The organism is Mesorhizobium sp. AD1-1, assembly GCF_020164655.1.
GTDB classification, from domain to species: domain Bacteria; phylum Pseudomonadota; class Alphaproteobacteria; order Rhizobiales; family Rhizobiaceae; genus Mesorhizobium; species Mesorhizobium ciceri.
In genome coordinates, this window is record NZ_JAIUGP010000016.1 from 55,754 (window position 1) to 111,916 (window position 56,163).

Annotated in this window: 57 protein-coding genes (1 of these 57 running past the window's edge); 29 read left to right on the plus strand and 28 right to left on the minus strand. The window is 63.4% G+C overall.

The genetic code is table 11. The features are described from left to right. Positions 1–430: the 3' portion of a MaoC family dehydratase gene (locus LB519_RS25405; RefSeq protein WP_027162159.1), read on the plus strand. It extends 41 nt beyond the left edge of the window; the window shows 430 of its 471 coding nt (coding positions 42–471); its start codon lies off the left edge, out of view; the stop codon is at positions 428–430. Between the two features lie 45 nt (positions 431–475). On the opposite strand, the gene LB519_RS25410 is transcribed toward LB519_RS25405, so the two are convergent. The 6 genes from LB519_RS25410 to petA all read right to left on the minus strand — a co-directional run bounded on the left by LB519_RS25410 (position 476) and on the right by petA (position 5,955). Then, positions 476–1,021, minus strand: coding sequence for an adenine phosphoribosyltransferase (locus LB519_RS25410; protein ID WP_224621483.1), 546 nt, complete (start codon positions 1,019–1,021; stop codon positions 476–478). A 9-nt stretch (positions 1,022–1,030) separates the two neighbouring features. After that, on the minus strand, positions 1,031–2,176 hold the full coding sequence (locus tag LB519_RS25415) for an alpha-hydroxy acid oxidase (protein WP_224621484.1): 1,146 nt from the start codon (positions 2,174–2,176) through the stop codon (positions 1,031–1,033). A 175-nt stretch (positions 2,177–2,351) separates the two neighbouring features. Beyond that, positions 2,352–3,047, minus strand: a complete 696-nt coding sequence (locus tag LB519_RS25420; protein ID WP_013529987.1) for an acid phosphatase — start codon at positions 3,045–3,047, stop codon at positions 2,352–2,354. Positions 3,048–3,174: 127 nt separating this feature from the next. Continuing rightward, positions 3,175–4,047, minus strand: coding sequence for a cytochrome c1 (locus tag LB519_RS25425; RefSeq protein ID WP_013529986.1), 873 nt, complete (start codon positions 4,045–4,047; stop codon positions 3,175–3,177). A gap of 28 nt (positions 4,048–4,075) precedes the next feature. Then, positions 4,076–5,377 (minus strand): cytochrome b, encoded by a 1,302-nt coding sequence (locus tag LB519_RS25430; protein WP_013529985.1) that lies wholly within the window; start codon positions 5,375–5,377, stop codon positions 4,076–4,078. 17 nt (positions 5,378–5,394) lie between these two features. After that, positions 5,395–5,955 carry a ubiquinol-cytochrome c reductase iron-sulfur subunit gene (gene petA / locus LB519_RS25435; RefSeq protein WP_013529984.1) on the minus strand — a complete coding sequence of 187 codons (561 nt, stop codon included), beginning with the start codon at positions 5,953–5,955 and terminating at the stop codon, positions 5,395–5,397. A 314-nt stretch (positions 5,956–6,269) separates the two neighbouring features. On the opposite strand from petA, the gene LB519_RS25440 reads away from it, so the two are divergent. After that, the gene (locus LB519_RS25440; protein WP_224621485.1) at positions 6,270–6,614 is read left to right on the plus strand and encodes a cupin domain-containing protein; all 345 of its coding nucleotides are present in this window, start codon (positions 6,270–6,272) and stop codon (positions 6,612–6,614) included. 3 nt (positions 6,615–6,617) lie between these two features. Here LB519_RS25440 and LB519_RS25445 read toward each other — a convergent pair whose 3' ends face one another. From LB519_RS25445 to LB519_RS25465, 5 genes are read right to left on the minus strand one after another with little or no spacing between them, the layout of a single operon-like run. Next, positions 6,618–6,929, minus strand: a complete 312-nt coding sequence (locus LB519_RS25445) for a DUF6665 family protein (protein ID WP_013529982.1) — start codon at positions 6,927–6,929, stop codon at positions 6,618–6,620. A gap of 1 nt (position 6,930) precedes the next feature. After that, positions 6,931–7,410, minus strand: coding sequence for a GNAT family N-acetyltransferase (locus LB519_RS25450; protein WP_013529981.1), 480 nt, complete (start codon positions 7,408–7,410; stop codon positions 6,931–6,933). Positions 7,411–7,414: 4 nt separating this feature from the next. Continuing rightward, positions 7,415–9,298, minus strand: coding sequence for an ABC transporter ATP-binding protein (locus LB519_RS25455; RefSeq protein WP_032808649.1), 1,884 nt, complete (start codon positions 9,296–9,298; stop codon positions 7,415–7,417). Positions 9,299–9,308: 10 nt separating this feature from the next. Then, on the minus strand, positions 9,309–11,195 hold the full coding sequence (locus tag LB519_RS25460; RefSeq protein ID WP_013529979.1) for an ABC transporter ATP-binding protein: 1,887 nt from the start codon (positions 11,193–11,195) through the stop codon (positions 9,309–9,311). Positions 11,196–11,224: 29 nt separating this feature from the next. Continuing rightward, positions 11,225–11,620, minus strand: a complete 396-nt coding sequence (locus tag LB519_RS25465; RefSeq protein WP_013529978.1) for a hypothetical protein — start codon at positions 11,618–11,620, stop codon at positions 11,225–11,227. Positions 11,621–12,063: 443 nt separating this feature from the next. Between LB519_RS25465 and LB519_RS25470 the strand changes: the two genes are divergently transcribed. Together LB519_RS25470 and soxR are read left to right on the plus strand one after the other, a co-directional pair. Continuing rightward, positions 12,064–12,522, plus strand: a complete 459-nt coding sequence (locus tag LB519_RS25470; RefSeq protein ID WP_224621486.1) for a tRNA (cytidine(34)-2'-O)-methyltransferase — start codon at positions 12,064–12,066, stop codon at positions 12,520–12,522. Between the two features lie 132 nt (positions 12,523–12,654). Then, positions 12,655–13,128 (plus strand): redox-sensitive transcriptional activator SoxR, encoded by a 474-nt coding sequence (soxR, locus tag LB519_RS25475; protein ID WP_013529976.1) that lies wholly within the window; start codon positions 12,655–12,657, stop codon positions 13,126–13,128. A gap of 81 nt (positions 13,129–13,209) precedes the next feature. On the opposite strand, the gene LB519_RS25480 is transcribed toward soxR, so the two are convergent. Next, positions 13,210–13,467, minus strand: a complete 258-nt coding sequence (locus LB519_RS25480) for a hypothetical protein (RefSeq protein ID WP_013529975.1) — start codon at positions 13,465–13,467, stop codon at positions 13,210–13,212. A 114-nt stretch (positions 13,468–13,581) separates the two neighbouring features. On the opposite strand from LB519_RS25480, the gene hemF reads away from it, so the two are divergent. The 3 genes from hemF to LB519_RS25495 all read left to right on the plus strand — a co-directional run bounded on the left by hemF (position 13,582) and on the right by LB519_RS25495 (position 15,487). Next, entirely contained in the window at positions 13,582–14,496 is a 915-nt protein-coding gene (gene hemF, locus LB519_RS25485; protein WP_024504549.1) for an oxygen-dependent coproporphyrinogen oxidase, read from the plus strand. A 311-nt stretch (positions 14,497–14,807) separates the two neighbouring features. After that, positions 14,808–15,068, plus strand: coding sequence for a DUF1344 domain-containing protein (locus LB519_RS25490; RefSeq protein WP_013529973.1), 261 nt, complete (start codon positions 14,808–14,810; stop codon positions 15,066–15,068). A 233-nt stretch (positions 15,069–15,301) separates the two neighbouring features. Continuing rightward, the gene (locus LB519_RS25495; RefSeq protein ID WP_013529972.1) at positions 15,302–15,487 is read left to right on the plus strand and encodes a DUF1059 domain-containing protein; all 186 of its coding nucleotides are present in this window, start codon (positions 15,302–15,304) and stop codon (positions 15,485–15,487) included. A 1-nt stretch (position 15,488) separates the two neighbouring features. Here LB519_RS25495 and LB519_RS25500 read toward each other — a convergent pair whose 3' ends face one another. Genes LB519_RS25500 through LB519_RS25510 form a run of 3 tightly spaced genes read right to left on the minus strand, consistent with a single transcriptional unit; the run spans position 15,489 to position 18,015 of the window. Then, a complete protein-coding gene (locus LB519_RS25500) occupies positions 15,489–16,754 on the minus strand; it encodes a CCA tRNA nucleotidyltransferase (RefSeq protein ID WP_224621487.1) in 1,266 nt (421 codons plus the stop codon). Continuing rightward, positions 16,751–17,386, minus strand: a complete 636-nt coding sequence (locus LB519_RS25505; protein WP_013529970.1) for a CoA pyrophosphatase — start codon at positions 17,384–17,386, stop codon at positions 16,751–16,753. Before LB519_RS25505 ends, LB519_RS25500 begins: the two co-directional genes overlap by 4 nt. Continuing rightward, positions 17,386–18,015: a DUF1285 domain-containing protein gene (locus LB519_RS25510; RefSeq protein ID WP_127367316.1), complete on the minus strand. Its 630-nt coding sequence runs from the start codon at positions 18,013–18,015 to the stop codon at positions 17,386–17,388. Before LB519_RS25510 ends, LB519_RS25505 begins: the two co-directional genes overlap by 1 nt. Before the next feature lie 154 nt (positions 18,016–18,169). Between LB519_RS25510 and LB519_RS25515 the strand changes: the two genes are divergently transcribed. The 4 genes from LB519_RS25515 to LB519_RS25530 all read left to right on the plus strand — a co-directional run bounded on the left by LB519_RS25515 (position 18,170) and on the right by LB519_RS25530 (position 25,097). After that, positions 18,170–19,174 (plus strand): AAA family ATPase, encoded by a 1,005-nt coding sequence (locus LB519_RS25515; RefSeq protein ID WP_013529968.1) that lies wholly within the window; start codon positions 18,170–18,172, stop codon positions 19,172–19,174. Then, positions 19,174–20,136: a DUF58 domain-containing protein gene (locus LB519_RS25520; protein ID WP_224621488.1), complete on the plus strand. Its 963-nt coding sequence runs from the start codon at positions 19,174–19,176 to the stop codon at positions 20,134–20,136. The genes LB519_RS25515 and LB519_RS25520 overlap by 1 nt, the downstream gene beginning before the upstream one ends. After that, positions 20,133–22,955: a DUF4159 domain-containing protein gene (locus tag LB519_RS25525; protein ID WP_224621489.1), complete on the plus strand. Its 2,823-nt coding sequence runs from the start codon at positions 20,133–20,135 to the stop codon at positions 22,953–22,955. The genes LB519_RS25520 and LB519_RS25525 overlap by 4 nt, the downstream gene beginning before the upstream one ends. A 63-nt stretch (positions 22,956–23,018) precedes the next feature. Then, a complete protein-coding gene (locus LB519_RS25530) occupies positions 23,019–25,097 on the plus strand; it encodes a membrane protein (protein ID WP_013529965.1) in 2,079 nt (692 codons plus the stop codon). A 52-nt stretch (positions 25,098–25,149) separates the two neighbouring features. Here LB519_RS25530 and clpS read toward each other — a convergent pair whose 3' ends face one another. From clpS to LB519_RS25550, 4 genes are all read right to left on the minus strand, one after another. Continuing rightward, positions 25,150–25,455 (minus strand): ATP-dependent Clp protease adapter ClpS, encoded by a 306-nt coding sequence (gene clpS / locus LB519_RS25535; RefSeq protein ID WP_224621525.1) that lies wholly within the window; start codon positions 25,453–25,455, stop codon positions 25,150–25,152. A 139-nt stretch (positions 25,456–25,594) separates the two neighbouring features. Then, positions 25,595–25,960, minus strand: a complete 366-nt coding sequence (locus LB519_RS25540) for a hypothetical protein (protein WP_013529963.1) — start codon at positions 25,958–25,960, stop codon at positions 25,595–25,597. 215 nt (positions 25,961–26,175) lie between these two features. Then, positions 26,176–26,409, minus strand: a complete 234-nt coding sequence (locus LB519_RS25545; protein WP_013529962.1) for a hypothetical protein — start codon at positions 26,407–26,409, stop codon at positions 26,176–26,178. Between the two features lie 39 nt (positions 26,410–26,448). Continuing rightward, positions 26,449–26,751 (minus strand): hypothetical protein, encoded by a 303-nt coding sequence (locus tag LB519_RS25550; RefSeq protein ID WP_024504541.1) that lies wholly within the window; start codon positions 26,749–26,751, stop codon positions 26,449–26,451. Positions 26,752–27,004: 253 nt separating this feature from the next. Between LB519_RS25550 and LB519_RS25555 the strand changes: the two genes are divergently transcribed. Both LB519_RS25555 and LB519_RS25560 read left to right on the plus strand, forming a co-directional pair. Continuing rightward, positions 27,005–27,721 carry a response regulator gene (locus LB519_RS25555; protein ID WP_013529960.1) on the plus strand — a complete coding sequence of 239 codons (717 nt, stop codon included), beginning with the start codon at positions 27,005–27,007 and terminating at the stop codon, positions 27,719–27,721. Then, a complete protein-coding gene (locus LB519_RS25560) occupies positions 27,718–29,124 on the plus strand; it encodes an ATP-binding protein (protein WP_224621490.1) in 1,407 nt (468 codons plus the stop codon). Before LB519_RS25555 ends, LB519_RS25560 begins: the two co-directional genes overlap by 4 nt. A gap of 52 nt (positions 29,125–29,176) precedes the next feature. On the opposite strand, the gene choV is transcribed toward LB519_RS25560, so the two are convergent. From choV to LB519_RS25575, 3 genes are all read right to left on the minus strand, one after another. After that, positions 29,177–30,358, minus strand: a complete 1,182-nt coding sequence (choV, locus tag LB519_RS25565; protein WP_024504539.1) for a choline ABC transporter ATP-binding protein — start codon at positions 30,356–30,358, stop codon at positions 29,177–29,179. Beyond that, positions 30,355–31,209, minus strand: a complete 855-nt coding sequence (gene choW / locus LB519_RS25570) for a choline ABC transporter permease subunit (RefSeq protein ID WP_024504538.1) — start codon at positions 31,207–31,209, stop codon at positions 30,355–30,357. Before choW ends, choV begins: the two co-directional genes overlap by 4 nt. A gap of 134 nt (positions 31,210–31,343) precedes the next feature. After that, positions 31,344–32,279, minus strand: a complete 936-nt coding sequence (locus tag LB519_RS25575) for a choline ABC transporter substrate-binding protein (RefSeq protein ID WP_013529956.1) — start codon at positions 32,277–32,279, stop codon at positions 31,344–31,346. Between the two features lie 237 nt (positions 32,280–32,516). Between LB519_RS25575 and LB519_RS25580 the strand changes: the two genes are divergently transcribed. From LB519_RS25580 to LB519_RS25615, 8 genes are all read left to right on the plus strand, one after another. Next, positions 32,517–33,128 (plus strand): thymidine kinase, encoded by a 612-nt coding sequence (locus tag LB519_RS25580; RefSeq protein WP_013529955.1) that lies wholly within the window; start codon positions 32,517–32,519, stop codon positions 33,126–33,128. A 91-nt stretch (positions 33,129–33,219) separates the two neighbouring features. Continuing rightward, positions 33,220–33,609 (plus strand): c-type cytochrome, encoded by a 390-nt coding sequence (locus LB519_RS25585; protein WP_127366411.1) that lies wholly within the window; start codon positions 33,220–33,222, stop codon positions 33,607–33,609. A gap of 311 nt (positions 33,610–33,920) precedes the next feature. Beyond that, positions 33,921–35,009: a hypothetical protein gene (locus LB519_RS25590; RefSeq protein WP_127366410.1), complete on the plus strand. Its 1,089-nt coding sequence runs from the start codon at positions 33,921–33,923 to the stop codon at positions 35,007–35,009. A gap of 31 nt (positions 35,010–35,040) precedes the next feature. Next, complete coding sequence (locus tag LB519_RS25595; RefSeq protein ID WP_027162175.1) at positions 35,041–36,186, plus strand: hypothetical protein; 1,146 nt, start codon at positions 35,041–35,043, stop codon at positions 36,184–36,186. Between the two features lie 24 nt (positions 36,187–36,210). Continuing rightward, on the plus strand, positions 36,211–38,121 hold the full coding sequence (locus LB519_RS25600) for an AAA family ATPase (RefSeq protein WP_224621491.1): 1,911 nt from the start codon (positions 36,211–36,213) through the stop codon (positions 38,119–38,121). A gap of 42 nt (positions 38,122–38,163) precedes the next feature. Next, positions 38,164–39,468, plus strand: a complete 1,305-nt coding sequence (locus tag LB519_RS25605; RefSeq protein ID WP_224621492.1) for a DUF6638 family protein — start codon at positions 38,164–38,166, stop codon at positions 39,466–39,468. 105 nt (positions 39,469–39,573) lie between these two features. Next, entirely contained in the window at positions 39,574–40,698 is a 1,125-nt protein-coding gene (locus LB519_RS25610; RefSeq protein WP_013529949.1) for a DUF2333 family protein, read from the plus strand. A 313-nt stretch (positions 40,699–41,011) separates the two neighbouring features. Beyond that, a complete protein-coding gene (locus tag LB519_RS25615) occupies positions 41,012–42,691 on the plus strand; it encodes a formate--tetrahydrofolate ligase (RefSeq protein ID WP_024504532.1) in 1,680 nt (559 codons plus the stop codon). Positions 42,692–42,758: 67 nt separating this feature from the next. Here the strand turns inward: LB519_RS25615 and LB519_RS25620 are convergent, their stop codons facing one another. Beyond that, a complete protein-coding gene (locus LB519_RS25620) occupies positions 42,759–43,403 on the minus strand; it encodes a cysteine hydrolase family protein (RefSeq protein WP_127367390.1) in 645 nt (214 codons plus the stop codon). 126 nt (positions 43,404–43,529) lie between these two features. Here LB519_RS25620 and LB519_RS25625 point away from each other — a divergent pair, with 126 nt between their 5' ends. Further along, positions 43,530–44,525: a GlxA family transcriptional regulator gene (locus tag LB519_RS25625; RefSeq protein ID WP_024504530.1), complete on the plus strand. Its 996-nt coding sequence runs from the start codon at positions 43,530–43,532 to the stop codon at positions 44,523–44,525. A 5-nt stretch (positions 44,526–44,530) separates the two neighbouring features. Here LB519_RS25625 and LB519_RS25630 read toward each other — a convergent pair whose 3' ends face one another. After that, positions 44,531–45,088 (minus strand): sugar O-acetyltransferase, encoded by a 558-nt coding sequence (locus tag LB519_RS25630; RefSeq protein WP_224621493.1) that lies wholly within the window; start codon positions 45,086–45,088, stop codon positions 44,531–44,533. Between the two features lie 135 nt (positions 45,089–45,223). Here LB519_RS25630 and LB519_RS25635 point away from each other — a divergent pair, with 135 nt between their 5' ends. From LB519_RS25635 to LB519_RS25650, 4 genes are all read left to right on the plus strand, one after another. Next, entirely contained in the window at positions 45,224–45,685 is a 462-nt protein-coding gene (locus tag LB519_RS25635; protein ID WP_013529944.1) for a membrane protein, read from the plus strand. Beyond that, entirely contained in the window at positions 45,682–47,058 is a 1,377-nt protein-coding gene (locus LB519_RS25640) for an FAD-containing oxidoreductase (protein ID WP_063168860.1), read from the plus strand. The genes LB519_RS25635 and LB519_RS25640 overlap by 4 nt, the downstream gene beginning before the upstream one ends. 126 nt (positions 47,059–47,184) lie before the next feature. After that, positions 47,185–48,357 (plus strand): MFS transporter, encoded by a 1,173-nt coding sequence (locus LB519_RS25645; RefSeq protein ID WP_224621494.1) that lies wholly within the window; start codon positions 47,185–47,187, stop codon positions 48,355–48,357. Positions 48,358–48,443: 86 nt separating this feature from the next. Next, complete coding sequence (locus LB519_RS25650) at positions 48,444–49,499, plus strand: succinylglutamate desuccinylase/aspartoacylase family protein (RefSeq protein ID WP_224621495.1); 1,056 nt, start codon at positions 48,444–48,446, stop codon at positions 49,497–49,499. 1 nt (position 49,500) lies between these two features. On the opposite strand, the gene LB519_RS25655 is transcribed toward LB519_RS25650, so the two are convergent. Beyond that, entirely contained in the window at positions 49,501–50,271 is a 771-nt protein-coding gene (locus LB519_RS25655; protein WP_024504525.1) for an isocitrate lyase/phosphoenolpyruvate mutase family protein, read from the minus strand. Between the two features lie 319 nt (positions 50,272–50,590). Here LB519_RS25655 and LB519_RS25660 point away from each other — a divergent pair, with 319 nt between their 5' ends. Then, positions 50,591–52,780, plus strand: a complete 2,190-nt coding sequence (locus tag LB519_RS25660) for an anthranilate synthase (RefSeq protein ID WP_224621496.1) — start codon at positions 50,591–50,593, stop codon at positions 52,778–52,780. A 5-nt stretch (positions 52,781–52,785) separates the two neighbouring features. Next, positions 52,786–53,733 (plus strand): cation diffusion facilitator family transporter, encoded by a 948-nt coding sequence (locus tag LB519_RS25665; protein WP_318011956.1) that lies wholly within the window; start codon positions 52,786–52,788, stop codon positions 53,731–53,733. A 6-nt stretch (positions 53,734–53,739) separates the two neighbouring features. On the opposite strand, the gene LB519_RS25670 is transcribed toward LB519_RS25665, so the two are convergent. The 3 genes from LB519_RS25670 to LB519_RS25680 form a co-directional block, all read right to left on the minus strand. Next, positions 53,740–54,129, minus strand: a complete 390-nt coding sequence (locus LB519_RS25670) for a type II toxin-antitoxin system VapC family toxin (protein WP_224621497.1) — start codon at positions 54,127–54,129, stop codon at positions 53,740–53,742. After that, a complete protein-coding gene (locus LB519_RS25675; protein ID WP_023760667.1) occupies positions 54,126–54,371 on the minus strand; it encodes an antitoxin in 246 nt (81 codons plus the stop codon). Before LB519_RS25675 ends, LB519_RS25670 begins: the two co-directional genes overlap by 4 nt. A 66-nt stretch (positions 54,372–54,437) precedes the next feature. Then, positions 54,438–55,559, minus strand: coding sequence for a hypothetical protein (locus LB519_RS25680; RefSeq protein ID WP_224621498.1), 1,122 nt, complete (start codon positions 55,557–55,559; stop codon positions 54,438–54,440). A 102-nt stretch (positions 55,560–55,661) separates the two neighbouring features. Between LB519_RS25680 and LB519_RS25685 the strand changes: the two genes are divergently transcribed. After that, positions 55,662–56,099 carry a DsrE family protein gene (locus LB519_RS25685; RefSeq protein ID WP_013529935.1) on the plus strand — a complete coding sequence of 146 codons (438 nt, stop codon included), beginning with the start codon at positions 55,662–55,664 and terminating at the stop codon, positions 56,097–56,099. Positions 56,100–56,163: the final 64 nt, after the last annotated feature.

Sequence of the window (56,163 nt, forward strand, 5' to 3'; positions counted from 1 at the left end):
GCTCGGCTCGCACACATTCGAGCCCGAGGCGATCAAGGCCTTCGCCCGCAAATACGACCCGCAGATCTTCCATACCGACGAGGAGGCCGCGAAGAAAAGCGTGCTCGGCGGGCTCTGCGCATCCGGCTGGCACACCGCCGCCACCTGGATGAAACTCAATCTCGAAAACCGCATGGACGCCGAGATCGCTGCGTGGAGCGGCCCCGGTCCGGTGCCGGAATTCGGCCCCTCGCCTGGCTTCAAGAACCTGAAATGGCTCAAGCCGGTCTATGCCGGGCAAACCATCACCTTCACGCGCACCGCGCTGTCGCACCGCCCGATTGCCTCACGCCCCGGCTGGCGGCTGCTGGCGCTGCGTTCGGAAGCTTTCGATTCGACCGGCGACAAAGTGCTCGAGTTCGAAAGCGCCGTGCTGGTGAAGGCCGAGTAGAGGCGGCGCTTCTTCCTTCTCCCATGTGGGAGAAGGGAAGAACACTCAATGCCCCTCGAACCCGATCAGCGTCCGCACCGGCACGCCAAGCGCCTCCAGCTTGGCACGGCCGCCGAGGTCCGGCAGGTCGATGACGAAACAGGCGGCGAGGATGTCGGCACCTATCTGGCGCAGCAGCTTGACCGCCGCTTCAGCCGTGCCGCCGGTGGCGATCAGATCGTCGACCAGGATCACTTTCTCGCCCGGAGCAACACCGTCCTTGTGCATCTCCATTTCGTCCAGCCCGTATTCCAGGCTGTAGGCGACGCGCACCGTCTCGTAGGGCAGCTTGCCCTTCTTGCGGATCGGCACGAAACCGGCCGAGAGCTGATGGGCGACGGCGCCGCCAAGGATGAAGCCGCGCGCCTCGATGCCGGCGATCTTGTCGATCTTCTGGCCGGCATAGGGATGCACCAGTTCGTCGATGGCGCGGCGGAAGGCGCGCGCATTGCCAAGCAGCGTGGTGATGTCGCGAAACAGGATGCCGGGCTTGGGATAGTCCGGAATGGTGCGGATCGCGGCAAGCAGCGTGTCTTCGAGCGAGGATCTCATGGGTCGAGATTACCTGAAACGGAGATTGTTGCGCGACAATTGTTCGATCGAGCTGCAGCCCATCAGCTTCATGCCGCGTTCGATCTCGACCCGCATCTGTTCGAGCGCCCGTTCCACGCCGGGCTGGCCGGCCGCCGCGAGCGGAAACAGATAGTAGCGTCCGACGCCGACGGCCTTGGCGCCGAGCGACAGCGCTTTCAGCACGTGTGTGCCGCGCTGCACGCCGCCATCCATGATGACGTCGATCCTGTCGCCAACGGCATCGACGATCTCGGCAAGCTGGTCGAACGCCGCCCGTGAGCCATCCAACTGCCGCCCGCCATGGTTCGACAGCACGATGCCGCTGCAGCCGATGTCGACGGCGCGTTTGGCATCCTCCACCGACATGACGCCCTTGAGGCAGAACGGACCGGACCAGAGCTTGACCATCTCGGCGACGTCGTCCCATGTCATCGACGGATCGAGCATCTCGGTGAAGTAACGGCTGATCGACATCGTGCCGCCGCCCATGTCGACATGCTCGTCGAGCTGCGGCAGCTTGAAGCCCTCATGGATGAAATAGTTGATCGCCCAGGCCGGCTTGAGCGCGAACTGCGCCATTCCGGTAAGGTTGAGCTTGAAGGGAATGGCAAAGCCGGTTCGTTTGTCGCGCTCGCGGTTTCCCCCGGTGATGCTGTCGACGGTCAGCATCATCACCTCGACGCCGACCGCCTTTGCGCGCTGCATCATCGCCCGGTTAAGACCGCGATCCCGATGGAAATAGAACTGGTAGACCTGCGGGCCGCTGCTGATGCTGCGCGCCTCCTCGAGGCTGACAGTGCCCAGCGACGACACGCCGAACATCGTGCCGTATTTGGCGGCGGCCTTGGCGACCGCGCGCTCGCCCTGGTGATGGAACAGGCGCTGCAAGGCGGTCGGCGAGCAATAGAACGGCATCGCCAGCTTCTGGCCCATGACCGTCACCGACATGTCGACCTCGCTCACCCCGCGCAGCACGTTGGGAACGAGGTCGCAGGTCTCGAAGCTTTCGGTGTTGCGGCGATAGGTGACCTCGTCGTCCGCCGCGCCGTCGATGTAGTTGAAGATCGGTCCCGGCAGCCGCTGCTGCGCCATGCGGCGGAAATCGGAAAAGTTGTGACAGTCGCTGAGCCGCATCATCGAATTCCAAAGGCCATGGCGGGACAAGTTTCTCGCCACCGTTCGATGCATCGAATATCAACCTGTTGTCGGCGTGCCAACGGACTATTTTTCGAACCGCCCTTCGGACATGGCCATGAGCAAAAAAGGGACGCCGAAGCGCCCCTTTCTGGTCTGATCCGATTGACGAAGATTACATGCCGAGATCCGAACGAAGCTCGGCCCTGGCCACTTCATATTCGGCCTTGAAGTCGTCCCGGTTGAGCAGGACCGCGGCGATGACGCTGCCGGAAATCCTGCCCATCTCGACGTCGGACGCATAGTGGATGCCGCCGACCTCGCGGTTGTGGGCGTATTCGGCCGCACGCGCCATGATCTCGGCGCGCTTTTCCGGAACCATATCGGACAGGATGATGCCCATCATGGTGCCGACGGTGGCGTGGCCGGACGGCCAGGAACCCGAACTCGACAGCTTGACCGCCGGCTTGACGAGGTCGCTGAGCTGGTGCGGACGCGGGCGCTTCCAGATATCCTTGGCCGGATCGACGACGGCGCCTTCGGTGGCCACGACGCGGTCGAAGAAGGCGCTGAATTTGGGCAGCGTTTCCTTGTTGAATTTCGGCCCCATGACGTTGGCGAAGCGCCAGACATTCTCGTCGGCATCGGCGACGGCGCTGGCTACCATCTCGGGCGTGCGTGTCACCTGCAGCATCAGCACCTCGCCGAGTTCGGCCTTGGTCTGCGCCGAATCGTTTGCCGGCGGCGGCGGCAGGATCATCGTCAGGTCGACATCCTTGTTGGTGACGAAAGGCTGGGCGTCTTCCGCTTGCGCGGCCGAGCCGACGATGAGCAGCAACAGGCCTGCCGCGAGCGATGCGTATCTTTTCATGGGTGCGATCCTTTGATGAGAGCAGCACAGGATCGCCGGATGCGGTGACGGCCATGTGACATGGCCGGCTTCTGGAAATGCAAAAGGGCGCCTCTCGGCGCCCTTCGTGATCACTTGATCGTGTGGCTTAATGCGCCACGCCTTCCCACACCTTGCGCTTGGTGAGATAGACCAGCGCGCCGAACAAAAGCAGGAACACCAGAACGCGAAAACCGGTCTTCTTGCGGTCTTCCATATGCGGCTCGGCCGCCCAGGCCAGAAAGGCGGAGACGTCGCGGGAATACTGGTCGATGGTCTGCGGCGCACCGTCATCATAGGTCACCTGGCCGTCGGAGAGCGGCTTGGGCATCTTCAGCGACACGCCGGACATGAAGTACGGATTGTAGTGGGTGCCTTCCGGGATGACCATGCCGGCCGGCGGCGTCTGGTCGTAGCCGGTCAGCAGCGAGTGGATATAATCGGGGCCGCCCGCGTCGTACTGGGTAAAGATATCGAAGACGAACTGCGGAAAACCGCGTTCGACACCGCGAGCCTTGGCCAGCAGGGACATGTCTGGCGGAGCAGCACCGCCATTGGAGGCAGCGGCGGCTTCCTCATTGGCGAAGGGCGGCGGGAAGTGGTCGGACGGCTTGCCGGGACGGTCGAACATGTCGCCGGCATCGTTGGGACCGTCGTGGATGGTGTACTCGGCCGACAGCGTCTTGATCTGCGCATCGGAATAGCCGAGGTCCGACAGCGTGCGGAACGCCACCAGGTTCATCGAATGGCAGGCCGAGCAGACTTCCTTGTAGACCTTGAGGCCGCGCTGCAGCTGCGCCTTGTCATAGGTGCCGAATGGGCCGGTGAAACTCCAGTCCATTTCCTTCGGCTCGTCGATCGGGAAATGCGTCGGATTGGCCACATTGTGTGCCTCTTCGGCGGCGATCGCCCGAGTGCCCGCGGCCCCAGCGGCGACGGCCACAAGGCCGATCAGCGCCAGCGAGGTGAGAATCTTTTTCATGCCAAATCCCCTTAGATTCTCTACCCGCTCAGCCTTTGGTTTCCGGAGCCGCCGTAGCGCCCGCCGGATGTCCGCTGCCGCCCTTGTTCTTCTCAAGCACCGCCTCGGTGATCGAGTTCGGCAGCCGTCGCGGCGTCTCAATCAGGCCGAGCACCGGCAGCGCGATCAGGAAGAAGGCGAAGTAGAACAATGTCGCCATCTGCGCCATGAACACATAGCTGCCTTCCGCCGGCTGCGAGCCCAGCCAGCCAAGCAGGATGGCATCGGCCACGAACAGCCAGAAGAACAGCTTGTACCAGGGCCGGTAAACAGCCGAGCGCACCTTCGAAGTGTCGAGCCAAGGCACCAGGAACAACATGACGATGGCGCCGAACATGCATAGCACGCCGCCGAGCTTGGAGTTGATCGGCCCGACATTGAAGGTGATGGCGCGCAGGATCGCGTAGAACGGCAGGAAGTACCATTCGGGCACGATGTGGGCCGGCGTCTTCAGCGGGTTGGCGACGATGTAGTTGTCGGGATGACCGAGATAGTTCGGCAGGTAGAAGACGAAATAGGCGAAGAAGAACAGGAACACGATCATGCCGAACGCGTCCTTGATGGTCGCGTAGGGGGTGAAGGCCACGGTGTCGGTCTTCGACTTGACCTCGATGCCCGTCGGGTTCGACTGGCCGACGACATGCAGCGCCCAGATGTGCAGCACGACAACGCCGGCGATCATGAACGGCAACAGATAGTGCAGCGCAAAGAAACGGTTCAGCGTCGGGTTGTCGACGGCAAAGCCGCCGAGCAGCAGCTGCTGGATCCAGTCGCCGACCAGCGGAATGGCGCTGAAGAAGCCGGTGATGACGGTGGCGCCCCAGAAGCTCATCTGGCCCCACGGCAGCACGTAGCCCATGAAGCCGGTCGCCATCATCAGGAGATAGATGATGCAGCCGAGGATCCACAGCAGTTCGCGCGGCGCCTTGTAGGAGCCGTAATAGAGGCCACGGAAGATGTGGATGTAGACGGCGACGAAGAAAAACGAGGCGCCGTTCGAATGCATGTAGCGCAGCAGCCAGCCCGAATTCACGTCGCGCATGATCTTCTCGACCGAGCCGAAGGCCAGATTGGTGTCGGCCGTGTAATGCATGGCCAGCACGATGCCGGTCAGGATCTGCGCCACCAGCATGATCGACAGGATGCCGCCAAAGGTCCATGCATAGTTGAGGTTGCGCGGCACCGGATAGGCAACGAAGCTGTCATAGACCAGCCGCGGCAGCGGCATGCGGGCGTCGAACCAGCGTCCGAGACCGGTTTTGGGCGTATAGGTCGAGTGTCCCTCGCTCATCGAAATATCCCCCTGCCTCAACCGATAAGGATCTTGGTATCGGAAATGAACTTGAATACCGGAACCGCCATGTTCTCCGGCGCCGGGCCTTTGCGGATGCGGCCGGCGGTGTCGTATTGCGAACCGTGGCACGGGCAGAACCAGCCGCCGAAATCGCCTTCCTGGCCAAGCGGAATGCAGCCGAGATGCGTGCAGACCTGAACCATCACCATCCAGGCTTCCTTGCCGGGCGTGGTGCGATTGGCGTCGGTCGCCGGTGCGTCGGCCGGGAGATTGGCGTTGCGGGCGATCGGATCCTTGAGATCGGCCAGCTTGACCGCCTCGCCGTCCTTCATTTCCTGTTCGGTGCGGTTGCGGACCACGACCGGCTTGCCGCGCCATTTGACGATCAGCGACATACCCGGCGTCAGCGAGGCGACGTCGACTTCGACCGAGGCGAGCGCCAGCGTCGAGGCGTCAGGGCGCATCTGGTCGATGAACGGCCACGCGAAAGCACCCGCGCCGACCACTGCGGCCATGCCGGTGGCGACGTAGAGAAAATCACGACGGTTGGGATCCTGGGTGTCGGTTGCGCTCACGGGTGCCTGATCCTTTCGCCTCTTCCGTGCCGGTGGTTGAGCCTTGTTCCCCGCTCAATTACGCCAACCCGACAGCGCATGGCGAACAGGCTTGCGAATTCCTCCGGCATTTGGACTTCGGTTTATGCGTGAAGCCCGTTTTTGTCCAGACGGGTGAAGGCACAAGGGCAGATTGTCGCGGGGACAAAATCCGCCGCCGGTCAACACGACGCCGGATAGCCGCCAACCATCACTAAACAACCGGGAAACAACCGCAAATCCGACGCCCTTGTTCGGCTCGACACAAGGCCCCAGCCGGGTCTATCCTTGTCATCATGGCACACGTCATAGACTGCGACACCTGGGCCGTTCGCTCGGACCATTGGAAGGGCGAGTTGCAATGTGGCGCCTACGGCTCCAACTCCTGCCTGATCTTCAACTATCTGCCTGATGTCGGCGGCGGCCCGCGCCTGCACACACATCCCTACGCGGAGATCTTCATCATCCGCCAGGGCACCGGCCTGTTCACTGTCGGCGACCAGGAAATCGAGGCATCCGCCGGCCAGATCCTGATCGTGCCACCCAATACGCCGCACAAATTCACCAATCTCGGCCCAGGCCCACTGGAAACGACCGACATCCACGAGAATGGCAGCTTCATCACCGAATGGCTGGAGTGATCCCTATTTCGCGCCGAGCCTGGCCAGCACCGCTTTCGGGATGTTGTATTCACGAATGACGGCATCGTGCTTGCGCAAGCCGCACAGCTCGCGCTGGATGAAATAGCCATGCACCGCCTCGGCGGCATCCTTGAGCAGAAGGGGGCGCAGTTGCTCGTCGGCATTGTCGCGCAGCCTGGCCAGCGTTTCCTCTACCCGCTGGCCGGCGCGGCCGAGTGCTGCCGCCTTTTCCGCCAATATTTCATGGCCGAGCGCGTCGAAGGCGGCTTCGGCGGCCGAGGCGCCGGCAAGATGAGATGGCGGACGCAAGGACATTTCAGCCTCCTTTCCCGAAAACCATGCGGTGTGTGACGAACTCTTCGCCTGCTACGCGCTGAAAGCCAAGCCGTTCATAGAAACCGAAGGCTTCTTGCGGCGCGCGGGTGTTCAGCATGGCGAAATGGTGACGTGCCCTGTCGACAACGGTTTCGACCAGCATCCGGCCAAGGCCGGCGCGACGGTGGCGCGCGCTCACAAACAGGTGCCGGACCCGGCCGTGGCCCCTGCCCTCGAAATAGGGATCGATGTTCAACCCGCACACGCCGGCGAGTTCCCTTCCATACCATGCTCCGTACAGCGCCTCCCCCCGTTTCAGGAACTTGTTGCGGCCACTTGCCCAGCCATCCGCAAGGCGTACCAGCATCCAGTAGCCTTCCAGCCGGCTCTCTTCCTTCAGCGTGTCGAAGGCCGGCATGGTCGGCCGGAGCCGCTTGAGCACGTAGCCGACCTCTGGGATGGCGCCTGTCGATCCACCCATGGAGCTACTCCGCCGGGCGCGTCTCTTCGAGCACGCTGTCTTCGTGATAGAGAAAACCGCCGGACTGCCGCTTCCACAGCCGCGCATAGAGCCCGTCGAGCGCCACCAATTGGTCATGCGTGCCTTGCTCGACAATGCGGCCGCCGTCGAGCACCACCAGACGATCGAGTGCTGCGATCGTCGACAGCCGGTGGGCGATGGCGATGACCGTCTTGTTTTCCATCAGCCGTGTCAGATTCTCCTGGATCGCCGCCTCGATGTCGGAATCGAGTGCCGAGGTCGCCTCATCGAGAATCAGGATCGGCGCATCCTTGAGGAAGACGCGGGCGATCGCCACGCGCTGGCGCTGGCCTCCCGACAGCTTGACGCCGCGCTCGCCGACAAACGCCTCGTAGCCGGCGCGGTCCCTGTTGTCGCGCAAGGTCAGGATGAACTCGTGCGCCTCGGCCTTTTTCGCCGCCGCGATCACCTCCGCATCGGTCGCGTCAGGCATGCCGAGCTTGATGTTGTCGCGCAGCGAACGGTGGAACAGCGCCGTGTCCTGGCTGACGACGCCGATATTGGCGCGCAGCGAATTCTGCGTAACTTTGGCGACATCCTGGCCATCGATGGTGATCGACCCGCTCTCGAGATCGTAGAGGCGCAGGATCAGATTGGCGAGGGTCGTCTTGCCGGCGCCGGACGGTCCGACCAGCCCGACCTTCTCGCCTGGCCTGACGACAAGGTCGATGCCGTTCAGCACGCCGAAACCTTTGCCGTAGTGGAACTCGACGTTCTTCACCGCGATACGGCCGCCTGCCACGACGAGTTCCTTGGCGTCGGGCGCATCGGTGAGGCCGAGCGGCTGCGAAATCAGCGCCTTGGAGTTCTCCAGCACGCCGAGGTTTCGCAAGATGCTGTTGAGCTGCATCATCAGCCGGCCGAGCAGCATGTTGAGCCGCAGCACCAGCGACAGGGTGAAGGCGACCGCGCCGACGGTGATCGAGCCCTCGACCCAGAGATAGACGGCAAAGCAGCCGATCGCCGTGATCATGATGCCTGACAGCGTGGTCAGCGCCATGCGCACGCCGGTCAGCCGGCGGGTGAACGGGCGCAATGCGTCGAGATAGATGTCGAAACCGTTCCTGATGTAGCGGTCGTCGCCATCGGCCGAGAACAGTTTCAGCGTCTGCACGTTGGAATAGGAATCGACGATGCGGCCGGTGATCATCGAGCCGGCCTCGGCTGTTTCCTCGGCATGCTTGCGGATTGCCGGCAAATAGAGCTTGGCCAGCCAGCCGAAGGCGGAAATCCAGATCACCACCAGAACCGCCAGCCTGAGATCGAGGCCTGCGACCAGCGCCAGCGTCGTCACCGTGTAGACGATCATAAACCAGACGACCTCGATGAAGCTTTCCATCAAGTCGCCGGTCGCCTGGCCCGCCTGCCAGACCTTTGTCGCGATGCGGCCGGCGAAATCGTTCTGGAAAAAGGCGTAGGACTGGCGCGAGACATGCCGGTGCGCCTGCCAGCGCACCAGATTGTAGAAGCCCGGCGTGATCGTCTGTTCGTCGACCAGCGCCGACAGGCCGACGACGACGGTGCGGATGACCAGCACCACCACGGCCATGAAAACCAGTTCAGGGCCGGCGGCGGCCCACAGTGCGTGCCAGCTGCGCTCGGCGGGAAGCTGGTCGAGAATATCGACCAGCCGCCCGACGAAGTAGAACAGGCCGGCCTCGACCAGCGGCGCGATGCCGCCGATGACCAGCATGGCGAAGAAGGCGAACTTCGCCTGGCCGACATAGTGCCAGAGAAAGCCGCCGACACTGATCGGTGGCCGAAGATTCGCCGGCTCCCTGAACGGATAGACCCAGTTCTCGAACCAGCGATAGACGGCTGTCATCATGCGGCGGCCATCATTCTGCGGCTTGCCTCTTTGCAAGTGCGTCGTTGGCGGCGTCGGCGGGACCGTCCTCAAGCAGGAACCCGCCCGACTGGCGCTGCCAGAGCTGCGCGTAGAGCCCGCCCTTGGCGACGAGTTCTTCGTGCGAACCTTCCTCGATGACGCGGCCCTTGTCCATCACCACCAGCCTGTCCATCGCCGCGATGGTCGACAGCCGGTGCGCGATGGCGATGACGGTCTTGCCTTGCATGAGCTTGTAGAGATTCTCCTGGATCGCCGCCTCGGCTTCGGAATCAAGCGCCGAGGTCGCTTCGTCAAGGATAAGTATAGGTGCGTCCTTCAACATAACGCGAGCAATGGCGACGCGTTGCCGCTGGCCACCGGACAATTTGACGCCGCGGTCACCGACATGGGCGTCGAAGCCCTTGCGGCCGCTGGCATCCGAAAGCCCCGATATGAAGTCCAGCGCCTCGGCGCGCCGCGCCGCCTCGACAAGCATCTCGTCGGTTGCATCGGGCCGGCCATAAAGGATGTTCTCGCGCACCGAACGATGCAGCAGCGAGGTGTCCTGCGTGACCATGCCGATCTGCGCACGAAGCGAATCCTGCTTCACAGCGGCGATTTCCTGGCCATCGACCAATATCTGCCCGGCTTCGAGGTCGTAGAAGCGCAGCAACAGGTTGACCAGCGTGGACTTGCCGGCGCCGGAACGGCCGACGATGCCGACCTTCTCGCCCGGCTTCACCGCCAGCGACAGGCCCTCGATCACACCCTTCTGCTTGCCGTAGTGGAAGCGAATGTCCTCGAAGCGGATCTCACCCCTGGAGACGCTGATCTCCTTCGCGTCCGGCCGGTCCTCGACAAGGCGCGGCAGCGAGATCGAGGCGATACCGTCCTGCACCGTGCCGATGTTCTCGAACAGGCCCGACATTTCCCACATGATCCATTGCGACATGCCCCACAACCTGAGCACAAGGCCGATGACCACGGCGACCGCGCCGATCGTCACTGCTTGCCCCAGCCACAGCCACAGCGCCATCGCGGTCACCGAGAACAAGAGCAGCGCGTTCAGTATGTAGAGCGAGCCGAAAAGCACTGTCACCAGGCGCATCGACCGGTAGACCGTTTCGAGAAAGCCGGACATACCGTCTTTGGCGAATGACGCTTCGCGGCGTGCATGGCTGAACAGCTTGACCGTCTGGATGTTGGAGTAGCTGTCGACGACCCGGCCCGTCATGATCGAGCGCGCATTGGCCTGTTCCTCGCCGACCTTGCCCAGCCGGGGAATGAAAAACCGCAGCAAAAGGATATAGCCGACCAGCCAGACGCCGAGCGGCGCGGCCAGCCGCCAGTCGGCCGAGCCGACGATGAGCAGCATGCCGAGGAAGTAGACGATAACGTAATTCAGGACGTCGATCACCTTGATGACGCATTCGCGCACGGCGAGAGCCGTCTGCATCAGCTTGGTCGCGATGCGGCCGGCGAACTCGTCCTGGTAGAAACTCATCGACTGCTTGAGCAGATAGCGGTGCACCTGCCAGCGGATGCGCATGGGATAGTTGCCCATCAGCGTTTGCTGGTTGAGGAGCGAATGCAGCCATACGGTGCCCGGCAGTGCGAACAGCACGATGAAGGCCATGCCGGCAAGCTTCCAGGCTTCCGTCTGCAGGAAGGTTTCGCGATTCTGCCCCGACAGCCAGTCGACGATGCGGCCGAGGAAGCCGAACATCCACACTTCCGCGATCGCGATGGCCGTCACCAGCACTGCGTCGAAAAGGATATAGGGCCAGGCGCCGCGCGTATAATGCACGCAGAAGGCAACCAGCGTCTTGGGCGGCTCGACCGGTTCCGCCGCGGGGAACGGATCGAGCCTTTTTTCAAACCAGCTAAACAACAACATAGGTCATGCCTGTGAAATGTGTTTGCCGCTTACGCGGCACGTGAGCGTACGAAGTCCCCGGAACCCATGGCGTCGAGTGCCGACGGTCCGGAATCACCCGGACCGTCGGCAATGCTTCGCGCAATATAGGGGCTCGCGGGCTTTTCGCCGACAGCTGCGCCAGACGATCCTGACGACACGGTGCCGCCAGCCCGGTTTTTCGCGCCAGGCCGGATCAGCCGGATGATCCGGCGCACCAGCGACGGCCGCCCGGGATCGGGAACCGCGCGCGAAAAATCGACATCCGGCAGCATGCCGCGATGCGGCCGGCGGCGAACCTCGGCGTGAACCGCCGACGAATAGGTGTCGCCGATCAGCAGCGCCCAGGTCGGCAGTCGGTGGATATGCAGGCTCCTCGAGCCCGGTATTCTGTAGGGATCGAACATCGGTCCGTCCTCCGTGTGAAAATCGAGATAAAAAGGCGAAGCAATATCGTCCGCCGGCATTCGCCCGGAGGCACGCATTGCATCGGTCCGGACATGACGAGTGTCGGTCCGGACAGCTTCAGTCGGGGCGTTCAGCCCTTTTGACTTTTTGAAAAACATCGCAGGATTCCTTCGAGAGCCGAAAAATCGTTTCGGCGGGAATCGGTGCGATCAAGTCTTAGAGAGTCAGGAGAATCGTCGTACCGAAACCGCCGGCAGGCAGGTAAGCCCACGAGAGGGGCGCTGGATGTGCATGGTCATCATGAATTACCCCTCCATCGGTTCGGGTTGACAATGCTGGTTGTATACCCGACTTCGCAGAAAATGGCCACCCGCAGGTCCCGCAATTTCCAAAACCGCCAAGCCGCTGTGGCCGATCCGCCACTTATTAGAAGGACGCGGAAATGAACCGTCGTCTCCGCATCGCGCTCTACCAGCCTGACATTGCCGGCAACACCGGAACAATCCTGCGCTTCGCCGCGTGCCTCGGACTTGGCGTCGACATCATCGAACCGGCCGGATTTCCGCTCTCCGACAAGGCGCTCAAGCGAGCCGGCATGGACTACCTCGAAATGGCTGCCCTGACCCGGCACGTCGACTGGCACGCCTTCGAGGAATGGCGCAAGGCTGATTCGCACCGGCTGGTGCTGCTGTCGACCAAAGCCACGACGCCCTACACCAGCTTCAGCTTCGCGGACGGTGACGTCCTCCTGTTCGGCCGCGAATCCGCAGGCGTGCCGGATCCTGTCCATCAGGCGGCGGATGCGCGCCTGACCATCCCCATGCAGGGTACGGCGCGCAGCATCAACGTGGCGCTCTCCGTCGCCATGGTGGTGGGCGAAGCCATCCGGCAACTCGGATAACGGCACTCCGTCTCCCGACATCTTGACCCAGGCGCACATCGCCTTCTCCTTCGTTTGCACATCCAGGGTTTCTTCGCTACAAGCTCAACTTAACTTGAGGTCAAGCAGAAAAATCGGGACGGAAAATCAGACATGGCGCCTGTAACGGAATTAACGGTTGGCCAGGTGGCCATGCGCAGCGGGGTGGCGGTGTCGGCGCTGCATTTCTACGAGGCCCGCGGCTTGATCCGCAGCCACCGCACGTCGGGCAACCAGCGCCGCTACGGCCGCGACGTGCTGCGGCGCGTGGCGATCATCAAGGTTGCACAGGAGGTCGGCATCTCGCTGGCCGAAATCGGTGCCGCACTTGAATCACTGCCCGAAAGCCGCACGCCGACGCGCGACGACTGGAACCTTTTGTCGACCGCCTGGCGCGACGGGCTCGATCACAAGATCGCCCAGTTGAAGAAACTGCGCGACGGGCTGACCGACTGCATCGGCTGCGGCTGCATGTCGATCGACAAATGCCCGCTGCGCAACAAGGGTGACCGGCTGGCACGCGAGGGAACGGGGGCAAGGAGGCTGGTCGCTCTTCCTTCTCCCCGTTCACGGGGAGAAGGTGCCTGAACGCAGTGAAGGCGGATGAGGGGCGGCGCCAGCATCACCTGCCTACCGGCACCCTCTCCCCGTAAACGGGGCGACGAAATCCTAGTCGGCCGCAGGCAACCGCCTGATGGTGAACTCGATCAGGTCGCCCGGCCGCTCGAACCAGCTTTCGATCTCGGTCCAGTAGGCCTGCTTGGGAAAGCGCTCGAACCATTCCTTGGCCTTGAGCCGGGCATCGGAGCGTGGCAGCACGAAGGTCTCGCGCAGGAAACCGTCGCGCGGCATACGCACGCGCTCGGCACGGCTTTGGTCGAGCCTTTTCTTTAGGCCATCCAGCGGCGGTCTTGCCGGGGTGCGCACGAAACAACTCCTTGCACCGTAATGACACTTGACCCTGTCACCTAAGAGATTAGGGATCGCGCCGGCAAAAGACGAGTCATTTGTGGGACTCGCCGCCCCAACCGGAGACGGCATTTGGAACGACCAGAAATACCGGCGGGCCTGCCCGCCGACATCGAACAGAAGAAGATGAAGGCGCGCCTCTGGTTCGAGGCGCTGCGCGAACGCATCTGCGCCACCTTCGAGCAGATCGAGCAGGATCTTGGCGGGCCGCTGGCCTCGTGGTCGCCCGGCCGCTTCGAAAAGACGCCATGGGAACGTGACGAGGGGCGCGGCGGCGGCGGCACCATGTCGATGATGCACGGTCGCGTCTTCGAAAAGGTCGGCGTCCACACATCGACCGTCCATGGCGAGTTCTCACCCGAATTCAGGAAGCAGATGCCCGGTGCCGAGGAAGACCCGCGCTTCTGGGCATCCGGCATTTCGCTGATCGCACACCCATGGAATCCCAACGTTCCGGCCGTGCACATGAACACGCGCATGGTGGTCACATCCAGCCAATGGTTCGGCGGCGGTGCCGATCTGACACCGGTGCTCGATCGCCGCCGCACCCAGGACGACCCCGACACGGTCGCCTTCCACCGCGCCATGCAATTCGCTTGCGAGAAGAATGTCGCGGTGGCCGATTACCCAAAATTCAAGGCCTGGTGCGACGAGTACTTCTATCTGTCGCACCGCAACGAGCCGCGCGGCACCGGTGGCATCTTCTTCGACTGGCTGCATTCGGGTGAGGACAAGGGCGGCTGGAATGCCGATTTCAACTTCGTCCAGGATGTCGGCCGCGCTTTTCTCGTCGTCTACGGCCACCTTGTGCGCGCCAACTTCAACGAGAACTGGACCGATGGCGACCGTGACGAACAGCTCATTCGCCGCGGCCGCTACGTCGAATTCAATCTGCTTCACGATCGCGGCACCATATTCGGACTGAAGACCGGCGGCAATGTCGCCGCCATCCTCTCCAGCCTGCCGCCCGAGGTCCGCTGGCCGTAACAAAATGGTGAGCCCGGCGTGAGCCGCATTGATGTCCCATTCGCTCGAAATGGGCAAGGAATGTGGCACACGGTGCGGCGAAAAATTTCTTTTTCGTCTAATAGGTTCTTGAAAAGACTGGTCTATTTGTGGCGCGGGGTCGGGAAGCGCCGGCGGTTCGCCTGCGCGCAATTTCAGGAAAGTGCGAAACGGCTTTCCGACCGGAATTGCGTCAAGACAAAGCGAGCCGCGACCCGACGCGACCGGACGGCCCAAGACGACGCGGGACATCTTCGTCAAAAAGATACCCGCCTTTCCAGGAGTACTTCGCAATGCGCAAGATCATTGTTTCGGCGGCCGCCGCTGCCCTTCTCGCTTCCGGTTCGGTGGCGTTCGCCGCCGTCAAGCACACCACCGGGACGATCAAGACCTTTGACACGACGGCCATGAGCCTGGTCCTCGACGATGGATCGTCTTTTACGCTTCCCAAGACCTTCAAGGATCCTGGCCTGCAGGTCGGTGAAAAGGTCCGTGTCTCATGGGACATGAGCGGCAAGAAAAAGATTGCCGAGGCTGTCAAGATCGCCAAGTGAAGGCCTGCCCGCCAAAACGGGACGAGACGATGTCTGGCCCTGTTTCGGGGTAGTGTTTAGAGGGCGGAGCGATGCTGCTCCGCCCTTTTGCCGTTGACGGCAACCAATACCACCCCATCTGTGTTATGCTTCTCACCCGTTCGCGGTCCGCGGTTTCAACCCTGGAACCGGACATGAGCCAAAAAAAGTGCCGGAGCCTCGACCAGGCTCCACGGAGGAAAAGGAGAAATCTCATGAAGGAATTTCACTGCGGGTCGCTCGTGCCCGGCTGTGACTGGCACACACGTGCCGACGAGGAAGCCGAGGTCATGCGCCGTGCCGTCGAGCACATGCGCGAGACACATGGCGAGACGGTCATCCGCGAGACGATGATCGAGGCGATCCGTTCGCGCATCGAAAAGACCCGCGACGCGGCCTGATCTACCCGGCCTGCAAGGCTTCGGCGGCGCGCTTGAGGAGCGCGTCGCGATCAGGGGCAAACCCGGCTTCGACCCATTCCGCTTCGAGATTCCTCAGGATTTCGCCGAGTTTCGGGCCTGGAGTTGCGCCGAGCACCGTCAGATCGGCACCTTTCAGCGGAAACAACGGCTTTTCCCATTTGGTGGCGAAGCCAAGCAGGCGCGAAAAGCCACCGGCTTCGAGCAGCGCCTCATTGTCCTCGACGGCGCGCATCCTGGCTGCCGCAAGCGACAGCCGCAGACGGTCGACAAACCCCTGCCGGTCGCCGCGATAGAGCCTTTTTGCCAGTTCGCCCTCGGTCGTCTTCGGCTCGACGGCGGTGGCGAGCGCCCAGTGGCGCAGGCGATCCGCTTCGGCGGTCGAGAGTTTGAGCCGCTCGGCGAGCGACTTCATGCGAGCGGCATCGGGCGGCACGATCGCTTCCAGTCTGAGCAGCGGGTCGGGTGCCCAGCCCAGATCCTTGCCGGCCTTGGCCAACCCATGGATGGCATCGATACCCCATTTCTCGCTTTCCGGCAGCGCCGCGGTCAAGACACCTGCCTGCCGCATCCAAAGCAGCGCCCGTGACGGATCGGGCGCCGACAAAAGTTTCTTCAGTTCCGACCAGATGCGCTCGGACGAAAGCTGGGCCAGCCCTTCCTTCAGACGGGCGCAGGCTTTCAGCCCCTCGGCGTCCGGCCGTCCGTCGCCGTACCAGGCGAAGAAGCGGAAGAAGCGCAGGATGCGCAGGTAGTCTTCGCGAATGCGCGCTTCCGGGTCGCCGATGAATCGCAGCCGGCGCGCCTCGATGTCGGCAATGCCGCCGACCAGGTCGACCACCTTGCCATCGGCCTCGGCATAGAGCGCGTTGATGGTGAAGTCGCGCCGCTCGGCATCGAGCTTCCAGTCGCGCCCGAAAGACACTTTCGCGCGCCGCCCGTCGGTTTCGATATCGGCGCGCAAGGTGGTGATTTCATAGGGCTTTCCGCCGGCAACCACGGTGATTGTCCCATGCTCGATACCGGTTGGCACCGCCTTGAACCCTTCCGCTTCGGCGCGGCGGAGGGTTTCCTGCGGCAGGCAGGTGGTGGCGATGTCGATGTCGGCGACCGGCTGGTCCATCATCGTGTTGCGCACCGCGCCGCCGGCGACTCGCGCCTCTTCACCGCCTTCGGCCAATGCGAACAGCAGGCGTTGCAGATGCTTGTCGGTGAGCCAATCGGCCCTGCCCGCGATCGAGACACTCACGCATAGAGCCTTTCATAGAGAGTACGAAGGATGCCGGCGGTGACGCCCCAGATGCGCCGGTCGCCGTAAGGCATGTCGTAGAAGAACCATTCGAGATCGTTCCACATACGGCTGTCGCGCTTGTGGTTGGCCGGGTCCATCAGGAAGCGCAGCGGCACTTCGAAAGCGGCATCGACCTCGTCTGCGTTGAGCGTCAGTTGGAAACCGGGCCGCACGATGCCAAGCACCGGGGCGATGCGGTAGCCGCTGCCGGCGACATAGTCGGGCATGCGGCCGATGATCTCGATGCGATCTCGGCCAAGCCCGATCTCCTCGAAGGTCTCGCGCAGCGCCGCCGCCTCAGGGCTCGGATCGGTCGGATCGATAGTGCCGCCGGGAAAGGCCACCTGCCCCGAATGGCTGCGCAGCTTTTCGGCCCGTTTGGTCAGAAGAACCGTCGCATCGCCCTCATGATCGACCACCGGGATCAGCACCGCGGCATTGCGCAGCGCCTTGCCCTGGTTGAGGCGCGGATGGCCGGGGTTGAAGCGATGGTCGCCATAGTCGTCGTCGCCTGCATGTGCATCGGGCTGCACGGCAAAGCGCGCGCGAAAATCCGCGGATGAAAACGGCGCCGGCGTCACCTGGTCCATCACGCGCTCAACCGCTTCAACTGGTCCGCCGGCATGATCGGGAACACGGCGCCCTTGGAGCGCACCGCGAACATCGTCTCGCCGTCGATTTCGATCTCCTCGCCATGCCCGACCAGTTCATACATCACCGGCCGCGCCACCAGGGCCTCCAGACGGCCACGCACCAGCACATAGGGCTTCAACCCGCCGGTCTCGTTCTCATCGACAAACCGCAGCGGCCGTTCCGGCCCGGCTTCGACGACGTCGCCGACATTGGTGCGGAAGGTGATTGTCTGCGCCTCGCCGCTGCCCGAAACGTCCATTTCGACGGCGATGAACGGCGCATCGGCGACGCGGATGCCGACCTTTTCTACCGGTGTCACCAGATAGGTCCTGCCATCGGCGTCCTTGCGCAGCACCGAGGAGAAAAGCTGCACCAGCGGCATGCGCCCGATCGGCGTGCCCAGATAGAACCAGGTGCCGTCGGCCTTGATCTCCATGTCCAGATCGCCGCAGAAGTCGGGATTCCAGCGTTCGACAGGTGCCGCGCCCTTGCCGGCACGGGCGGCGCGCGAGATCAGCGCCTCGAGACCACGCGCCTCGGTGGCATCAGTCAGGCTTTCTTCACGATGTCCCAAGGGTCCCGTCATGGTCACGAAATAGTCACTGTTGTTCCGCTTGTCAGCCTAAGTCTGTGATTTAAGTTTCGATGTAGGCGCCACGCGAGGCCGAATCGCGGCAACTTATGGTATGGTGCAGCCGTTGTTCCAGCCATGGTATTCCAACCACAAGGATCGATGCGGCATGAGCGTGATGGTCAAGGAAAGCCCGATCAGCGAAAAGGACATGATCGCCGAGGCCGAAAAGGCGCTTGCCGACATCTCCCGGATCCGCGACGGGGTCGGCCGGGTCATCTTCGGACAGGAAAGCGTCGTCGAGCGCACGCTGGTGGCGCTGCTGGCCGGTGGCCATGCGCTTTTGGTCGGCGTGCCGGGTCTCGCCAAGACCAAGCTGGTTGAAACACTTGGCATCGTGCTCGGCCTCGATTCGCGTCGCATCCAGTTCACGCCGGATCTGATGCCGTCCGATATCCTCGGCTCCGAAGTGATGGAGCAGGACGAGACCGGAAAACGCTCCTTCCGCTTCATCTCCGGGCCGATCTTCGCCCAGCTGCTGATGGCCGACGAGATCAACCGCGCGTCGCCGCGCACTCAGTCGGCGCTGCTGCAGGCCATGCAGGAATACCACGTCACCATTGCCGGCGCCCGCCATGACCTGCCGGCGCCCTTCCACGTGCTGGCAACCCAGAACCCGCTGGAGCAGGAGGGCACCTATCCGCTGCCCGAGGCACAGCTTGACCGCTTCCTGATGCAGGTGGACATCCTCTATCCCGAAATCGAGGCGGAGCGCCGCATCCTTCTGGAAACCACCGGCATCGAGGACGCGAAAGCGCAAAACGTGCTGCAGCCGGTGCGGCTGAAGGAGATCCAGACGCTGATCCGCCGCATGCCGGTGCCTGAAAGCGTCGTCGAGGCGATCCTGACGCTGGTGCGCTCGGCGCGTCCCGGCCAAGGCAATGCCGAGACCGATAAGAACGTCGCCTGGGGTCCCGGCCCGCGCGCCAGCCAGGCGCTGATGCTGTGCACAAGGGCGCGCGCGCTTTACGACGGACGGCTGGCGCCCTCGGTCGACGACGTCCGTGCGCTGGCCGAGCCGGTGCTGCAGCATCGCATGGCGCTGACCTTCGCCGCCCGCGCCGAAGGCACCAGCGTGCGTGACGTGGTGGCGAAACTCGTGAAAGGGATTTGATGCCGCGCATCGGCGAGGTCCAGGCTCCGGCAGCGACGCGCGACGCGCTCGCCCGTGGCCGGTTGCGGGCCTCGCTTGTGCCAGACCTGCTGGTCGAGGCGCGGCGCATCGTCAACACCGTGATCGCCGGCTGGCACGGCCGCCGCAAGCGCGGCATCGGCGAGAATTTCTGGCAGTTCCGCCCCTACGTCGAGGGTGATTCCTCGCGCATCGACTGGCGCCGCTCGGCCCGCGACGACCACACCTATGTGCGCGACCGCGAATGGGAAGCCGCCCATACCGTCTGGCTGTGGGCCGACCCCTCGCCGTCGATGCTCTACAAATCGACAGGCGCCAGCGTTTCCAAGCAATCGCGCGCGCTGGTGCTGGCGCTGGCCATGGCCGAGCTGTTGTCGCGCAGCGGCGAACGCATCGCCTGGCCGGGCCTCACCGACCCGTTCACCGCCCGCAACGGCGCCGAACGCATTGCCGCCCAGTTGATGCATGCCGGCGAGCTGCCGGCAAAACCCGACCTGTCCGACATCAGGCGCTTCTGCGACATCGTCATCGTCAGCGACTTCCTCGATCCTGTCGAGGAGACGATGGCCTGGCTCGACGTGCTGGCCCGCCACGGCGTGCGTGCCCACCTGATCGAGGTCGCCGACCCGGCCGAGGAGACCTTCCCCTATGCCGGCCGCACCGAATTCACCGATCCCGAGACCGGCGACAAGCTGACCGCCGGCCGCGCCGAAATGCTGGGTGATGAGTATCGCCTGCTCTACACCGCCCGCCGCCACGAACTGGCCGCCTTGTGCAAGCGGCTTGGCTGGAGCTTTACCGTCAACCACACCGATCGGCTCGCCTCCGACGCGCTGGTGCGGCTGCACATGGCGATGACCACTGATGGCCCCTCGGTCAGGCCGACCGCTGGCGGTCGTGCAGGCATCGCTGGTGGCGATCGGCCAGGAAAGGCTGGCGCATGAGTTGGCTGCCGCTCTCCTTTGGCGTCCCCATGGTGCTGTGGGGCCTGCTGGCACTGCCGGTGATCTGGTGGCTGCTCAGGCTGACGCCGCCCAAGCCGCAGACCGAGATCTTCCCGCCGCTGAAGATCCTGGCGCGCGTACTGAAGCGCGAGGAGACGCCGCAGCAGAGTCCGTGGTGGCTGACGCTACTCAGGCTCTTGATGGCGGCCCTCATCGTCGCGGCATTGGCCGACCCGGTCTTCAATCCGCGTGAAAAGCTGCCGGCCGAAGGAGCCGCCCTTGCCCTGGTCATCGACAATGACTGGGCAAGTGCCGCCGACTGGGGCAAACGCGTCGCCACCGCCGAGCGGCTGATCAACGACGCCGGCTCCAACGGCGTGCCGGTCGTCATCGCCTTCACCGCCGAAAAAGCCAATGCCGAGATCGGCCCGTTCGATGCCGCCACCGCCCTTGACCGGCTGCGCGCCGCCAAGCCGCGGCCGATCCCGACCGACCGGCCCGCTGTCTATGCCCGCGTCGCCGGCGTGCTGGAGACCTTGCCCGGGGCCAGTGTCGCCGTGCTTGCCGACGGCCTGGCGGCAAAAGGCGATGAAGCCGCCTTCAACACGCTTTTGTCGAAAAATGCCGCCCGTGTCGTCTGGGCAACCGCCGACAGGCTGTCGCTGACGGGCCTGACCGCCGCCGACAACCAGGTCGACGGCTTTGCGCTGACCGCCATCCGCGCGCCGGGCGACCCTGCCCCGGCGCAGGTCACCGCCGGCGCCTTCGACGACAAGGGCCGCCGCATCGCCGATGCGACGCTGACCTTTTCGCCTGGCGAAACCACCGCCACCGGCACCATGGCGGTGCCGTTCGAGCTGCGCAACGACTTCGCTTCGATCGCGCTCGACGGCGAGCGGCAGGCCGGTGCGGTGCGCGTGCTCGACGAAAGCTCCAAGCGTCGCCGCGTCGGGCTGCTGTCGCAGGCCGAGGCCGACCAGGCGCAGCCGCTTTTGTCGCCGCTCTACTACATCAGGCGGGCGCTGCAGCCCTTCGCCGATCTGGTCGAACCCTCCAGCGCCGACCTCGCCGACGCCATCCCGCAGATCCTCGACCAGAAGCCCGCGATGATTGTCATGGCCGATATCGGCACCATTCCCGGACAGGTCCGGCAGAGACTTGTCGATTGGGTCGACAATGGCGGCACGCTGGTGCGTTTCGCCGGTTCGCGGCTGGCCACGGCGGGCGATGACGACGATTTGCTGCCGGTCCGCCTGCGCACCGGCGAGCGTTCGCTCGGCGGCGCGCTGTCATGGACGTCGCCGCAGCCTGTCACCGAATTCCCCAAGGCCGGCCCGTTCGCCGATCTGGCGCCGCCGGCCGAGGTCACTGTCAGCAGACAGGTGCTGGCCGAGCCGACACCCGATATCGTCGAGCGCACCTGGGCGGCCCTTGCCGACGGCACGCCGCTGGTCACCGGATTGAAGAAAGGCAAGGGCACGCTGGTGCTGTTCCACGTCACCCCTGAGGCAACCTGGTCGAACCTGCCGATCTCCGGCAGCTTCGTCGAGATGCTGCGCCGCATCGTGCAGCTGTCGCGCAACCAGGGCGCGGCCATCGCCAATGCCGAAGCCGCCGCGGCGTCGCTGGCGCCCTATCGCATGATTGCAGCCGACGGCTCGCTGGTGCCGCCGACGCCGGATGCACGGCCGCTTGTACCGGGCGCCGGCGCGCTGCCGGTGACTTTTGAAAACCCGCCCGGCCTCTATGGTTCCGAGACGGGTGTGTTTGCCCATAATCTGCTTGAAGCCGACAGCACGCTGGCCCCGCTGGCGCGCCCGCAAATCACTGTTCCCGTCACCTCGATCCAGTATGCCTTTGACGAATCGCGCAATTTGAAGGGCGCGCTGGTCGCGGCCGCCCTGGTGCTGATGCTGCTCGATACGCTGGCGGTGTTCTGGATGGGCGGCCTGTTCTCACGCCGACCGCGCCGCGCCGGTGCCATGGCAACCACCGCCGCGGTCCTGATTGCGCTGGGTAGCTTGTTCGGTCATGCCGACCTTGCCCGCGCCGACGACGCCAAGCCGGGTGACGAAATTGCCATCGAGGCGATTTCGAAGACCCGCATCGCCTATGTGCTGACCGGTGTGCCGGGCGACGATTCGATCAGCCGTGCCGGGCTCGAGGGCCTGACCCGCTTCCTGGTCGAAAAGACGGCCCTTGAACCGGGCGCGCCAGCCGGCGTCGACATCTCGAAAGACGAGCTGTCGTTCTATCCCTTGATCTACTGGCCGATCGATCCGGCCGCCCCGATGCCGAGCCAGGCCGCCATCGCCCGCATAGACGCCTATATGCAGCAGGGCGGCACGGTGCTGTTCGACACCCGCGACCAGTTCGCCAACGGCATCGGCGCCGATTCGACCAGCCCGGCGACGGAGCGGCTGCGCGACATCCTCGGCAACCTCAACGTGCCGCCGCTGGAGCCGGTGCCGTCCGACCACGTGCTGACCAAATCCTTCTTCATCCTGCCCGAATTCCCCGGCCGCTTCGCCGGCAGCCCACTGTGGGTCGAGGCGTCGCTCGACGCCAGCAATGCCGAGAACCGGCCGGTGCGCACCGGCGACGGCGTCTCGCCTATCATGATCACCGCCAATGATTTTGCCGGCGCCTGGGCGGTCGACGAGAATGGCGATCCGCTGCTGCCGACCGTACCGGCGGACCCGATGCAGCGCGTCTACGCGCTGCGCGCCGGCGTCAACATCATGATGTACATGCTGACCGGCAACTACAAATCCGACCAGGTGCACGTGCCCATACTGCTCGAACGGCTGGGGCAGTAAGATGAGTTTGTTTGGTTCCCTCCGGTCGCGGATAAACCCTCCCCAAAAAGAGGAGGGTAAGGGATGAACTGGTCGATTTCCTTCGAACCGCTGATCTCCTGGCCCCTGTTGGCCTTGGCGCTGGTGCCGCTGGCGCTGCTGGCGCTTGTCGGCCTGTGGTTTCGCCAGCGCGGCTCGGTCTTCCGCTTCATCGCCCTTTTGGCGCTCGCCGCCGCTTTGTTCAACCCGGTGTTCCTCAACGAGGAGCGCGAGCCGCTGAAAAGCGTTGTCGCCCTCGTCGTCGACCGCAGCCAGAGCCAGGATATCGGCGATCGCACCAAGCAGACCGACGAGGCGTTGGCCGGGCTGCAGCAGCGGCTTGGCCGCTTCAAGCAGTTCGACGTGCGGGTCGTCGAGGCCGGCAAATCCGAGGCCGCCGAAGAGCGCACCGAGACACGGCTGTTCGGCGCGCTTGAAGGCGCCTTCCGCGACGTGCCGCCGTCACGCATCGGCGGCGCGATCATGATCACCGATGGCGAGGTCCATGACGCGCCGCCGGGCGCGCCCGATTTCAACGCCCCGCTGCATGCGCTGATCACCGGCAACGACCACGAAAAGGACCGCCGCATCCGCTTCGAGAACGCGCCGCGCTTCGGCCTTGTTGGCAAGCCGCTCGACATGACCTACCGCGTCATCTCGACCGAAAACGAGACTGGCCCGGTCGATGTGCGCGTCTCGGTCAATGGCGAGCAGGTCGCCGTCGAGCACGCCACCGTTGGCCAGGCCATGCCGCTGCAGGTCACCATTCCGGGTGCCGGCCGCAACATCGTCGAACTCGCCATCGATCGCGAGCCGGGCGAACTGACCGACACCAACAACCGCGCCATCGCACTGATCGACGGCATTCGCGAGAACCTGCGTGTGCTGCTCGTCTCCGGCGAGCCGCATGCCGGCGAGCGCACCTGGCGCAACCTGCTGAAATCCGACGCCTCGGTCGATCTTGTCCATTTCACCATCCTGCGGCCGCCGGAAAAGCAGGATGGCACGCCGATCAACGAATTGTCGCTTATCGCCTTCCCGACCCGCGAACTGTTCGTCGAGAAGATCAAGGATTTCGACCTCATCATCTTCGACCGCTACCAGCATCGCGACGTGCTGCCGATCCTCTATTACGACTACATCTCCGAATATGTCGAAAAGGGCGGCGCGCTGCTGATCGCGGCCGGCCCCGAATATGCCGGCGAAAGCTCGATCGCGCGCACGCCGCTGATGGCCGCCCTGCCGGCGATGCCGACCGGCGAAGTTGTCGACAAGGCCTTCTATCCGCGCCTCACCGAACTCGGCCAGCGCCACCCGGTGACGCGTGGGCTCGATGGCTCGGCCACCGAGCCGCCGCACTGGAGCCGCTGGTTCCGCACCATAGGCGTGCAGAACCCGGAAGGCGAAGTGGTCATGAAGGGCGCCGACAACCGGCCGCTGCTGCTGCTCGACCGCAAGGGAGAAGGCCGCGTCGGCATGCTGCTGTCCGATCAGGGCTGGCTGTGGGCGCGCGGCTTCGAGGGCGGCGGCCCGCATGTCCAGCTTTATCGGCGCATCGCGCACTGGCTGATGAAGGAGCCGGAGCTCGAGGAGGAGCGGCTGACCGCCGATGGTCGTGGCATGGTGCTGGAAATCCGCCGCCAGACGATGGCCGACGATCCCGGCGCCGCGCAGATCATCACTCCGTCCGGCAAAACCTTGACGGTCAAGCTCGAAAAAGCCGAGCCCGGGGTCTTCCTCGGCAGCGTCGAGACCAGCGAGATCGGGCTCTACCAGGTCGCCAATGGCGACCTCACCGCGCTCGCCCATGTCGGGCCGGTCAACGCACCGGAATTCGCCGACGTCATTTCCACCGAAAACCGGTTGAAGGCGCCGGCGGAAGCCACCGGCGGCAGCGTGCGCCGGCTGGCGTCTTCCACAGCCCTTGGCAGTGACGTGACGCTGCCTTCCATCGTGCCGGTGCGCTCGGCTGGTGCCGCATCCGGCAGCGACTGGATCGGCCTGCGCACGACAGACGACAGCGTGCTCAAAGCCGTCTCGCGCGTGCCGCTGTTCGGCGGCTTCCTCGGCCTCGGCCTGCTGCTTCTGGCAATGGGTTCGATGTGGTACCGCGAGGGACGGTAGCGCGGCGCTCTTTTTCCTTCTCCCCTTGGGGGAGAAGGGAAAGCCCCCTGCTCTACTCCTCCGGCTCCGTCGTGAACATCAGCGGATAGCCCTTGGCCTTGCCGGCTTCGGTGGCGCGCGTCGCCTTGGTCTCGGCGACATCCTTGGTGAACACGGCGACGACGCAGACGCCACGCCGATGCGCAGTGATCATCACCCGGTGCGCTTGGTCCTCGCTGAGTTTGAACTCGCCCTTCAGCACCGTCACCACGAATTCGCGCGGCGTGAAATCGTCGTTGATGAGGATGACCTTGTAGAGTTTTGGCCGTTCGACTTGCGGCTTGATCTGGGTACGCGGTTTTGTGGTGATTTCGGGCATCGGAACCGACAGTTTTGCGTAAGCGATGTGACCGCCATTCTGGCACCGGTGAAAACGGTCGTCCATTTTGATCGACGCGCGAAACCGGTGTCCGCCGACGCGGCCATCCACGATCATGTGGGAAAGTGTCGGTTGCCGTTCAACGGCCCTGGCGGCCGAACATGCGACGGCCGGGAATCTGCCGCACGGCCGCAGCGGGCGGTATATCGGACCGAAAACGGTTTCCGCCGGCATCCGCCCGGCGTTCCAGCCAGGTCGCGATCGGCCACGCGGCGACGCAGATCAACGTCGCGCCGGTCAGCACGACCAGCAGCCAGGTCTGTGCCGGCGTTATGTAGTCCCAGTTGGTGGAAATCGCCGGCGCGAACAGCGAAGGCTCGGTGCGTCCGCTGGCCGGATCGGGGACCGGGCTGGCGGTGAACAGGATAAGCACTCTGGCGAGGCCGGTGGCAACCAGACCGCCGATCACCATCGAGCGCAAAATGGACGAAAGCCGCTTCTTCATGCGGATTGTCCTACACGGCCGGCGTTGCAAACGGGTTAAGTGTCAGTCGAGGCGGAAGCTGCCGGTGCCAGACTTCGCCAAAGATCAGTTGAACCCATCGACCGCTTCATCGCCAAGGTCAGGGCTTCAGCGGCTCGGACAGGAAGAAGGCCGCTCCAACCGAAACCAGCTGGAGCGGCCTTGGTCAACAGGCCGGCATTTTATGCCGGACCTTATCAGGTCTTCGGGGCGTCCTTCTTGACGGCCTTCTCAGCAGCCTTCTTGTGCTTCTTGACGGTCTTCTTGACGACCTTCTTCGGAGCAGCCTTGGCCGGAGCGGCAGTCGCCGGAGCGGTGGTCGTCGAAGCAGCCGGAGCAGCGGTCGTGGTGGCGGCGGCGTTGCCGAGAGCCGGCATCGCGAAAGCGAGAGCGACGGCGAGACCGGTTGCGGAGAGGATGGACTTTTTCATGGCTTCGTTTCCTTTTTATGCGGGTCAAGTTTCGGAGCGTTACTGAACCGGGTCGTTCGGCGTCACTCCAAGCAGCTTCAAAGCATTGGCGAGCATCCGGATGCCCTGTGCCTGTTTCTTGGCGGCGCAGTACCGGTTGCCCTTTCTCTGAAGTGCCTTTGCCGCGGTGACCTGCGTTGCCGTGGCATGGGTTTCGAGGGCTTCATCAAATTGGTGGCTGAGATTGGCGCACCGTTCGCTCCGGGTTGTGAGCGTCGCCTTTGCGTCCGATTGTCCGACAGCGGCAGTGACCAGGCAGAAGCCCAGCAACGCACCCAACAAACTGATCGACAACCTTGGCATCGGTTTATCCGTAAACCCGGAGACTAGCGTCGCAGCCGATGACCTGACCGCCACGAGATCAGTTATGCCTTTGAAATTTTTCAGGAGTTTTTCTGAACTGTAGAATTTTGTTTCTGGAGTGTGTCTGAGAAAGCCGGTGTGAACCCCATCATAGCCACTGGCCAACATATGGCCTGAATTCTATCGTGTGGGTTGCGACCGAAGGGCTTGGCAATCAAAGACAGAAGGGCTTGGCAACAATGACAGGGCTGCTGTGAAATCCGATGCACACATACTGATCGTCGACGACGACAAGGGCATCCGCGACCTGCTGCAGGAATTCTTCCAGAAGCGGGGCCTGCACACCTCGGTTGCCGCCGACGGCATCGAGATGGAGACCATCCTGCGGCGCGTCCAGGTGGACCTCATCGTCCTCGACGTGATGCTGCCCGGCAAAAGCGGGCTGGAGCTGTGCCGCGACCTGCGCGCCCAGTATTCGACGCCGATCATCATGCTGACCGCCGTCACCGAGACGACCGACCGCGTCGTCGGCCTGGAAATGGGCGCCGACGACTATGTGCCCAAGCCCTTCGACCCGCGCGAGCTTTTGGCGCGCATCCGGGCCGTGCTCAGGCGCAATGGCGCCGCCGAGCCGAAGCGCGCCACCACCAAGCAGATCTACCGCTTCGCCGGCTGGACGATGGACTGTGCCCGGCGCCGGCTGATCGCACCCGACGATGTCAGGGTCGAGCTGACCATGGCCGAATTCAACCTGCTGCAGACCTTCGTCAAGAGTGCGCAGCGTGTGCTGACCCGCGACCAGCTCATCGAACTGTCCGGCGGCGACAGCGACTATTCCTTCGACCGCAGCATCGACATCCTGGTCAGCCGGTTGCGGCGCAAGATGGAGGACGACCCGAAGACGCCCAAGCTGATCCTGACCGTACGCAGCGGCGGCTACCAGTTCCTGCCCGAGACGACCTCCGAATGAGACGTTTCCTGCCGCAGACCTTGCCTGTCTGGGTGCTGCTGATCGTCATTGCCGGCCTGCTGATCAGCCAGGTCGCGACCCTCTACATCGTCTCGCGCGACCGCGCTGCCGCCAACGACGTCGTCGACCTCTACCGGCTCAACGACCGTGCCTACTCGCTGGTGCAGCTCATGCATGACGCCAGTCCGGACGAGCGCAAGGCGACGGCGACCGGCCTGTTCAACTCCACCTACGCGCTCACCGTTTCGGACACGCCGGCGGTCACTTCGTCGATCGCCGGCGATGACGAACTGGCCGAACTCGAAGACATCCTCGTCGGCCGGCTGTCCAAATTCGGCATCACCGATGCACGCGTGCGCCGCGATCCGGCGACGCGCGAGGCCGACGACGCGGACGGCACGACGCCAGGACCCGACATCGGCCAGGTCGAGCGCGACCTTCTGGTGCTGGCCGCCGACTTCGCCCAGAGCGACAAGCTGACGGCATCGCTGCGCTTCGCCGACGGCCAATGGCTGAATTTCACCGAACCGATCACGCCCGTCGGCCCGATCCTGAGCTTCGACAGCCTGCCGCTCTATTCGCTGATCGCAGGGCTGGTGGTGATCATGTCGATCTGGTCGCTGCGCCGGCTGACGGCGCCCTACCGGATGATGGAAACCGCCGTGAACCGGATCGGCAAGGATCTGAAGAGCCCGCCGATCGCCGAGAGCGGCAGCCGCGAGGTGCGTGCCGCCGCCAAGGCGATCAATGCCATGCAGGCGAGATTGCGCGAATATGTCGAGGACCGCGAACATCTGGCGGCGGCACTGGCGCATGACCTGCGCACGCCGATGACCAGAATGCGCCTGCGCCTGGAGCTGTTGCGCAAATCGGCGGTCCGCGAGGCGCTGGCGCACGACCTCGCCGATGTCGAGAGCATCGCCAGCTCGGTGATCGACTTCGCCACCTTCGAAGTGACCGAGGAAAAGAACGAACGCATCGACTTCTGGTCGCTCGTGGAATCGATCGCCGACGGCTATGACGACGTATCGTTCGACGACGAGACCCGTTCGCGCGGGCTGATCTGCATGGCGCGGCCGGTCGCGCTCAAGCGCTGCGTCACCAATCTGGTGCAGAACGCGGTCACCTACGGCAAGAAGGCGCATCTTTCGCTGCGCCGGTCGGAGGACATGATCCTGCTCACCATCCGCGATGAAGGGCCTGGCATACCGCAGGCGCAGATCGACGCCGTGTTCGGCTCGTTCGTGCGCCTCGAACAATCGCGCAACCGCCAGACCGGCGGTCTTGGTCTCGGCCTGACCATTGCCCGCAACATCGCGCGCGCCGCAGGTGGCGAGATCCGCCTGTCCAACAATCCCGGCGGCGGCCTGCTGACGCAACTGCGCCTGCCGCTGGCGGCATAAAAACAAGGCGCGCCCGGTCGCCGCGCCTCGCCGCCGTTGGATTCCGAAGAAACTACCGCCGCAACACCGCGCTCAGCACGTCGCGAATGCCGATGGCGCCGACGAAGCGCGACTGGTCGTCAAACAGCGCTACCGGAGCGGTCTGCGAACGGTGCATGGCCAGCATGACGGTTTTCAGCGAGGTGCCCGGGTTGGCCCAGAACACTTGCGCGGCTTCCTCGGATTGGCCTTCGACGTCGGCGCACGACACCCAGACCGCCGGCTTGCCGTCGCGTTCGGCCGCCGCCACCAGCCCGTGGTCGTCGATCTTGAAGCGCGTCGTCTTGCGGCGGTCGAGCCAGACCCAGCCGTCCTTGCCGTGCTCCAGATCGCGACGGTCGCGCATCACGTTCCAGGCGGTCAGCACCGACAGCGGGTTCACATTGGCGATGAAGTCTCGGACATAGTCGTTGGCGGGCCGCAGCACGATGTCTTCGGGCGCGCCGGTTTGCACGATGCGCCCACCCTCCATGATGGTGATGTGGGAGCCGATCTTCAGCGCCTCCTCGAGGTCGTGGCTGACGAAGATGATGGTCTTCTTCAATTCAGCCTGCAGCTGCAGCAATTCGTCCTGCAGCTTGGTGCGGATGAGCGGGTCGAGCGCCGAGAACGGCTCATCCATCAACAGGATCGGCGCCTCGGTGGCGAAGGCCCGCGCCAGGCCGACGCGCTGCTGCATGCCGCCCGAAAGCTCATGCGCATATTTCTTCGACCACTGGTCGAGATTGACCAGCTTGAGCTGGCGTTGGACGCGCTCCTTGCGTTCGGCTTCCGGGACGCCGGCCAGTTCGAGGCCGAGACCGACATTCTCCTCCACCGTGCGCCAGGGCAAAAGGCCGAACTGCTGGAACACCATCGCCACCTGTTTCTGGCGCAGGCGCCGCAAGGTCGCCTCGTCGCAGGTGACGACATCGACGGTCTTGTCGCCATCCTTGACCAGCACCTGGCCGCGCGACACCACGTTGAGCCGGTTGACCGCCCGCAGCAATGTCGACTTGCCCGAACCGGAGAGGCCCATCAGAACGGAGATCTCGCCCTCGTTCACGGTCAGGCTGGCTCCGGCGCAGCCCAGTACATTGCCGGTCTTTTCGAGGATCTCGGCGCGGCTGGCGCCGGCGTCGATCATCTTCAGCGATCCGGCCTGGTCGGCGCCGAAGACGATATCGACGTTCCTGAAATCGACGGCGACGGTCATTTCTTGCCTCCAACGGCGATGCGGGTCATCCGGTCGAGCACGATGGCCAAAACGACGATGGCAAGCCCCGCCTCAAGCCCGAGGTCGATGCGGCGCGAGCCGAGCGCCCGGTTGATCTCGGTGCCGAGCCCGCCGGCGCCGATCAGTGCGGCAAACACCACCATCGACAGCGACAGCATGATCGATTGCGTCAGGCCGGCCATGATGGTGGGCAGCGCCGACGGCAGTTCCACCTTCCACAGCAGCTGGCTCTTGGTGGCGCCGAAAGCCTCGCCGGCCTCGACGATCGACTTCGGCACCGAGACGACGCCCAGATGCGTGAGCCGGACCGCGGTCGGGATGACGAAGATGATGGTGACGATGAGGCCGGGCGCGTTGCCGAGGCCGAACAGCGTCAGCACCGGGATCAGGTAGACGAAGGTCGGCAGCGTCTGCATCAGGTCGAGCACCGGCAGCATGACGCGGTAGACCTTCGGCTTGTGCGCTGCCCAGATGCCGAGCGGCACGCCGATGGCCATGGCCATGGCAGCGGCCGCGACGACCAGCACCAGCGTCTGCACCGTCTGCTTCCAAAGGTTCTGGTTGATGATGAAGATCAGGCCGAGAAAGACGCCGATGGCAAGCGGCCGCGAGCGTTGCAGCAGCCAGGCGACAACGGCGATGACCAGCGCCAGCAGCACCGGCGGCACCATCAAGAGGATGCCGACCAGCCCGTCGAGCAGGAAATTGAGGCCATTCGAAAAGGCCCTGAACACAGTGTCGAAATTGTCGGTGAGGAAACCGAAGAAGGCCTTTCCCCAGGCGCCGATCGGAATCTTGTGATCGACCATGAATTTCGAAATCGGATCCATATCGCCCCTCTCGTGCAGGAGACCGCCCTGCCCCTCGGCCTCGGCCGTCGTCATCTTGTCACAGGATATGAAAAAGGGCAGCCTTTTCTAAGATGGCTGCCCTTCCTGGTTCGGCTTTGCCGAATTCAGTCGACTCAGCTTCCGAGCGCGGTCTTGATGGCGGCGGCAGCGTCACCGCCGTCGAAGGTAGTCACGCCGGCTATCCACGGGGCAACGGCATCCGGGTGCTTCTTCAGCCAGTCGGTTGCAACCGTATTGGCGTCGCCGCCCTTGAGGATCGCGTCCATCATCTCGCCTTCCATGTCCAGGTTGAACTTCAGGTTGGCGATGAACTTGCCGGCGTTCGGGCATTCGGTGGTGTAGCCCTTGCGCACATTGGTGTAGACGGTGGCGGCGCCGAAGCCGCTGTCGCCCATGCCGTCGAGATAGGTGATCTTCATGGCGCCCATCACCGGATGCGGCGTCCAGCCGAGGAAGGCGATCCATTCATTGTTCTTCATCGACTGCTCGGCCTGCGTCAGCATGCCGGCTTCCGAGGATTCGACCAGCTCGAAGCCTTCGAGATTGTCCTTCGGGTTCTTGATCATGTCGAGGATGATGCGGTTGCCGTCATTGCCGGCCTCGATGCCATAGATCTTGCCGTTGAACTTGTCCTTGAACTTGCCGATATCGGTCAGCGATTTGACGCCGGCGTCGGCGACATAGGTCGGCACGACGATGCCGTAGCCGGCGCCGGTCAGATTGGTGCTGATCGTCTCGACCGAACCGTCGGCTGTATAGTCCTTGATGTCGTTGGTCATCGACGGCATCCAGTTGCCGAGGAACACGTCGAGATCCTTGTTCTTCAGCGACGCCATGGTCACCGGCACCGACAGCTGGATCGTTTGCGGCTCATAGCCGAGCGCGGTCAGCAGCACGGAGGCGACGCCGGTCGTCGCCTGGATGTCGGTCCAGCCGACATCGGAAAGGCGCACCGCCTTGCAGCTTGCCGGATCACCGGCGTAGGCAGCGCTGGTTGACAAAAAAGCCGCCAGGCCGAGGCCGGCGACGAAAGAGTTCATACGCGACATAGACAGTCTCCCATTGTGATTCTTTGGCGAAGCGTAGCTACGGTTTCTGTGCCCGCCTTGTTTCGTCAGCCAAACACCATTCTGGTGTGGTTTCAAGCATTAAGACAATCACGATCAACGGCGCGGGCTGGCCAATCAGCGACACATCAGGCGCTTTTGTCTGGCCAGCCGGCTTTTTCAGGGGAATGCCGCTCTGGCCCCTCCCCGTGTCAGGCCAAGTCGGCTTAAAAGAGCGGCATGGCCAAGCTTTACTTCCACTACGCGACGATGAACGCCGGCAAGACGACGATGCTCTTGCAGGCCTCTTACAATTACCGCGAGCGCGGCATGGGCACGATGCTGTTCGTCGCCGGCCACTACCGCAAGGGCGATACAGGCCTGATCTCGTCGCGCATAGGCCTGGAGACGGAAGCCGAGATGTTTCGCGACGGCGACGATCTGTTCGCCCGCGTCGCCGCTCATCACGCGCATACGTCGGTGCATTGCGTCTTCGTCGACGAGGCGCAGTTCCTCGAGGAAGAGCAGGTCTGGCAGCTCGCCCGCATCGCCGACCGGCTGAACATCCCGGTCATGTGCTACGGCCTGCGCACCGATTTCCAGGGCAAGCTGTTTTCCGGCTCGCGCGCGCTGCTGGCCATCGCCGACGATTTGCGCGAAGTGCGCACCATCTGCCGATGCGGCCGCAAGGCGACGATGGTCGTGCGCCTCGGCCCCGATGGCAAGGTGGCGCGCCAGGGCGAGCAGGTGGCGATCGGCAAGGATGTCTATGTCTCGCTCTGCCGCCGCCATTGGGAGGAAGAGATGGGCCGCGCCGCGCCAGACGACTTCATCGGCTTTATCAAGGGCTGACGGCCCCGGCGGCCTTGACCCCGGCCCGATGCAGCGTTTCTTAAGGCCTCGGTACTATAACGCAGCCAGCCAGAGCTCTCCGGGGTCAGCCATGCTTCGAGCCGCTTCGTTCGCCAGTATCCTTCACCTTGCCAGCTCGCTCGTAGCCCATGCCGGCGGCGATCCTGCCCTGGGCAAGAAGGTCTTCAACCGATGCATGGCCTGCCATGACGCAGCCACCGACCGCGACAAGGTCGGTCCGCATCTGTCGGGCGTCGTTGGCCGCACCGCCGGCAGCGCCGAGAGCTTTCTTGGCCACTATTCCGAGGCGATGAAGAGTGCTGGCGCCGCCGGCCTGGTCTGGGATGAAGCCAATCTCGCCGAGTATCTCAAGGCCCCAAAGCTGAAGGTGCCGAGCAACAAGATGGCCTTCGGCGGCCTGACCAATGACGACGACATCGCCAATGTCATCGCCTATCTGAAGGCCGATCCCAAGCCCTGATCCGCTGTTCGTCAGCTCTGTAAAACCGGCTTTCCCCTCGCATATCGCGGCCGCGATTGCTTCAGTGATTTGCCGAATACAAAGGCATCCGTGCGCCATCGGCTTGCCGCATGAAAGTTCAATGACAGCTGAACTACGGCTGGCAGGCAAGCTAATCACGCCAGGCCCCCGCCTTCACTGGTTTTCAAGACCCTGATGGATTCTTTTGTTTTCACGCCGCCCTTGTCTTCACGTCTTTCAATCCCCCGATGCCCCACATATATTCGCCGCTGTTCGCGACCAGCGACGTCATGCCGAAGCGGGAGGCCCCAATGGCGACATTGCAGAATTTCGACGCCGAAATTGCCAAGACCAAGCAGGTCGTGCAGGACATGCGCTCCAAGATCGAGCAGTCCGGCACCGTGCTTGATACGCTCGCCACATCGGACAAGAAGATCGGCGACGCCAATTTCGACCTCGAGAACGCCCGCATCGAGGATGTGCTGAAGCAGCAAAAGGTGATGGAAGGCAACATTGCCGACCTGATCATCGGCCTGGAGGACGCCACCAACGTCTTCGGCTCCGAGTTCGAGAGCATGAAGAACTACACCGGCTGGGAAAAATTCATCGGTATCTTCTCCAGCCAGAGCAAGCAGCGCATGCGCACCGACCGCGTCCGCAACATGTCGCTGGCGGGCAATCTGCAGGAATTGCTGGTCAAATCCGACACCATCGTCGGCATATTGAAGGCGCAGAAAGAGGTCCTCGACCAGCGCTACAAGACCTCGGAAACCAGCCTGTCGCAGGTGATCGAGCGCCGCAAGACCACCATGACCAACCTCGAAGCCGTGCAGAAGCGCATCGAGGAGCTCAACCCGATGCTGCTCGACATCGAAAACAAGATCGCCGCTTCGACCAGCCAGAAGGACCGCACGCAGCTCGAAGGCGAACGCTCCAAGCTGGCGACGGAATACAACGAAAAGCAGGCCAAGGAGCAGGAGCTGCTGGCCGAGAGCCAGACGCTCGAGCGCTACACCTCGATGTTCCAGACCTTCGTCGATTCGCTCAACAACCAGATCGCCGCGCAATCGACGCTGATCAACAAGCTGACCATCGATACCGAGCAGCGCATCGTGCTCTACAAGGCGCTGGAAGATTCGCTGAAGACCGCCGCCCAGCAGGACGTCGCCCACAAGATCAACACGCTGGGCAGCCAGGTCGACAACACCGCCGAGGAAACCATGGCCGGCATCGGTGCTGCTTCGCAAAAACACATCGGCGACCTACTCGAGATGCACGAGAAGAACATGGTCGCCACCGCCGACATCCAGCGCCGCAAGAAGCTGGCCGACGATGCCTTTGCCCGCCGCTTCGACGAGGTGCTGAAGAAGCACAATTCGGCAAACTACGTGCAGTCTTAGGGGTGATAGGACTGCCCGCGAGCGCACAGGCATGACCCCCGAAAACGAAGCGGCGGCACGATATTTCTCCGCCATCACGGCCGCGCTGAGCGGCCTTGAAGTGTTCATGCGCGACGATCGCTCGCCGCTTTACCGGCACGGCATCGTCGCCAAGATCGTCGCCGAATACATCGCCCGGCTCGACAAGTCGTTTTCCTGCTGGCGCAACCGGCTGGGCTTCATGGATACGTTCCGCATTTCGCGGGCCGAAAGCGGATTCCCGGTGTTCCAGAACCTGCTCGAACTGGAAAACGACCGCCGCCAGGCCGACGCGCGGCTTGCCAACATCCCGCTCGCCGGCGAATTGCGCGAGGAAATGGCCGACTTCATCCTGCGCCACAAGGAATTCCCCGAGGCGCTGCAGAAGTCGATGGCCGAGCGGCTCTATCTCGAGGACGTGAAGAGCGAGAACACGTTCGGTCCCTTCACGCTGGCGCAAACCGCCAAGGTCTCGGTCAATCCGAAGACGGGACGGCCCTATTATCTCGTCCATTGGGCGACGTTCGACGGCAGCGCCAACCTGCCTCTGGTCTACATGGTGACGGTGGAGGATTCTTCCGACGCGATGATCCGCCAGCTTGTCGACAGAAACGGCAAACTCAACGAGACGGTCGACATTCCGCTGCCGGTCGACGGCCTGCTCAATCCCGAGCTTGCCCATCGTTTCGACGATTTCACCGAGAAGAACTCCGCCTATACGCTGTCGCCGGCGACCATCGCGGTCAACCTCGACAAGGATTTCGAACCGTTGCACCCCAAGCAGCTGCGCCGCGTCGTGCTCGGCCCGTTCTATTCGGTGGGGATTACCGACAACAATTCGACGGTGACCGAGGTTCTGGCCAAGGTGCGCAAGCCGCAAAATGCCTGGCTTTTGACCTGGACGATCCAGGAGGTCTATTCCAAGAGCGAGAAGCCCGGCCGCAAGGGCCTGTTTTCGAGTGAGAAGACAACGCAGGAATTCTTCATCAACACTGATGATCTGGAAGCCGCGCGTCAGGGCGTGTCGAGCTATGAAAACCATGCGCTGATTCCGCACGAGGCCTATCAGGCACTCTACGCCGCCGGCGAAGCACAGAAGATTTTTGCCGGCTACAAGGTTCATATCCTGTCCAACGGACAGGTCATCTCAGACGTCTGACCGTCACACCACGGAGCACCCTTCATGGATACCGGCCTGACCACCATTCCGGAAGCCGCCATCGAGAAGCACCGCGCCACCGCGCAGAGCTTCATCACCCGCATCGTCGTGCTGGAGGACCCGTCACGGGAGTCCGGCACCGCGCTTGCCGGCACCAACCGCCGCTTCGTCTCGACCGTCTCGGTCGGCTCGGTGCGTCGCACGCGCGAGGTCGAGCTGGCCAAGACCGTCGGCGCCGTTCATCCCGACGACCAGCTGCTGACCATCCCGCAGCACACGCTCCTGTTTCGCGCCCGGCGCGGCACGGCGATCGCGCTGGCCATATCGGACGTCTTTGCCGAAGGCTCCGACCTCGAAAGCCTGCAGGCCAGGAATACCCGCGCGCCGCTCGAAGGCGACGAAGCGGCCACCTTCAAGAAGCTTCTGTCGGCCTCGGCTTACATCTCCGCCTTCGGCCTCGCCTCCTACCTGTTCCAGCTGATCGACAGCGACGGCGAGGCACCCAACGACATCCCCGAGCCGGACTTCCTGTTCGACACGCCGCAGGATGCGGTGAAGTCGATCCTCGCTGGCCTCGACAAGGCGATCTCGGGATCGTCCGATGATGCCGATTTGATGACAAGGGCACGCGCCTTCGCCCGCGTCGCCATCGACGGGCTTCTGGCCCGCAAGGGCCGCTTCGACGGCATCGGCCCGTTCGAGAACGCCCATATCCGCATCGATGCCGACGATTTCACTCTCGATGGTTTCGACGTCGCGCCGGGCAAGCGCTCAAAACCGCTGGTGATGACCTTCAAGAAGCCGGAAGAGGTCGTCGGCAACCACATCGCCAAATACCAGTCGGTCAAGCTCGCCAAGATGCTGATGGCCTATGATTTCGAGCGCGAACTCAATCCGTTCGTCGAGCTCGGCGGCTTCCTGTTCACCTTCATCGGCGACGGCGCCCCCGGCACCGGCAAGACGACGCTGATCCAGATGATCGCCGGCCTCGTCAACGGCTATTGCCAGGTCGCCGGCTATCCCTTCGCCTACGAGAATTTCGGCGTCGACCAGATCTCGTCCTACCAGGGCAAGTCGGGCCAGAATTGCCGCCAGTTCATCAACAATGTCTTGAACCCGCGCGTCATCGGCTTCGGCACCATCGACGACATCGACCAGGTGGCGGCGCGCCGCTCCGACGACCGCGCCTCGGCCGGCCAGCAGGAGATAACAGGCGTCTTGATGGACGCCTTCGCCGGCGCCGCCACCGTGGTGCGCGGCAACTGCTCATTCGGCATGTTCTCCAACTACCCCGAAAATGTCGACGACGCGCTGCGCCAGCGCGCCGGCGCCCGCTGGCTGGTCGACGGGCCGCAGAGCCGCGACGACTACATCGATATTTTTGTCCTGCTGGCGGGGAAAAACCACAAGATCCCGCTCGGCGAACACGACCTCTACGCCGCGCAGGAAATCCAGCGCGCCGTGACCGAAGCCTATGAGGAGCACGAGAAGCCGCAGGAAGATGGACTGATGAAGGTCTACGAGCGCTACATGAAGGAGAACGGCGCGCCGAAATCGATGGCCGATATCGGCACCTATCTGCACCTGATCAAGGATGCCGAGCCCCGCTTCACCGGTCGCGCCATCAAGAATGTCACCGACGCTATCAAGATGCGCGCCATGGACATCGAGCTTCCCGACGATTGGTTCGAGAAGCCGGAAGTCTTCATGCACAAGGGCTACGACGAGAAGAAAGCGATGATCGAGGAACTGCGCGGGCCGTTCTCGATGGACATGGTCATGCAGGAGATCAACCGCTACGCCGACTCGGAGTTCCGTTATTCCGACAAGTCCGACGACTCCGCCGTGGAAAAACTGCTGCGCGACGCCCGCCTGCGCGAACGGGCTGCGCGCGAGATGGAGGAGATGAAGAAGAAGGGGCTATGGAATGCGTGAGCTGCGCCGGCCTTCCCTTCACCCCTTGTGGGAGAAGGCAAGATGAGCCCCGCCAAGAAATCCGATCTCCTGCGCGACAATGAGCTGATCTATGGCCGGCTGCTGACGGTCGACGAGCCGCATCTGATCCAGCGCTACAACAAGGCGCTCGCCGCATTCGGCTTGAAGCCGACCAAGCTGAAGACCTTCCAGATCGATCGCACCGGCTTTTCGCCCGAAGTGGCCGAGGAATGCAACGACTACGACTATCTCGATCCCAACGAGGTCAACCGCCGTTTCATCATCCTGACGCCGTCGCAGATCGACCTGCCGGTGGTGCACACCGCCTTCTCCAACACCTCGCAGCTGATGTTCGAGTTCATGTCCAAGAACCAGCGCGCCATCGATGCGCTGACGATCAAGGATGTCATCTACGGCGAGATCGAGGATTCCGTTCCCAAGGTCAACGATATCGAGGACCTGCTGTCGATCAGCCAGGTCGAGTTCAAGGTGCTGTCGGCTGAGGATGTGCTGGGCAAGGCCGCCGAGCTCGGCAAGCTCGTCGACCGGTTGAAGCAGGAGCCCGACGCCTGGCGCGACAGCGCCATGCTGAACCGCATGGTCGAGCTCGCCAAGATCTGCGGCGACATCCGCGAGAACGCGCTGGTGCCCGACCAGGTGATCTTCCGCCACAACGCCTACTGGACCAGCCATTTCGGTGGCCTTTACGTCTTCGTCGACCCGGATGTGACGACGGTGATCAGCGATCCTGCGGCGCCAGGCTTCCGCCGTTCGCGGCCGTGGCAGGTCAGCTATCTCTCCATTAACGACGCCGACAAGGTGTTCAAGTTCCTCGCCACCACCGGCCGCATCGAGTTGCCGCGCGCCTCCTGGGTCGAGGCCTCGGGCTATCTCGAGCACCGCGCCGAGATGGTGGTGCGCGCGCTGATCCGCGATGCCGAGCCGAACCGCAACTTGACCAATGTCGACAAGGTCTGGCTGCAGACCTGGATCCAGAGCCATGCCGACCTGATCACCAGGGACGGCAATTTCCCTTTCCTCAACGCCGCCAAGCGCGAGATCGCCCAGCTCGGCCACCTGAAGATCGAGGATGTCTTCCCGCAGCAGCGCTTCCTGGTGATCCGCGCCAAGCCTGACCATCCTGACGCCTGGCTGACCAACCGGCTGATCTCGGATTTCGTACCGTCGGACTTCGTCTCGCGCTACATCTTCAACAAGGACGGCTTCTACAAGGACTATGGCGGCTTCAGCGACGCCTGGCGATCGCATGTTGTGGACGTTCTCAAAACCACATATTTGAAGGACAAGGTGGCGTTTCGCACGCGCCTCTACGGCCTGACTGACTAGAACGAAATGAACCGTTATTTCGTTCTAACTTCTTGTTTTGGCGCATAATGTTATCCAAAAAGTCTGCAACTTTTTGGCATCATGCTTGAGGGGGGTGACACAGCCATGCTCGATCCGATCGTGAACTTCTTCACCCGCATTTTCCAGTGGATCGGCCGCGGTATCGGGCTTTTGATCGGCGTCATCCTGTGGCCGTTCCTGTGGGCCGGACGCTGGTACACGCAACGCGGCTGGATCCTCAAGGCGGCGGTCGGCCTTGCTCTGCTGGTGCTGATCGGCCTCTATGCCAATTTCTTCTACGCCACCCAGTGGTGGAACAATTTCAACCCGAACTATCCAGACACCTACACGTTCGAGAAGCGCAATGTCTCCGCTGGCGAACAGGTCTCCGCCGGCGCCGGCACCGACACGGCCAAGACCTGCGGCAACTCCGGCATTGCCCAGATCGCCGCCGACCTGACCGACTTCAACGTCAACCAGAATGCCTGGATCTCGTCGATGATCCTCTACAAGCTCGGCCTGTTCGGCATCGACTGGGACAACACGCCGTGGATGGACAACAAGGCCTCCTTCCAGCGCGGCATCAACCAGGCGGTGCGGCGCACGGCGACCGAACTCGCCGACAATCTCGGCCGCGTCCGCACCACCTCGCAGATCGACAGCGATCTGCAGAATGCCCGCGGCAACCTGCAGTTCGACGAGGAGACCTGGTATTTCGGCCTGAACCCGTTCGGTCCCAAGACACCGACGCCGAGCTACTATCGCGACGCCGTGCGCATGCTGCGTTCCTTCAACGCTCGCCTTGCCACCTGCCAGGCGACATTCGACGCCCGCGCCGACAATCTGAAACAGTATATCGACCGCATCTCGTCCGACATCGGCTCGACCTCGGCGATCCTCAAGGAACGCGCCGAGAACCACAACAATGGCTGGTTCGACTTCCGCGCCGACGACCGCTACTGGTTCGCCTATGGCCAGCTCTATGGCTATTACGGCCTGATGAAGGGCGCCCAGGCCGACTTCGAGGACGTCATCAAGGAAAAGCATCTGCAGAACCTCTGGGACACGATGGACTCGCAATTCGTTTCTGCGCTGAAGATCCAGCCTTTCATCATCGCCAATGGCCGCGAGGATGGCTGGCTGTTGCCGACGCATCTGACGACGATGGGCTTCTATGTGCTCAGGGTGCGCTCCAACATGGTCGAAATCAGCAACGTTCTGACGCAGTAGCGCTGTTCCATTAGGGACCAGGCGATGGCGAATTTGCGCCGTCGCCTCTGTCGCATTCCGTGCATTGTGCGGCTGTTTTGAGACGGCGGAACGACGCGTCCTCTGGCTTCTATACGGCGCGGCAACGGAGCCAGGAAGAACCGACGACAGGTCGGCCGGTCCGCAGAAGAATTTTCTCAAGAGGAAACATAGTTGCATACAAGTTGACGCCGCGGCAGCGACAGGGTTAGAACATGCCCGCGCCCGGTTCCAACCTGCTTGCCAGTAAGACCAAACCCGTCCCCTCCACCGTCCAATCCAGAGGAAAGCCGTCATGGCCGAAGTGAAGTCCGACATCGAGATCGCGCGCGGCGCCAGGAAAAAGCAGATCCAGGAGATCGGCCAGAAGATCGGCATCCCGACCGAACACCTGCTGCCCTACGGCCACGACAAGGCCAAGATATCAGCCGAATTCATCAAATCGGTGAAGGGCAACAAGGACGGCAAGCTGATCCTCGTAACCGCCATCAACCCGACGCCGGCCGGCGAAGGCAAGACCACGACCACGGTTGGTCTCGGCGACGGCCTGAACCGCATCGGCAAGAAGGCGATCGTCTGCATCCGCGAGGCTTCGCTCGGCCCGAACTTCGGCGTCAAGGGCGGTGCCGCCGGCGGCGGCTATGCGCAAGTCGTGCCGATGGAGGACATGAACCTCCACTTCACCGGCGACTTCCACGCCATCACCACCGCGCACAACCTGCTTTCGGCTCTGATCGACAACCACATCTACTGGGGCAATGAGCTCGGCATCGACACCCGCCGGGTCGTCTGGCGCCGCGTCATGGACATGAACGACCGCGCGCTGCGCGAGATCATCTGCTCGCTCGGCGGCGTCGCCAACGGCTTCCCGCGCGAGGGCGGTTTCGACATCACCGTCGCCTCGGAGGTGATGGCGATCCTCTGCCTGTCGACCGACCTGAAGGATCTGGAAAAGCGCCTCGGCGACATCATCGTCGCCTATCGCCGCGACAAGTCAGCCGTCTATGCCCGCGACCTCAAGGCCGACGGCGCCATGGCTGTGCTGCTGAAGGACGCCATGCAGCCGAACCTGGTGCAGACGCTGGAGAACAACCCGGCCTTCGTGCATGGCGGGCCGTTCGCCAACATCGCGCATGGCTGCAACTCGGTCGTCGCCACCACGACGGCGCTCAAGCTCGCCGACTATGTCGTCACCGAAGCCGGCTTCGGCGCCGATTTGGGTGCTGAAAAGTTCTTCGACATCAAGTGCCGCAAGGCGGGCCTGAAGCCGGCAGCGGCGGTCATCGTCGCCACCGTGCGCGCCATGAAGATGAATGGCGGCGTCAAGAAGGAAGACCTCGGCACGGAAAACGTCGAAGCGGTGAAGAAGGGCTGCGCCAATCTTGGCCGCCACATCGAGAACATCAGGCAGTTCGGCGTGCCGGCGGTGGTTGCCATCAACCATTTCTATTCCGACACCGACGCCGAGATCCAGGCGATGAAGGACTATGTCGCCTCGATGGGCGAAGAAGCGATCCTGTGCAAGCACTGGGCACACGGCTCGGCCGGGATCGAGGATCTCGCCAACAAGGTGGTGGCACTGGCCGAATCCGGCGCCTCGCAGTTCGCGCCGCTCTATCCCGATGCCATGCCGCTGTTCGAGAAGATCAACACCATCGTCCAGCGCATCTATCGCGGCTCGGAAGCGATCGCCGACAAGTCGGTGCGCGACCAGCTCAAGGCGTGGGAAGACGCCGGCTACGGCCATTTGCCGGTGTGCATGGCCAAGACCCAGTATTCCTTCTCGACCGACCCGAACCTGCGCGGCGCGCCGACCGGCCACACCGTGCCGGTGCGCGAGGTCAGGCTTTCGGCCGGTGCCGGCTTCGTCGTCATCATCTGCGGCGAGGTCATGACCATGCCGGGCCTGCCGAGGGCGCCGTCCTCGGAAAAGATCTTCCTCAATGAGGCCGGCAATATCGAAGGCCTGTTCTAAAATCCTTCAATTCAAACAGAAAGGGGGCCGCAACGATGCGGCCCCCTTTCTGTTTTTTCGGATAGCCCTAAGCAGCGCTGCGCGACAGCGCCCGCTGGTTGGAGCCGAAGATCGTGTCGCGCTCCGGCAGCGCGCCGGTCTGCAGGCACTCCACCCATTCGGCGGTCTTGAGCACGGCGGCGAAGCGCGACTGCAGGATGATCGTGACCACGCGATGGATCTCCTCGGCCGAGGCGTAGCCGGCGCTGTTGGCGTAAGGCACCGAGCCGGTCGCATCCGACAGGAACTCGACGGCAAAGCCCATATGCACGGCGTGGATAATGGTCGACAGGTCACAATTATGCGTCATGTAGCCGACCACCGTGATCGTATCGATGGCATTGGCGCGAAGCCAGTCTTCCAGATCAGTGCCGGTGAAGGCGGAGGGCAGGTTCTTTTCGACATAATGGTCGCGCTCGCGCCTGGCGATTTCGGGATGCAGTTCGCCGCCGTGACTGCCCTTGGCAAAGATCGGCGAGGTCTCGGGCGCCATCTGCTTGACGACCACCACCTTGATGCCGGCAGCAGTCGCTGCATCCATGGCGCGTGCCACATTGACGACGCTGTCGCGGAACGGCGGATGCTGGATGGCGAGATTGCCGCCGTCGTAATCGTTCTGCACATCGACGACGATCAGCGCCCGGCGCGGCGTGGTGTTGGCTGGGTCAGACATGGTGTTTCCTTTCCGGCTTGAATTCGATGGATGGAAGATAGGCGGGCTGCCAGACAGCCGAAAGTGACCCGATTGACATCATTCGAAAGAATTGGGACAATCCGCATTCAACCGCTGGAAGCACCCATGAACGACCCGATCATTGCCGTCCTCGCCTTCGACGGCATCAGCCCGTTCCATCTTTCCGTACCGTGCCTGGTCTTCGGCGAGGACAGGACGGCGCTTGGCCTGCCGCGCTTCGACTTCCGCATCTGCGCGGTCAAGGCCGGCCCGATCCATACCGAAGCCGGGCTGACAATTGCCGCGCCGCATGGGCTCGAAGGGCTCGACGGCGCCGATATCGTCATCATCCCGAGCTGGCATCATCTGAGCGAACCGGTATCGCCGCTGCTGATGGAAGCGCTGCGCCATGCGCACCAACGCGGCGCCTTGATTGTCGGCCTGTGCCTCGGCACCTTCGCCATTGCAGCGGCCGGGCTGCTTTCGGGCCGACGTGCCGCGACGCACTGGGCCTATTGCGAACAATTGCAAACACTCCATCCCGACATCGCTGTCGATGCAGCGGTGCTCTACGTCGACAATGGCGATGTCGTGACCTCGGCCGGCGTCGCCGCCGGCCTCGACTGCTGTCTCCACATCGTGCGCGCCCGCTATGGCGCGGAAGCAGCACTGCGGCTTGCTCGCCAGATCGTGCTTTCCCCGCATCGCCAGGGCGGCCAGGCGCAATTCATCGAGCATCCGGTGGCAAGAAGCGCGGACGCCGACCGCTTCACCCAGGCCCTCGACGCGGTTCGCGCGACGCTTGGCGAAGCGCATAGCCTGGACCGCGTCGCCGAGGCCGCCGGCCTGACCCGCCGCACCTTTACCCGTCGCTTTCAGAAATCGATCGGCGCCAGCTTTGGCGATTGGCTGACCAGCCAGCGGATCGAACTGGCGCAGCGTTTGCTGGAAGCGACGGAGAAATCCATGGACATGATCGCCTTCGAAGCCGGCTTCGGCAGCGCCACCTCGCTGCGCCAGCATTTTGCCGCGAGACTGAGGACATCGCCGGCGCAATACCGGCGCGAGTTTTCCAGGCGAGGCGATCAGGAAGAGCGCATGACGTATGTCCTGTCGTCCTGACCTGTTCAGCCCCGCTTGACCGGCCGCGCCGGATTGCCGATCACCGTGGCGTTCGCCGCCACGTCGCGCGTCACCACCGCACCGGCGCCGACGATGGCGCCTTCACCGATGCTGACGCCGCCAAGGATGACGGCTGAGCCGCCGATCCAGGCATTGGCGCCGATCTCGATCGGTCGGGCGACCTCCAGTCCGGCCTGCCGCCCACTGGCCTCCTTGTGATGCTCGGCGCAGTAGATCTGCACGTTCGGGCCGAGCAGCGTTGCCTTGCCGATGCGCACGCTTGCCGTGTCGAGGATGGTGCAGCCGGCATTGAGGAAGACGCCGTCGCCGAGAAAGATGTTGAAGCCATAGGCGCAGTGGAACGGCGCCTCGATACGGGCGCCCTCGCCGGCTCTTCCCAGCAGTGCCTTCAGACCCGGCCCGAGATTGCCGCGTTGACGAGGCGGCAGCAAGTTGTGCTCGAACACCGCATCGCGCGCTATCATCCGCAACGACTCCAGTTCGTCATCGATGCAGGTATACCATTCGCCGGCCACCATTTTCACGCGCTCGCTCTCAGCCATGATGCGGTCTCCAGTTCACGTCCTTGCAAAGCACAAGTGCAGCCAAAAGCGCCGATGCCAGTACTGGTCAAATATTGGACCTATGGTAGCCTGTGACTCAAGGCCGTCTTGGCCCGTGATCGAGGGGGATCGACCATGCTCTACATTCTCGCACTTCTGATCGGCGTCATTGCCGGTCTTCGCGCCATGACGGCGCCGGCCGCCATTGCCTGGGGCGCTTATCTCGGCTGGCTGACGGTTGCCGGCACTTGGGCGAGCTTCATGAGCCATTGGGCGGCTGTCGGCATCTTCACCATCCTGGCCATCGTCGAGCTGGTCACCGACCAGTTGCCGTCGACGCCGAGCCGTAAAGTACCCCAGCAGTTCGGCGCCCGCATCGTTACGGGCGCTTTCACCGGCGCGGTGATCGGCGCCACCGGTGGCGCCACCATCGGCGGCCTGATCGCGGGCGCCATCGGCGCTGTCATCGGCACGCTGGGCGGCGCCGAAGCTCGCGGCCGGCTCGCGGCCGCCTTCGGCAAGGATCCGCCCGCCGCCTTTATCGAGGACGCGGTGGCGATCATCGGCGGCCTGCTGATCGTAGCGGCGGTGGCATGACGACGAAAATCTTCGACGCCATCATCATCGGTGCCGGACAGGCTGGCCCTCCGCTGGCCGGGCGGCTGACGGCCGCCGGCATGAGCGTCGCGCTGATCGAGCGCAAGCTGGTCGGCGGCACCTGCGTCAACACCGGCTGCATGCCGACCAAGACCATGGTCGCCAGCGCCTATGCCGCGCATCTGGCGCGCCGCGCCGCCGACTATGGCGTGACGCTCTCCGGGCCGGTCGGCGTGGATTACAAGGTGATCAAGGCGCGCAAGGACAAGGTCACAAACGACGCTCGCGGCAATCTCGAGACCTGGATTGCCGGCATGGACAAGTGCACCCTCTATCGCGGCCATGCGCGTTTCGAATCCGCCAACACGGTGCGCGTCGGCGACGATCTGCTGACCGCCGAAAAGATCTTCCTCAACACCGGCGGCCGCGCCTCGGTGCCCGACCTTCCCGGCATCCACGACATCGACTATCTGACCAACTCGTCGATGATGGATCTCGATGTGCTGCCGCGCCATCTCGTCGTCGTCGGCGGCAGCTACATCTCGCTCGAATTCGCTCAGATGTTCCGCCGCTTCGGCGCGGAAGTCACCGTCGTCGAGAAGAGCCCGCGCCTGACCGGCCGCGAGGACGAGGATGTCTCCGCCGCCATCCTGTCGATCCTCGAAAACGAAGGCATCGCGGTCCATGTCGGCGCCGACGACATTGCCTTCGCCAGACAGGGTGACGACATCGCCGTGACCTTCTCCGCCGGCAAGCCACCGGCGGTCGGCTCGCATGTGCTGCTGGCGCTGGGGCGCACGCCCAACACCGACGATCTCGGCCTGGAAAGGGCCGGCGTCGAGGTCGACAAGCGCGGTTTTGTCACCGTCGACGACCAGCTGCGCACCAGCGTGCCCGGCATCTGGGCGATGGGCGACTGCAACGGCAGGGGCGCCTTCACCCACACCTCCTACAACGACTACGAGATCGTCGCCGCCAATTTGCTCGACAACGATCCGCGGAGGGTCAGCGACCGGATCGAAGCCTATGCGCTCTACATCGACCCGCCGCTTGGCCGCTGCGGCATGACCGAGGCCGCAGTGAAGAAATCCGGCCGTCGCGCGCTGGTCGGCCAGCGGCCGATGACCCGCGTCGGCCGCGCTATCGAAAAGGGCGAGACGCAGGGTTTCATGAAAATCCTGGTCGATGCCGACACCAGGGAGATCCTCGGCTGCTCGGTGCTCGGCCCCGGCGGCGACGAGGCTATCCATTGTGTGCTCGACCTGATGTACGCCAAGGCGCCCGTCGACACGCTGGCGCGTGCCGTGCACATCCATCCCAATGTTTCGGAGTTGCTGCCCACCATTGCCCAGGAGCTGAAGCCGCTGGCGTGACAGCCCGTTGAAGACCCCATTTTAAAGCTCTTCCTTTTCTGCATCGCTGCAATGCAGCAATGCAGCTTGCGCACGGCGGCGTGCTTCGCGCAGTCTGGAATTGAACCGATTCAGTCTGGACGCACCATGCCCTTGCCGATCCTTGCGCTTGCCATTGCGTCCTTCTGCATCGGCACCACCGAATTCGTCATCATGGGCTTGCTGCCTGAGGTCGCCGCCGACCTCGGCGTGTCGATCCCCGCGGCGGGCCTGCTGGTTACCGGATATGCGCTGGGCGTCGTCTTCGGCGCCCCGATCGTCGCCATGGCCACTGCGCATTTGCCGCGCAAGCCGGTGCTGGTCGGGCTGGCCGTGCTGTTCGTCGTCGGCAATCTGTTTTGCGCCATCTCGCCCAACTATTGGACGCTGATGGCCGCGCGCGTCTTCACCGCTTTCGGCCACGGCGCCTTCTTCGGCATTGGCTCGGTCGTTGCCGCCAGCCTGGTGCCGCGCAACAAGCGCGCCAGCGCTATCGCGCTGATGTTCGCCGGGCTGACGCTGTCCAACATCCTGGGTGTTCCCGCCGGAACCGCACTTGGCGAAGCGTTCGGCTGGCGCTCCACCTTCGTTGCCGTGGTCGGTATCGGCCTGATCTCGGTGGCAGCGATCGCCTGGTTGGTGCCGTCCCATGTCGCCGAGCCAAGCGGTGGCGGCCTGCGCGGCGAGCTGCGCGTGCTGGGCAAGCTGCAGGTCTGGCTGGCCATGCTGATCGCGGCGCTGACCTCCGCAAGCCTTTTCACCGTCTTCACCTACATCAAACCCTACCTCACCGAGGTATCGGGCTTGTCGACCTCGGCAGTCACGTGGGTTCTGCTGCTGTTCGGCGCGGGCATGACCATCGGCAACATCATCGGCGGCAGACTGGCCGACTGGAAACTGATGCCGACAGTGATCGGCACCCTGCTGCTGATGGCCCTGCTTTTCGTTGGATTCAGGCAGTTCGGCGCAATCGCCAGCGTTGCCATCGGCATCGTCTTCCTGTGGGGCCTGCTCATCTTCGTCGTCGTGCCGCCGTTGCAGATCCGGGTCGTCGAGGCGGCCTCCGAGGGACCGAGCCTTGCCGCCACGCTGAACCAGGGCGCCTTCAATATCGGCAATGCCGGCGGCGCCTGGATAGGCGGCGTGGCCCTGTCCGCCGGTGTTTCCTATGCCAATTTGCCGCTGGTCGGCGCAGCACTCGCTGTTTTGGCGGTCACCGTCGCTGTGCTGTCGCAGGCGCTGGACCGGCGCGCGCCGGTCATCCCGCTTCCGGCTGAATAGTCTCTTGCGCCCATAGCGCGGCAGGCTGGACCAATCGACATCGGCGCCTTCAAATCGCATGTCTCTCGCTCCTGATGGAGGAAGTCATGCAGAAATCGATCGAACGCATCGCCGGCGAAAGCGAAGGGGTTTCCTACGAATTCCCGCTGTTCCGCTTCACTGGTTCCGACAAGGCTGCTCCTTCGGCCTATCTGCAGGCGGCACTCCATGCCGGCGAGTTGCCGGGTGTCGTCGCCATCGACGCGCTGATGCCGATGCTCAACAAGGCTGAAGCCGAAGGCCGCATCAAGGGCAATCTCACCATCGTGCCCTGGGCCAATCCGATCGGCCGGGCGCAATATCATTTCGGCGAGCATCAGGGCCGCTTTCATCTCGGCACGCGCACCAATTTCAACCGCGGCTTTCCGCTGCTTGCGGCGCCCGACACAGCGCTCTTGCCCGACACCACCCTTGGCAGCGTCGACCAGCGGCTGAAGACGCGGCTGGTGCAGCTGTCGCTCGGCCACGACATCGTGCTCGACCTGCACTGCGATGACGAGGGCCTCGCCTATCTCTACGTCCACACAAGCCTGTGGCCTGGTATGGCCGATTGCGCCGCGGCCATGGGCGTCGACGCGGTCGTGCTGTGGAGCGAAGACACTGACGGCACCTTCGAGGGCGCCTCGATCATGCCCTATCAGAACGTCCCCGCCGATGTGGCCAAGCTCGACCGTCGCGTCGCCACCACCGTCGAATATCGCGGCATCCTCGATGTCGATGGTGCCTTGGCCGCCGCCGACGCCGACGGCCTCTACCAGCTGCTGGTGGCGCGCGGCGTGATCGCCGACAGCGCCCTGCCCGCGCCGGGTCCTTTCACCGGCTTCGTGGCGCCATTGGAAAACATCGACATGATGCCGGCGCCACGGGCCGGTGCCGTGCTCTATGACGTGAAGCCCGGCGACCGCGTCGCCAAGGGCGCGCGCCTCGCCACCATCGTCCATGCACCGGGTGAAGCCGATGGCCGCACCGAAGTGTTCGCACCGCAGGACGGCATCATCCTGACCCGCCGCTCGCGCCGCATCATCCGCGCCGGCGAAGATCTTCTGAAGCTGGTCGGCGACAGGAAGAGCACTGATGCCCGGTCGGGAACGCTGGAGGACTGACTTAGCCCGAAATAGCCAGTCGCGCTTTCGCCTCCAGCCATTCCGCCATCTGCCGGTAAGGCACCGGGCCGTGACTGATGCGGGCGACACCCAGTTCCGCCAGCCGCTGGCGCGGCGGCACATGCGCCAGCGCAATGATGTTGACCGGCAACGCAATTGCCTTGCAGAGCGTCTCGATCAGGCCTTCGTCGCCAAGGCCCGGCGCAAAGAAGCCGTGCGCGCCGGCTTTTTCGAAGGCCTGTGCGCGCTCGATGGCCTGGTCGAGCAGAACGTCATCATGCGCATCCGGTTTCGCCTTGAGGAAGATGTCGGTTCGAGCGTTGATGAATGCCGGTATGCCGGAAGCCTTGACGGCCGCCGCCGCGGCTTCGATGCGCTTTGCCTGCACGGAAATGTCATGCAGGCCGCTGCCACCGACAATCTGATCCTCGAAATTGAAACCGATAGCGCCGGCCCGCAGCGCCAACGTCACCGTGCGAGCGACGATTTCCGGGTCAACGCCGTAGCCGCCCTCGAGGTCCATGGTCACCGGCAGGTCGACCGACCCGACGATGCGCTTGATGTTGTCGAGCGCCAGTTCCAGCGGGATTTTCTCGCCATCGGCGTAGCCGAACGCGGCCGCGACCGGCCAGCTTCCGGTGGCGATCGCCTTGGCACCCGCTTTCTCGATGATCTTGGCCGAACCCGGATCCCAGGCATTGTAGAGGACGACCGGGTTGCCCTTGACGTGGAGGGAATGAAACGTCCGCGCGCGCTCGATCTGCTCGGTCATGGTTATTTTCCCGTCTTCCTGCTGTTGGATGAGCACTCTAAGCAGCACTGTCGGCTCTGGCGATGTGCCATGAGCCTGAGAAGCGGCGGCCAACGAACAGACTTTCAAACCTGTTGCGCATCCTTCTTTTCGCAGCTATGGATTTCGCCATGAATATGCGTTCGATCAAGACCATTTGGTGGTGGGCCTGCTGACAGCGGCCTGTTCGAACACGTGCGCGTGAATAGAGAGGGTGGCCGCAACGGAAAGTCCGGGCGGCCATTTGTTTTTTCCAAGCCATTCCCGGGTCCGTTGCCCCAAGAAGCTGATGGAGACGGCAATGACGATGAAGGTTCTGGAAAACGGCGCGGAAAGTTTCGTGACCGCGGGTGGCATCACCATCACCCGCGCGCGCCACGACCGGCCGTATGCGGGCGCGATCGACGCTTACGTCGACGGCCTGAATTCGCGCCGCGGCGCGGTGTTTTCCTCCAACTATGAATATCCCGGCCGCTACACGCGCTGGGACACCGCCATCATCGACCCGCCTCTGGTTATCTCCGCGCGCGGCCGCGCCATGCGTATCGAGGCGCTCAACGGCCGTGGCGAGGTGTTGTTGCCGGTCATCGGCAAGGCGCTGGATAGCCTGGCCGATATCACCATCGCCGAGACATCGAAAAGGCTCATCCGTCTCGACGTCGCCAAGCCCGGCCGTGTCTTCACGGAAGAAGAGCGCAGCCGTGTTCCTTCGGTGTTCACCGTGCTGCGCGCCATCACCGCTCTGTTCAAGACCGAGGAAGACGCCAATCTAGGTCTCTACGGCGCTTTCGGCTACGATCTCGCCTTCCAGTTCGACCCGGTCGACTACAAGCTCGAACGCAAGCCAAGCCAGCGCGACCTGGTGCTGTTCCTGCCTGACGAGATCCTGGTCGTCGACCATTATTCGGCCAAGGCATGGACCGACCGCTACGACTATGCCGGCGAGGGTTTTTCGACCGAAGGGCTGCCGCGCGACGAAATCTCCGAGCCGTTCAAGAGCCCCGACCGCATCCCGCCGCGCGGCGACCATGAACCCGGCGAATACGCCGACCTGGTGCGCAAGGCGATGGATTCGTTCAAGCGCGGCGACCTGTTCGAGGTCGTGCCGGGCCAGATGTTCTACGAGCGCTGCGAGACGCAGCCGTCCGAGATTTCGCGCAAGCTGAAGGCCATCAATCCGTCGCCCTATTCCTTCTTCATCAATCTGGGCGAAGGTGAATATCTGATCGGCGCCTCGCCCGAAATGTTCGTGCGCGTCAACGGCCGCCGCGTCGAGACCTGCCCGATCTCGGGCACCATCAAGCGCGGCGACGACGCAATTTCCGACTCAGAGCAGATCCTGAAACTGCTCAACTCGAAGAAAGACGAATCCGAGCTGACCATGTGCTCGGACGTCGACCGCAACGACAAGTCGCGGGTCTGCGAGCCGGGTTCGGTGCGCGTTATCGGCCGGCGCCAGATCGAGATGTATTCGCGCCTGATCCATACGGTCGACCACATCGAAGGCAGGCTGCGCGAAGGCATGGATGCCTTCGATGCCTTCCTGTCGCATGCCTGGGCGGTCACCGTCACCGGCGCGCCGAAGCTATGGGCCATGCGCTTTATCGAGCAGAACGAGAAGAGCCCGCGCGCCTGGTATGGCGGCGCGATCGGCATGGTCAATTTCAACGGCGACATGAACACCGGCCTGACGCTCCGCACCATCCGTATCAGGGACGGCATTGCCGAAGTGCGCGCCGGCGCCACATTGCTGTTCGACAGCATTCCCGAGGAAGAAGAAGCCGAAACCGAACTGAAGGCATCCGCCATGCTCTCCGCCATCCGCGACGCCAAGACAGGCAATTCCGCCAGCACCGAGCGCACCACCGCGCGCGTCGGCGACGGCGTCAACATCCTGCTGGTCGACCACGAGGACAGTTTCGTCCACACGCTGGCCAATTATTTTCGCCAGACCGGCGCCAACGTCTCGACCGTTCGCTCGCCAGTGCCTGAGGAAGTCTTCGACCGGCTGAAACCCGACCTCGTCGTGCTGTCGCCCGGCCCCGGCACGCCGAAGGACTTCGATTGCGCCGCAACCATCAAGAAGGCGCGCGCCCGCGAACTGCCGATCTTCGGCGTCTGCCTTGGCCTGCAGGCATTGGCCGAGGCCTATGGCGGCGAACTGCGGCAGCTGCACATACCGATGCACGGCAAGCCGTCGCGCATCCGCGTCTCCAAGCCCGGCATCATCTTCTCGGGCCTGCCCAAGGAAGTCACCGTCGGCCGCTACCACTCGATCTTTGCCGATCCGGTGCGGCTGCCCGACGATTTCATCGTCACGGCCGAGACCGAGGACGGCGTCATCATGGCCTTCGAGCACCGCAAGGAGCCGATCGCCGCAGTGCAATTCCACCCGGAATCGATCATGACGCTCGGCCACAATGCCGGCATGCGCATCATCGAGAACATCGTCGCCCACCTGCCGCGCAAGGCCAAGGAAAAGGCCGCCTGACGATCATGGCCGAAGCCGAGAACACGATGGCGATCGCGGCCAAGGCGGCCGCGAAGCGCAAGGTCGCGAACCTCGCCTTCTGGTCGATTATCGTCGCCTTTGTCGTGCTCGCGCTGAAAGCTGCCGCCTGGTACGTCACCGGCTCAGTCGCACTCTATTCGGACGCACTGGAATCGATCGTCAACGTCATCGCCTCGGTCGCCGCCTTCTGGGCGATCCAGATCAGCCACAAGCCGGCCGACCAGGATCATCCCTTCGGCCATCACAAGGCCGAGTATTTCTCGGCAGTGCTGGAAGGCGTGTTGATCGTGCTTGCCGCGCTATTGATCCTCAACGAGGTCTGGCGCTCCTGGCAGACTCCGTCACCCTTGGAACAGCCTTGGGAAGGTCTTGCGGTCAACGGCGTTGCCACGATTATCAACGCCTTATGGGCCTGGACGCTGATCCGCGCCGGCAGGGCGGAGAAATCACCGGCACTGGTCGCCGACGGCAACCACATCATGACCGACGTGGTGACCTCGATCGGGGTCTTCGGCGGCCTGGTCGGGGCGATCCTGACCGGTTGGCAGATCCTTGACCCCGCACTTGCCGTCCTCGTGGCTTTGAACATCCTGTGGCAGGGCTGGCATGTCATAGGCTCGTCGATGAACGGCCTGATGGACCGCGCCGTCGACACCCAGGAACACATGCGCATCCGTGACGTCATCTCGGCCAATTGCAAGGGCGCGCTCGAGGTGCACGACCTCAAGACGCGCATCGCCGGCCGCGCCACCTTCATCGAGTTTCATCTGGTCGTCGACGCAGACATGTCGGTCGGCGCCAGCCATGTCATCTGCGACCGCATCGAGGACGCGCTGAAGGCCGAAATCCCCTCGGTGCGCGTCACCATCCATGTCGAGCCCGACGACGAGGCCAAGCTGCCCAAGGGCACGACGGCCGTGCCGTTCGCATGAGGCGGTTCACCAGGTCTCGATTGAGAGATCTTTGATCCGCTCGAATTCCCGGACATTACGGGTCATCAGCGTAAGGTTCCGAGCGCGCGCTTGCCCACCGATCAACGCATCGTAGGGACCGATCGGAGTTCCTAACGTCGCAAGCGTTGTTGCCCGAATCTCCCCAGCATGTCTTGCGTCTTCTCGGTCGAATTCGAGCACCGGGAACTGCAGAGCTTCGATGCGCGCCAAATTTTCAGCCCTTCGCTGGCTCTTTTCAGCACCATAGTGCAGTTCGTGCGCGACGATCGCAGAGAGGGCAAAGTCCTGCGGCCTGTGCCGTTTTAGCAGCGCCAACAGACCCGCGTCGCCCTTGATGACCGCGATGACGGCATTGGTGTCGAGCAGGTAGATCACTTGAAAACGTCATCCAAGGCAGGTCGATCCTGCCCGTCTTGACGTTCGAGCGCCGCCTCGGCGAAATCGTTATCAAGCGGTCCGATCACTTGGTCTAGCCACGCCCAGTCCTGCGCAAGCGGTTCCAGAATGACGGTTTGCCCGTGACGGCGGATCGAAACCTCATCTGTTTCGAAACGGAACTCCTTGGGCAGACGCACAGCTTGTGACCGGCCCGACCAGAACACTTTCGCCTTGTCCATCACGCTATCCTCAAATGAGATATAGCAAAGATATATCCCTTCATGGCGACGTAGACAAGTCCGAGCTCAGGGCGAGCAGGCCGATTGCGGCATTGGCTTCAGCCGATAGACCTTGTCGTCGGATTTCGTCTTTCCGGCGTCCGCCTTCGAACACAGGTCGACGATTGCAAGCGCGCTGTTTGGGTTGGCCAGCATCATCGTGCCGTTGGCGCCACGCTTGAGGAAAATCTCCTTCTGCGCGATGTCGCAGGAGAAATCGCTCATCTTCGTGCTGGCCGCGCAGCGCCACTGGTCGGCTTCGCCCTGGCAGGAATAGGTCTGCGTCACCTTGGCCGATTTCTGCAGTGTGGTGACGGTAACGGCAATGTCGGCGCCGTCTGGCCAATTGGCGGTGTCACCGCCCGAGGCGAAGGACGCCAGTTCTACCTTGCCGCGGAAAACCCGGATCGACTGGGTGAGTTGATCGGGGTGCGAGCCGAGATGCGCTGCATCGTAGTCGCGCCCGTAGCAGAACGCCTGGTCCGGCTTCAGCCGCTCGCGTAGCGGAGCTCCGAGCGCAGCGGCGACTGGGTCGATGCGCGCGAACTCCGCCTGGCAGGTCGCTGCCGGCATCGGGTCGAGGCGGAAATTGTCATCCTCCGAGCCGAGCGCCCGCCTGTCATATTCCGCTGCGCCAAGCTCCTCTTCTGATCCGGCATCGAGATAGATGTCGGGCTGCAGATCCGAGAGGAACAGCCGACCCTTGTCATCGACCTTCAGCGACGCAAGCGTCCGGTCGCATTCCATGCCGCAATGGACCGGGCCCGTCTTGCCGTCGTCCTCGGAAGCATGATTGCACCAGCCGCCGGCCCATTCAGGCGACTTGGCGCCGCGCACGGTGGTGGCGATGAAGGCATTGTAGGACGTGTCGGAATTCGCGGTCGGTTCCTCGTTCGGCCGGCTGACCGGATCATGGCCGTAGTAGAAGAAGATCCGCCCCACCTTCTGCTTCGGGTGCGCCTTGAGATGCCCCGCATCATAGACGCGGCCGAAACAGGCATCAGCGCCGTTCGGACTGAGTTCGGTAAGCTTCAGCGCATCGTCGGCGGAGGCCGATCCGGCAAGCGCGCCGAGCAGCACGGCGCCAAACCCGGCGCCGGCAACCGTCTTCCATTCCCCCAACCCAAACGCCCATTCCTTCAACGCCATGTGACCTCTCCTCCGCATCGAAAGGACGCAACGGCAATTTATGCTAGTATTGCGGCTGGAGTCACGCAATTCGCGGTCAGCCGCCAAGCGGAGGAGGATGCCATGCGCCGGCGCGATATGTTCCGCACGGTTCTTGCCGGAACCGGAACGCTTCTCGGTCTGCGGGCAGCACAGGCAGCCGCCACCGAGCCCACAAGGCAAAAAGTCGCCTACCACTTGAGCGACACCGACAAGGTCAATTTCGTGCTCGGCAACATCAAGAACCATTATGAAGGCACCGGCGGCAAGGTCGACATCGTGCTGGTCGTGCATGGTCCCGCGCTCGCGGCCTTCAAGTCGAAAGGCATATCGGCCGCGATTTCCGGGCGCTTCGCCGGCCTGGTGCAGCAGGGATTGGAACCCCACGCCTGCGCCAACACCATGCACGGCATGGACATCACACTCCCCGACCTGCTCGCCGGATTTCATGCCGCCGACAAGGGCGGCGTCGTCAAACTCGCCGAACTGCAAGGCCAGGGTTACGCCTATCTGCGTCCGTAGAGCGGTTTGTTTGACGCAAATCCCCCGGGGAAAGCGCTCACACTTTTCCTTGAATTGCTCCAAG

Coding starts and splice junctions, on each gene's coding strand:
- LB519_RS25635 (WP_013529944.1), top strand. CDS start 45,224: ATGCTCTACATTCTCGCACTTCTGATCGGCGTCATTGCCGGTCTTCGC.
- LB519_RS25465 (WP_013529978.1), bottom strand. CDS start 11,620: ATGTTCGATCCCTACAGAATACCGGGCTCGAGGAGCCTGCATATCCAC.
- soxR (WP_013529976.1), top strand. CDS start 12,655: ATGGCGCCTGTAACGGAATTAACGGTTGGCCAGGTGGCCATGCGCAGC.
- clpS (WP_224621525.1), bottom strand. CDS start 25,455: ATGCCCGAAATCACCACAAAACCGCGTACCCAGATCAAGCCGCAAGTC.
- LB519_RS25545 (WP_013529962.1), bottom strand. CDS start 26,409: ATGAAAAAGTCCATCCTCTCCGCAACCGGTCTCGCCGTCGCTCTCGCT.
- LB519_RS25660 (WP_224621496.1), top strand. CDS start 50,591: ATGACGATGAAGGTTCTGGAAAACGGCGCGGAAAGTTTCGTGACCGCG.
- LB519_RS25575 (WP_013529956.1), bottom strand. CDS start 32,279: ATGTCGCGTATGAACTCTTTCGTCGCCGGCCTCGGCCTGGCGGCTTTT.
- LB519_RS25510 (WP_127367316.1), bottom strand. CDS start 18,015: ATGACGGGACCCTTGGGACATCGTGAAGAAAGCCTGACTGATGCCACC.
- LB519_RS25590 (WP_127366410.1), top strand. CDS start 33,921: ATGGCGACATTGCAGAATTTCGACGCCGAAATTGCCAAGACCAAGCAG.
- LB519_RS25415 (WP_224621484.1), bottom strand. CDS start 2,176: ATGCGGCTCAGCGACTGTCACAACTTTTCCGATTTCCGCCGCATGGCG.
- LB519_RS25620 (WP_127367390.1), bottom strand. CDS start 43,403: ATGTCTGACCCAGCCAACACCACGCCGCGCCGGGCGCTGATCGTCGTC.
- LB519_RS25655 (WP_024504525.1), bottom strand. CDS start 50,271: ATGACCGAGCAGATCGAGCGCGCGCGGACGTTTCATTCCCTCCACGTC.
- LB519_RS25410 (WP_224621483.1), bottom strand. CDS start 1,021: ATGAGATCCTCGCTCGAAGACACGCTGCTTGCCGCGATCCGCACCATT.
- LB519_RS25460 (WP_013529979.1), bottom strand. CDS start 11,195: ATGTTGTTGTTTAGCTGGTTTGAAAAAAGGCTCGATCCGTTCCCCGCG.
- LB519_RS25630 (WP_224621493.1), bottom strand. CDS start 45,088: ATGGCTGAGAGCGAGCGCGTGAAAATGGTGGCCGGCGAATGGTATACC.
- LB519_RS25640 (WP_063168860.1), top strand. CDS start 45,682: ATGACGACGAAAATCTTCGACGCCATCATCATCGGTGCCGGACAGGCT.
- LB519_RS25605 (WP_224621492.1), top strand. CDS start 38,164: ATGAGCCCCGCCAAGAAATCCGATCTCCTGCGCGACAATGAGCTGATC.
- LB519_RS25455 (WP_032808649.1), bottom strand. CDS start 9,298: ATGATGACAGCCGTCTATCGCTGGTTCGAGAACTGGGTCTATCCGTTC.
- LB519_RS25585 (WP_127366411.1), top strand. CDS start 33,220: ATGCTTCGAGCCGCTTCGTTCGCCAGTATCCTTCACCTTGCCAGCTCG.
- LB519_RS25615 (WP_024504532.1), top strand. CDS start 41,012: ATGGCCGAAGTGAAGTCCGACATCGAGATCGCGCGCGGCGCCAGGAAA.
- LB519_RS25505 (WP_013529970.1), bottom strand. CDS start 17,386: ATGGACCAGGTGACGCCGGCGCCGTTTTCATCCGCGGATTTTCGCGCG.
- LB519_RS25595 (WP_027162175.1), top strand. CDS start 35,041: ATGACCCCCGAAAACGAAGCGGCGGCACGATATTTCTCCGCCATCACG.
- LB519_RS25490 (WP_013529973.1), top strand. CDS start 14,808: ATGCGCAAGATCATTGTTTCGGCGGCCGCCGCTGCCCTTCTCGCTTCC.
- LB519_RS25495 (WP_013529972.1), top strand. CDS start 15,302: ATGAAGGAATTTCACTGCGGGTCGCTCGTGCCCGGCTGTGACTGGCAC.
- LB519_RS25600 (WP_224621491.1), top strand. CDS start 36,211: ATGGATACCGGCCTGACCACCATTCCGGAAGCCGCCATCGAGAAGCAC.
- LB519_RS25470 (WP_224621486.1), top strand. CDS start 12,064: ATGAACCGTCGTCTCCGCATCGCGCTCTACCAGCCTGACATTGCCGGC.
- LB519_RS25610 (WP_013529949.1), top strand. CDS start 39,574: ATGCTCGATCCGATCGTGAACTTCTTCACCCGCATTTTCCAGTGGATC.
- LB519_RS25445 (WP_013529982.1), bottom strand. CDS start 6,929: ATGTCCTTGCGTCCGCCATCTCATCTTGCCGGCGCCTCGGCCGCCGAA.
- LB519_RS25450 (WP_013529981.1), bottom strand. CDS start 7,410: ATGGGTGGATCGACAGGCGCCATCCCAGAGGTCGGCTACGTGCTCAAG.
- LB519_RS25650 (WP_224621495.1), top strand. CDS start 48,444: ATGCAGAAATCGATCGAACGCATCGCCGGCGAAAGCGAAGGGGTTTCC.
- LB519_RS25625 (WP_024504530.1), top strand. CDS start 43,530: ATGAACGACCCGATCATTGCCGTCCTCGCCTTCGACGGCATCAGCCCG.
- LB519_RS25530 (WP_013529965.1), top strand. CDS start 23,019: ATGAACTGGTCGATTTCCTTCGAACCGCTGATCTCCTGGCCCCTGTTG.
- LB519_RS25430 (WP_013529985.1), bottom strand. CDS start 5,377: ATGAGCGAGGGACACTCGACCTATACGCCCAAAACCGGTCTCGGACGC.
- LB519_RS25515 (WP_013529968.1), top strand. CDS start 18,170: ATGAGCGTGATGGTCAAGGAAAGCCCGATCAGCGAAAAGGACATGATC.
- choW (WP_024504538.1), bottom strand. CDS start 31,209: ATGGATCCGATTTCGAAATTCATGGTCGATCACAAGATTCCGATCGGC.
- LB519_RS25685 (WP_013529935.1), top strand. CDS start 55,662: ATGCGCCGGCGCGATATGTTCCGCACGGTTCTTGCCGGAACCGGAACG.
- LB519_RS25540 (WP_013529963.1), bottom strand. CDS start 25,960: ATGAAGAAGCGGCTTTCGTCCATTTTGCGCTCGATGGTGATCGGCGGT.
- LB519_RS25550 (WP_024504541.1), bottom strand. CDS start 26,751: ATGCCAAGGTTGTCGATCAGTTTGTTGGGTGCGTTGCTGGGCTTCTGC.
- LB519_RS25645 (WP_224621494.1), top strand. CDS start 47,185: ATGCCCTTGCCGATCCTTGCGCTTGCCATTGCGTCCTTCTGCATCGGC.
- LB519_RS25420 (WP_013529987.1), bottom strand. CDS start 3,047: ATGAAAAGATACGCATCGCTCGCGGCAGGCCTGTTGCTGCTCATCGTC.
- LB519_RS25680 (WP_224621498.1), bottom strand. CDS start 55,559: ATGGCGTTGAAGGAATGGGCGTTTGGGTTGGGGGAATGGAAGACGGTT.
- LB519_RS25440 (WP_224621485.1), top strand. CDS start 6,270: ATGGCACACGTCATAGACTGCGACACCTGGGCCGTTCGCTCGGACCAT.
- LB519_RS25425 (WP_013529986.1), bottom strand. CDS start 4,047: ATGAAAAAGATTCTCACCTCGCTGGCGCTGATCGGCCTTGTGGCCGTC.
- LB519_RS25665 (WP_318011956.1), top strand. CDS start 52,786: ATGGCCGAAGCCGAGAACACGATGGCGATCGCGGCCAAGGCGGCCGCG.
- choV (WP_024504539.1), bottom strand. CDS start 30,358: ATGACCGTCGCCGTCGATTTCAGGAACGTCGATATCGTCTTCGGCGCC.
- LB519_RS25580 (WP_013529955.1), top strand. CDS start 32,517: ATGGCCAAGCTTTACTTCCACTACGCGACGATGAACGCCGGCAAGACG.
- LB519_RS25675 (WP_023760667.1), bottom strand. CDS start 54,371: ATGGACAAGGCGAAAGTGTTCTGGTCGGGCCGGTCACAAGCTGTGCGT.
- LB519_RS25520 (WP_224621488.1), top strand. CDS start 19,174: ATGCCGCGCATCGGCGAGGTCCAGGCTCCGGCAGCGACGCGCGACGCG.
- LB519_RS25560 (WP_224621490.1), top strand. CDS start 27,718: ATGAGACGTTTCCTGCCGCAGACCTTGCCTGTCTGGGTGCTGCTGATC.
- LB519_RS25525 (WP_224621489.1), top strand. CDS start 20,133: ATGAGTTGGCTGCCGCTCTCCTTTGGCGTCCCCATGGTGCTGTGGGGC.